The sequence below is a fragment of the Robertmurraya sp. genome, from assembly GCF_036676585.1.
Lineage (GTDB): Bacteria > Bacillota > Bacilli > Bacillales > Cytobacillaceae > Robertmurraya_A.
Map to the genome: position 1 here is coordinate 1 of NZ_JAKFCQ010000096.1, position 55,229 is coordinate 55,229.

Below are 55,229 nucleotides of genomic sequence, written 5' to 3' on the forward strand. Positions count from 1 at the left end.
AAGTATTGTTTCAACGGTGATGCAAACATCACTTTTTATAAAAATGGAGCAGTCAATGGATTAAGGAGGAGTACATATGTCTGAAGAAATGAATCAAGTGGAAGTTATGGATTTTCAAGTGGGTGACAAAGTAAGCGGACAAGTAACAAAGGTGGAGGAAAAACAGGTTATTATCTCAATCCCAAACAGCAAGCTTGATGGAATTATTCCAATTAGTGAGTTATCAAGTCTGCACATTGAAAAAGCAAGCGATGCGGTTAATGAAGGTGACCAGCTTGAATTAGAAGTCCTAAAGGTAGAAGAAGATGCCTTGATTCTTTCAAAGCGTAAAGTAGATGCTGAAAATGCATGGCAAGAGCTTGAGCAAAAGTTTGAATCTGGTGAAGTATTTGATGCTGAAATTAAAGATGTTGTAAAAGGCGGACTTGTAGTCGATCTTGGAGTAAGAGGTTTTGTTCCTGCTTCTTTAGTGGAAGCACACTTTGTTGAAGATTTCTCTGATTATAAGGGTAAAACATTGGCATTTAAAATAGTAGAACTAGACAAGGAGAAGAATCGTCTAATCCTTTCTCATCGTGCCGTAATTGAGCTTGAAAAAGGAAAACAAAAGAAAAATATTTTAGATTCATTAGCTCCTGGTCAGGTTCTTTCAGGTACCGTACAAAGAATTACTGATTTTGGTGCATTTGTAGATATTGGTGGAATTGATGGATTGGTTCACATTTCTCAGCTGTCTCATGAGCATGTTGTTAAGCCGACTGATGTTGTTCAAGAGGGACAGCAAGTTCAAGTAAAAGTGCTTAGTGTTGACCGTGATAATGAGCGGATTTCTTTATCGATAAAAGAAACATTACCTGGACCATGGGCTAATATTTCTGAAAAAGCAGCAAAAGGAACCACTTTAGAAGGGGTTGTAAAACGCCTTGTTTCTTATGGAGCTTTTGTTGAAGTGTTCCCAGGAGTAGAAGGGTTAGTTCATATTTCACAAATTTCCCATAAGCATATTGCCACTCCACATGAAGTATTAAAGGAAAATGAATCAGTGAAAGTGAAGGTTCTTGATGTAAATGAGCAAGAACAAAGACTTTCTCTAAGCATGAAAGAACTAGCTGAAAAGGAAGAAGAAGTAAAGGATTATGAACTTCCTGAAGAATCAAAAGGCTTTCAGTTAGGTGAAATGATTGGAGATCAACTGAAGAATTTAAAGAGATAATGGTGATAATCATTGACTAGATCGAAACGAAAATGGGATCATATACAATTTGCTCTTTCCACAGGGCAAACTAGAGATACTGGTTTTGATGATATTACGTTTATTCACCAAAGCTTGCCAGACTCTTCGACTGAGCAAGTGAGTCTTGATACTATGATTGGCGAACTTTCTTTGAGTTCGCCTCTTTTTATCAATGCCATGACTGGCGGTGGTGGAATACGAACAGAAGAAATAAATGGACAGCTAGCCCTTGTCGCAAAGGAAACAAAAGTTGCAATGGCAGTTGGCTCACAGATGTCATCAATAAAGAACCCCAGTGAGATAGACACTTATAAAATTGTTAGAAAAGAAAATCCGAATGGATTGATATTCGCAAATTTAGGTAGTGAAGCATCAGTGGATCAAGCGCTCCAAGCGGTTGATATGCTAGAAGCAAATGCGCTCCAAATCCACGTAAACACGATTCAAGAACTAACTATGCCAGAGGGAGATCGTGATTTTACTGGTGCACTATGGCGCATTGAAGATATAGTAAAAAAATTACCTGTACCTGTCATTGTCAAAGAGGTTGGTTTTGGCATGAGTCGTGAAACAGCAAGGAAACTCACTCAAGTGGGGGTTTCTATTGTCGATGTCGGTGGTTTTGGCGGGACAAACTTTGCCAAAATCGAAAATGAAAGACGAAATCGAATGCTGTCGTTTTTTAACTCATGGGGAATTCCTACAGTTGCTTCCATTACAGAGGTAAAATCCAGTTTCCCCGACTTAACTGTATTAGGTTCAGGTGGCATACAGTCTAGCTTAGACGTAGTTAAGGCATTGTCTTTAGGAGCATCCGCAACAGGGTTAGCGGGGTATTTGCTCCAAATCCTTTTAGATGAAGGAGTAGAGGCAAGTATTACAGAAATTGAAGAAATCAAGATGGAAATTGGGTTTATGCTGACCGCTCTTGGCGCAAGAACTATTAAGGATCTTCAGAAGGCCCCTTTGGTAATCGAGGGAAAAACTCATCATTGGCTTAATGAACGAGGAATAAACACAAAAATCTATAGTAATCGATAAAGCTCCCGGATAAGGGAGCTTTTTTCATTAATATCTTTTATTATTATTTAGCTCTCTAGCCTCTTCTGGGCTGGAGAGTTTGGTTGCCCCTTTTTTCTCCAACTCTTGATCTCGATCGGACTCAACACGACCACTTGCTTTTAATTTGCTTTGTTGACGATCTTTACCCATGATCCCACCTCCTCCTAATTAACATGAATCATTTTTGAAAGTTTATACATCTTACGGTTAAAGTACATACTGAAAAGCCATAATGGAGATGATAGGAGGGGTGACATGGAAGGAATATTCTTTTATTGGACATTTTGGGCTCTTTGGATTTGTACGACCTTTTTTATGAGTAAAACGAATCCGAAACGAGTGAAGTACACAGTCATCATATTATTTTCAATTATTTTGTCTTCTCAATCCATACACTTGTTTGGGCTAGAAGTGTCTGTTGTTTCAATTTTCTTTTTAATCCTAACCTATTATGAGATTGGGAAAATGAAAGGAAAATCAATGGTTTACTTTTTGATCACGTCATTTATTCTTATGCTTGCCTATGGCAGTTTTCAATTATTTGAGCTTTTTGATCCTGTTTGGTTAATCCTTGATAGAAATTGGATGTTTGCCGTCGTATTAACGTATATGACCATTATGATGCATAATGAGGTTTTTAAACGAGTGATTGCGCTTATTTTTGGGAGTATCCATGGAGAATTAGTGTATTCTCTAGTGTTGAATGTTTATTCAATGGAAATTCCAATCGGGTCACTTCAGTTTTTAGATGTTATTTCCATATCCGTTTGTCTCATTTTGGCATGGAGCGGTTTTGAAAAGCTAACTAGCCTGTTTGAAGGACATGTTTATCAACTAGAAAAGGGGAGAGGAAGACAATCGTGAGTGAGTACACTTATCCTATTTTATTTGGAGTGGTTGTTGGAACAGCAACAAGAATTTATATGCTACGTACGGATTATCGACAGTATCCCACTTACCTTCACGGGAAAATCATTCACGTGGCTTTAGGGTTTATCGCTGCAGGACTTGGAACTGTTGCCATACCATCTATACTTGAGGAAGAGTTTACTGCCATCACCTTTTTAACTTTGGCTGCCTCACAATTTAGAGATGTGAGAAATATGGAAAGAAATACATTAAATGAATTGGATAACTATGAATTAGTACCACGAGGAAAAACGTATATTGAAGGCATTGCCATAGCTTTTGAAAGTAGGAATTATTTGGTGATTTTTACTTCCTTTCTATGTACGCTTGGATTTCTCCTATTTAATATTTGGGGTGGGATCGTTGCAGCAGTCATTGCCATTTTCATTTCTACCAAACTAATGTCTGGAGGCAGGCTTGGGGATATTGTTGAAGTAGAGTACTTTGAACCTCGTTTTGATGGTCCAGGCTTGTATGTGGACAATATTTATATTATGAACATTGGTCTACCGGAAAGACAAAAGGAAGTACTAAGCTATGGGATGGGGTTTATCCTTAAACCGAAAAATTTTAACGCAAGAGCGACAATTGCGAATCTTGGGCAGCGTCAGGCTATTCTGCATGATGTATCCAATGCATTAGGAGTGTATCGAGATTCTGGTACACCAGCTCTCGTTCCCTTGGCAAAAAGAGACCTAGATGATGGGAGAGTGGGGGTATTTATTCTTCCGCAAGAAAATGATATTGAGAAGGCGAAGAAAATAATTGAAAAGGTTCCAACTTTAGAAAATGCAATCCGAATGCCTAAAGAGAGAGAGAGAAAAAACTAGAGGAGAGATAAAATGGATATTGAAAAATTTATCCTTGCTGCAATTACGACGAATCCTAAAAAAGTCCCATGTGGGGTAGCGGTTTTTCATTGTGATGATAAAGAGGAGATGGAAAAAATCACGACGAATCTAGAAGCAATTTTGGATGGAATTGCACATTCTCTTACTGATGAAGTGTACATCATTGTAAAACATTAAAGTGGTTTCTTCTGATTTTGTTTGCTAGTACATGACCACTTTGATAATATAATAAAGTTAGACCCTTCTGTTTGTAGAAGGGTTTCTTTACTAAATGCTGATTTACACCATAATTAAATGAGATGTTTGTAATTTCAACGGTTCTTGCACGGATACATAACTTTGCTTATACATTGTTTGAATAATTGTTGATATCTCTTTTATTATTTTAGAAAGGATGAAAAAAATGGTAAAACCTGTAATAGCGATTGTAGGTCGTCCTAACGTTGGGAAGTCTACAATCTTTAATAGAATAGTTGGTGAGCGGATCTCGATTGTTGAAGATATACCTGGCGTTACTCGAGATCGAATTTATAGTTCTGCTGAGTGGCTTAGTCATGATTTCAACATTATCGATACCGGTGGAATTGATATCGGAGACGAACCATTTTTAGAACAGATTCGTCAACAAGCAGAAATTGCGATCAGGGAAGCAGACGTAATTATTTTCTTAACAAACGGCAGAGAGGGAGTTACCTCTGCAGACGAAGAAGTAGCAAAAATTCTTTATCGTGCGAAAAAACCAGTGGTCCTTGCAGTAAATAAAATTGATAACCCAGAAATGAGAGATCTAATTTACGATTTTTATGCCTTAGGGTTTGGAGAGCCATACCCCATCTCAGGTTCACATGGACTAGGTCTTGGCGATCTTTTAGACGCAGCAGCTAAGCATTTTCCAAGCAAGGACGAGAATGACTATGATGACGACGTGATTAAGTTTTCACTAATAGGTCGACCAAATGTAGGGAAATCATCACTTGTCAATGCGATGCTTGGAGAAGAGCGAGTAATCGTAAGTGATATCGCTGGTACAACAAGAGATGCGATAGACTCAATGGTAACCGTAAATGGAGAACGCTACGTCATTATCGATACGGCAGGTATGAGAAAAAGAGGAAAAGTGTATGAAACAACAGAAAAGTATAGTGTGCTTCGTGCGCTACGTGCTATAGAACGTTCCGACGTCGTTTTAGTTGTTATTAACGCAGAAGAGGGAATCATAGAACAGGATAAAAAGATAGCTGGGTATGCCCATGAAGCAGGACGAGCTATTGTGATTGTCGTGAATAAATGGGATGCAGTGGAAAAAGATGAAAAGACGATGAAGGAATTCGAGGAAAAAATACGTGCACATTTCTTATTCCTAGACTATGCTCCAATTGTGTTCCTATCTGCTAAAACAAAAAAGAGAATTCATACATTGATTCCAATGATAAACAAGGCGAGTGAAAACCATTCGATGCGTGTGGACACAAGTGTGTTAAATGATATTATTATGGACGCTGTAGCAATGAACCCTACACCAACAGACAATGGAAAGCGTCTGAAAATTTATTATACGACTCAAGTTTCAGTCAAGCCGCCTACTTTTGTTGTCTTTGTCAATGATCCAGAGCTTATGCATTTCTCATATCAGCGATTTATAGAAAATCGTATAAGAGAAGCTTTCGGGTTTGAAGGAACTCCTATCAAAATCTTTGCTAGAGAAAGAAAATAAGTAAAAGGTTGTGATGCTATGCAAATCCAAAAAGAAAAAATTGCTGTAATTGGAGCGGGAAGCTGGGGAACCGCTCTATCGCTAGTGTTAGCTGACAACGATCATGAGGTAAGATTATGGGGACATAATCGTGATCAAATTAATGAGATAAATACGACTCACACAAATAAGAAGTATTTACCTGAGATTATACTTCCGGAAACAATTGTTGGTTACGACTCTCTTGAAGAGGTTTTAAAAGAAGTAAAGACCATCATTTTAGCTGTACCAACTAAGGCCATTCGTGAAGTGATAAAAAAGATGGTACCATTCGTTGAAAATCCGCTAACCATTGTCCATGTTAGTAAAGGGATTGAACCAGATACACTTATGCGCATCTCAGAGATGATTGAAGACGAAATGCCAGAGCATCTTTTACAGGATGTGGTTGTATTATCTGGACCGAGCCACGCCGAAGAGGTGAGTCTTCGTCAACCAACAACAGTGACTGTCTCATCCAAGAGCATGGAAGCGGCTGAACGTGTGCAGGATTTATTTATTAACCAACATTTCCGTGTATACACAAATCCTGATATTATCGGAGTAGAAGTGGGTGGCGCATTAAAGAATATTATTGCGTTAGCTGCCGGTATCACCGACGGGTTAGGATATGGGGATAATGCAAAGGCAGCCTTAATAACTAGGGGGCTTGCGGAAATTGCTCGTTTAGGTACAAAAATGGGTGCAAGTCCGCTAACATTTTCTGGCTTAACAGGGATTGGTGATTTAATCGTTACTTCTACAAGTGTTCACTCAAGAAACTGGAGAGCTGGAAATTTGCTCGGCAAAGGCCAAAATTTAGATGAAGTGCTGGAAAACATGGGAATGGTAGTAGAGGGTGTTCGAACCACCAAAGCCGCTTATCAATTAGCGGAAAAGTACGGTGTGAAGATGCCGATTACAACGGCGTTATACAATGTTCTATTTAACCATGCAAAACCCAAGGATGAAGTTGATTTGCTCATGACACGTGTAAAAACTCATGAGATGGAAGATCTTGCAAATGTACTTGTTGAAAAGGGATTGGAATAAATATTTTCAAAAATGGGCCTTTCAATGATGCGTTTACATAGAGAATTGCATACAATGCAACGAAGCAAACCTGGTAAAATGAACAGGGAGTATGTATATTTAGTCTTACGAGCTAAAGTAAAGTGACGCCCCTCCTTTGCTTTAGCTTTTTTTCGATCTAAAAAACGAATAAGGCAAGCATTGGGACAATTATGATATAATATTTTAGGCAAAGGGAGGGAGTTACAAATGTCACCGTCACTAATGAAAATGTGGATCTCCTTGGCGGGGATGGGCTTTATGTTTATTTCCATTATTTTAATTTATTTAAGCAGATTTAAGTTATCTAACAAAATTTTAAAAGCAATAACAGCTATTGTTGCCTATTTTTTAATGATTCTTTCCGGATTAATCATTTTTTTTGTCGTACTATCGGGACCAACAAGTTAAGTGAAATGGAAAATACATAGGTTAAAAGGGTTGAGTGTATGAAAGGCCAAGTATTATTGTTATTGTCCATCGTTATAATGGTGTTGACGGGCTGCATGTATCCGCAGGAAGAGTTAGCTCAAAACCAAATACCGTACGAAGATCAAGTTCAAGCGGTTCAATCTGCGGTTAAGCAATTTCAAGAGGACAATGGTGGTATATTACCTATAAAGACAAAGGAAATGGACACTCCTATTTATGAAAAGTATCCGATTGATTTTAACAGAATCAGTCCGAAGTATTTAGCAGAACCACCTGGAAATGCTTATGAATCCGGAGGTGTATTTCAATACGTACTAGTTGACGTTGAGGAAAATCCAACGGTAAAGATTTTTGATTTACGAATGGCGGAAAAAATTAAAGATATTAATCTTTTAATTAGTTTGCAAAAATACCCTCCATACAAAGAAGAAATAACAAAAGGGGTATACACAATGGATTTCGAGAAAATAGGTTATGAGGAAGAACCATTTGTTGTTAGCCCATATACGAGTCAAAATCTTTCTTTTGTTATAACTGGAAGTGGAGAAGTATTTGTAGATTACAGAAGTGACCTATATCAAGCAATGCAAAGTGGAAGTTGTAGGAAGGCAGCAGGAGAGGATATTCGCGACTGTTTATTGCAGAATTCATTGTTTGTGCCTGCCTTTTCACTGCCGTATACAATGGATGAAGAAACAAAAGAACCTATCTTTTTAGTGGATTAGTCATAACCTCTTTCTTACAGAAATACAATGTAGGAGAGAGGTTTTTTTATATTTGTATGGACTATAACAGTTAGGCAAAAAAAATTATAAAAACTGTCATAACGTTGTAGGACAACGTCATACACATATATTGTCTATACATTAGGGTTATTTTATCCCACTATCTCATTGATTTCAGGAGGGGATCACTTGGAAAAGGTAGATATTTTTAAAGATATTGCCGAAAGAACGGGCGGCGATATATATTTAGGAGTCGTAGGAGCAGTAAGAACAGGAAAATCAACCTTTATTAAGAAGTTTATGGAGCTAGTTGTCATTCCAAACATGGCAAATGAATCAGATCGAGCTCGCACCCAAGATGAATTGCCTCAAAGTGCTGCCGGGAAAACGATTATGACAACTGAACCAAAATTTGTACCAAATCAGGCTGCAAGCATACATGTTGACGACGGGTTGGATGTGAATATCCGCTTAGTTGACTGTGTTGGTTATACGGTTCCAGGTGCGAAGGGTTATGAAGACGAAAATGGACCAAGAATGATTAATACGCCTTGGTATGAGGAACCTATTCCGTTCCATGAAGCAGCTGAAATTGGAACAAGGAAGGTTATTCAAGAGCACTCAACAATTGGTGTGGTTATTACTACAGATGGTACCATTGGAGAAATTCCGCGCTCTGCATACTTAGAAGCTGAGGAAAGAGTAATCAATGAATTAAAAGAGGTTGGCAAACCGTTCATTATGGTTATTAACAGCGTACAACCTTATCATCCTAATACGGAAAAATTACGTACAGAGCTTTCTGAGAAATACGATATTCCTGTATTGGCAATGAGTGTGGAAGGAATGCGCGAAGGTGACGTCATGAACGTAATGCGTGAAGCACTTTATGAATTCCCTGTGCTAGAAGTAAACGTGAATCTTCCAAGCTGGGTCATGGTACTTAGAGAGGATCACTGGTTAAGAGAAAGCTATCAGGAAGCTGTGAAAGACACAGTTAAAGATATTAAGAGATTAAGAGATGTTGACAGAGTCGTTAGTCAATTTAGTGATTATGAATTTATTGATCGTGCAGGGCTTGCTGGAATTGAGATGGGTCAAGGAATTGCTGAGATCGACCTTTATGCGCCAGACGATTTATACGATGACATTTTAAAAGAAATTGTCGGAGTAGAAATAAGAGGAAAAGATCATTTGTTAGAGCTAATGCAAGACTTTGCTCATGCGAAGCAAGAATATGATCAAATCTCTGATGCACTTAAGATGGTAAAGCAAACAGGTTATGGAATTGCCGCGCCGTCACTTGCTGATATGAGCTTGGATGAGCCTGAAATTATCCGCCAAGGACCACGCTTTGGTGTACGCTTAAAAGCGGTAGCGCCATCCATTCATATGATTAAAGTGGATGTAGAGTCCGAATTTGCTCCGATTATCGGTACAGAGAAGCAAAGTGAAGAATTGGTTCGATACTTAATGCAGGATTTTGAGGACGATCCACTGTCTATCTGGAACTCTGATATTTTCGGAAGAAGCCTAAGCTCAATCGTTCGTGAAGGAATTCAAGCTAAATTATCACTAATGCCTGAAAACGCAAGATATAAACTTAAAGAAACACTAGAAAGAATCATCAACGAAGGTTCTGGTGGATTAATTGCTATAATCTTATAATGCATGGACTCCTATATGGGAGTCTTTTTTTGTTTGATTTTATTAAATTCACGACAAAATTCATCAAAAACCCCGAAAATACTACCATAAATTAGCGAAAATTCTTGATAACCCCAATTTATTATGATAATCTTTTAACAGAATTAGTACGATATGCCGTCAAAGCCTTATAAATAAAGGTTTTTCTTAAAAAAAACGTTGAAAAATTAGTTTTCATCATTTAATATAAGGCATGTCAGAGAAAACAGCTTCAATTACGTATAGAATTCAACTAAATTGTTTACTAATGAAGATAAGAACGTTTTCACTAACTGAATATACCATTTTGGGAGGAGGTGAAAGGCATGAACAAGACAGAACTAATCAACGCAGTTGCTGAAGCGAGTGAACTTTCTAAAAAGGACGCTACTAAGGCAGTTGACGCAGTTTTCGATTCAATTCTTGAAGCACTTAAAAACGGTGATAAAGTTCAATTAATCGGATTTGGGAACTTCGAAGTTCGTGAGCGTGCAGCTCGTAAAGGACGTAACCCACAAACTGGTGAAGAGATCGAAATCTCTGCTAGCAAGGTTCCTGCTTTCAAACCAGGAAAAGCACTTAAAGATGCTGTAAAATAATTACATAAATCGATATATGTTTATGTTATAGAAAAGGATCTCGTTTATACGTGATCCTTTTTCTATTTTTTCAGCTCTTTTGTGGCACATTAAAAGAACCTTCTACTTTGCTAGAAAGAAATTGATTGTGCTAATATGTATAAGTATAGTTGGCATGATATGAAAAAACAGAGGGAACTCATTGCAGTAGGAGGAATTTAGTATGTCAGAAGTTAATCGTACCCAAATAGAGGAAGCGGTGCGTCTTATATTAGAAGCCGTAGGTGAAGATCCAAATCGTGAGGGTGTGTTGGATACGCCTAAACGAGTAGCGAAAATGTACGAGGAAGTATTCTCAGGATTGAATCAAGATCCAAAAGAATATTTCGAAACAGTATTTAGTGAGGACCATGAAGAGATTGTCCTTGTGAAGGATATTCCATTTTACTCCATGTGTGAACATCATCTTGTTCCTTTTTATGGTGTTGCTCATGTAGCTTATATACCAAGAAATGGTCGTGTGACAGGTTTAAGTAAGCTAGCTCGTGCTGTTGAAGCAGTAGCTAAACGTCCTCAGTTGCAAGAAAGAATTACTTCCACAGTTGTTGACGCGATTATGGAGAAGCTGGAGCCACATGGTGCCATGGTCGTTGTTGAAGCAGAGCATATGTGTATGACGATGCGTGGAGTGAAAAAGCCTGGTGCAAAAACCGTAACCCAAGCAGTCCGAGGAACGCTTGCGGAGGACGCAACCGCAAGAGCTGAGGTACTTTCCCTAATTAAATACTAAAACATTATAGAAGGGGCTACATAACGGTTAGCCCTTTCATACAAAATGAAGGGAGCGAGAAATAATGGACCAAAAAAATTCGTTAACAAGTGATTATATCGTTATAAAAGCAATAGAAGATGGTGTTAATGTAATCGGTTTAACAAGAGGCACTGATACAAAATTTCATCACTCAGAGAAACTGGATAAAGGCGAAGTGATGATTGCTCAGTTTACTGAACACACATCAGCTATAAAAATTCGCGGAAATGCTAAAATTATTACCTCTTATGGAGAGGTTGAGAGCGAAACAAAAGGGAAATAAATGCGATTCATGTCCATTTGGTAGGCATTTGTGTTATAATTGTCTCTGCCTTTAATGAGTTGTAAATCGTACATATGCAGTAATGCTCATACGAAATAATGAGGCTAATCACAATACATATACAGAATTTGGGGATACAAGGGTGATAATTGTGGGAGACTTTCAAAGAAAAATAGCCGATGTGAAGGAAAAAGTAGAGGAAAGGCTCCTTCACCCCTATATGTTCCAATATATAAATACACCAGTGTTAGACGAAGATAAGCTTTTGTTGCTTATTTCGATTTTGGATCAATGTAAGTTATCTAATAAAGAGTTGGAGAATTATTCTATAACGACCATGTTGCTTCAAGTAGCCCTTGATACTCATGAACAAGTAACCAACACTCGTGCGAATAATGAGGTATTAAAGCAGCGGCAATTAACGGTATTAGCTGGTGTTTATTATAGTGGATTATATTATAAACTGCTCGCAGATTGTAATGATGTGCATGCCATTCGAATGCTAGCTCAAGGAATAAAAACAATCAATGATAAAAAAATAATTGTATATCAAAAAGACTTTTCAGAAATTGATACATTGATGAATAATGTGAAGTTGATTGAATCATCTCTCATTGATCAATTTACCGAGTATTTTCGTTTAGATGGATGGAATGACATTGTTGAAAATTTATTATTTATAAAGCGCCTTAGTAAGGAAAAGGAAGACTTTGTACAAAAGAAATCTTCGATTGTATTTGACGCTCTTCATACTCTTATTTTTCCAAAACATAACGGTTCACTTAAAGACCTGTCTTTTGAGCAACAAAACTATTTAATATTAATTTGTGACCGATATATAGAGTTTTCTAAGCAATTATTAGAAAAGGCTAAAAAAGGGCTTCCTCGAATAAATGAGCTGTTAGATTCTCGAATCATATCCATTATCAACCAAAAAACGATGGCAAAAACATTTGTGGAAGAAGGGTAACAAGCATGCATCAGTCGAAAGAAGAACGAGTTCATAACGTTTTTGAAAAGATCTCTGATAACTACGATAAAATGAATTCTGTTATTAGTTTTAAACTCCATACTAAATGGAGAGAAGATACGATGAAAAGGATGAATGTACAAAAAGGAAAAAAGGCACTAGATGTTTGTTGTGGAACGGCCGATTGGACCATCGCTCTTGCAGAGGCTGTAGGACCTACTGGAGAAGTGGTAGGACTAGACTTTAGTCAAAATATGCTTAATGTGGGAAAACAAAAAGTTACTGAGGCCAATCTCAACCAAGTAACGCTTATCCATGGTAATGCCATGGAGCTTCCGTTTCCTGACCATTCATTTGATTATGTTACCATTGGATTTGGGTTAAGAAATGTACCAGACTATCTTCAAGTACTAAAAGAAATGAATCGAATTTTAAAGCCGGGCGGAATTGCAGTATGTCTTGAAACATCACAACCAACATTGATAGGCTATCGACAGTTATACTATTTTTATTTTCGATTTATTATGCCATTGTTTGGTAGGGTGTTTGCAAAAAGCTATAGAGAATATTCCTGGTTACAAGAATCAGCTAGAGATTTTCCAGGCGTAAAAGAACTCGCTGGTTTATTCAAACAAGCTGGTTTTAAGGACGTCACATATAAGCCATACAGTGGCGGGGCAGCTGCTGTTCATTTTGGTCATAAATAAAATAATCTTCATGTACAGGTTAGGCTAGGTGATTCGCGAATGAAGCTGAAAATGATGTATTCATTTTTAAACTCAGATATTAATATAATTGAGAAAACACTAGAGGATACGGTGGAGGCTGAGTCACCTCTTCTTCGTCAAGCATCTCTACACTTGTTGCAGGCAGGGGGGAAGAGAATTCGCCCTGTTTTTGTTTTGCTTTCAGGAAAGTTTGGAGACTATGATATACATGAGATGAAGAACGTGGCAGTAGCGCTTGAACTTATCCATATGGCTTCACTTGTTCATGATGATGTCATTGACGATGCAGAACTTAGACGTGGCCAGCCAACGATTAAAGCGAAATGGGATAACCGGATTGCGATGTATACAGGCGACTATATTTTTGCCAGATCGCTAGAATTAATGACAAATATTAAAAACCCAATAGCACATCAAATTCTCTCTGAAACAATTGTTGAGCTATGTGTTGGGGAAATTGAGCAAATTAAATTTAAATATGACTATAATCAAACGCTTCGTGACTATCTGCTTCGAATTAAGCGGAAAACAGCTTTATTGATTGCAGCCAGCTGCCAATTAGGGGCGGTGGCAGCAAACGTGGATGAGGAGATTCACAAGAAGCTATATCAGTTTGGATATTATGTAGGCATGTCCTTTCAAATCACAGATGACGTGCTAGATTTTACGGGTACGGAAGAGCAATTAGGTAAACCAGCTGGTGGTGACTTATTGCAAGGAAATATCACACTACCTGTATTGTTTGCGATGGAGGATGAATCTTTACGTAAAAAAATTACCGCTGTTCATGAACATACTTCATTAGCGGAAATTGATGAGATTATCACTGCAATAAAGAATTCTGGTGCCATTGAGCGTTCGCTTTCTATTAGTGATCGGTACCTACACAAGGCAATTGATGTATTAAATCAATTACCGAATAACCGCGCTAAAAAGACGCTTAGAGATATAGCAGTGTACATAGGAAAACGAAAATTTTAAATGTTGCGAAATCAGTTATAACTATGTTACGATTTTCGTGGATTGTCTATTGGCTATTCATTACATATACGAATCAAAGAGGAGTGTAACTGATGGAGAAAACATTTTTAATGGTTAAACCAGATGGGGTCCAACGTAATTTGATTGGTGAAATAGTTGGACGTTTTGAGAGGAAGGGCTTTCAATTAGTTGGTGCAAAGTTAATGCTTATTTCTAATGAGTTGGCTGAACAGCATTACGGTGAACATAAGGAACGCCCTTTCTTCGGTGAGTTGGTAGATTTTATCACTTCAGGTCCTGTTTTCGCAATGGTTTGGGAAGGGGAAAATGTAATTGCTACCGCACGCCAAATGATGGGAGCAACAAATCCAAAGGATTCTCAACCAGGAACGATCCGTGGGGACTTTGCCGTGATTGTTGGAAAAAATATTATACATGGATCAGATTCTGCTGCAAGCGCTGAAAGAGAAATCGCTTTATTCTTTAAAGAAGAGGAACTTCTTTCATATAGCAAGCTTTTAAACAATTGGGCTTATTAATACCAAAAGAGACTTGTTTTTTACAAGTCTCTTTTTTGTAACCGCATTCAAACGATGGGAGTAAAAAATACCCAAGTCTTTTTTCATATAAATCTTCTCCTTTTTTATTGAATTTCGCTATAATAAAAACATACAGATAGAAAAGTTCAAGTTCAGGGGAGAAAAAGTATGCTGGGAAATGATTATGAACAATTTATTATAAACATTAAGAAAAAGACCGGGATTGATTTGTCGTTATATAAAGAAGCACAAATGAAAAGACGCTTAATTTCTCTTTATGAAAAAAAGGGGTTTCGCTCATTTCAGGACTTTTACACAGCAATAAGTCAGGATAAGCTATTATTAAATGAGTTTCTTGATCGTATGACGATCAATGTGTCGGAATTTTATCGAAATGGGAAACGATGGGAAGTATTAGAAACAAAAATTCTTCCTAAACTATTAGAGAAGAATAAGCGTCTGAAGGTGTGGAGCGCTGCTTGTTCAACAGGTGAGGAACCATATACAATTGCAATGATCCTTTCAAACTTTATGCCACTTTCGCAGATTCAAGTTTTAGCTACTGATATTGATGATAATGTAATAGATAGAGCAAAGATTGGCATGTATCCGGAACGTTCTTTGAATGAAGTGCCTTCCGAAATGAAAAAGAAATTTTTCACAAAGGATGGAAGCTTCTTTAAGATTTCTGACGATATCAAAAAGACGGTAACATTTAAAAAGCAGAATTTACTCGCTGATCCATTTGGTGGGCCTTTTGACTTGATTGTGTGTAGAAACGTTTTGATTTATTTTACTGAAGAAGCTAAAGATGTATTATACTATAAGTTCAGTGAGGCATTGAGACAGGAAGGAATTTTCTTTGTTGGCAGTACCGAGCAAATCTTTAATCCATCTTTATATGGACTGGAAACGGAAGACACTTTTTTTTATCGTAAAAGATAGGAGCCATGAATTTGGCTTCTTTTTTTGTAAATTCACAAATTTCTGCTATGTTTATTGAAGGACATATGTTATATTGAGAAATAATCCTTTAATGAGTTGAAGGGGGAAAGAGAAATGAGATATTTAACAGCAGGAGAGTCACACGGTCCACAATTAACAACAATTATTGAAGGTTTACCAGCAGGAATGCCGCTTCTTGCAGAGGACATTGACAAAGAATTAGCAAGAAGACAAAAAGGGCATGGCCGCGGTAGAAGAATGCAAATTGAAAAGGATACTGTACATATTACAAGCGGTGTCAGACATGGATTAACACTTGCATCACCTGTAGCACTCGTTGTACAAAACGACGACTGGAAGCATTGGACAAAGATTATGGGTGCAGAACCTACAGATGATGAAGAAGTTAAGCGTGTTATAACTCGTCCACGTCCAGGACATGCCGATTTAAACGGCGCACTTAAATATGGACATAGAGATATGCGTAACGTTCTTGAAAGATCCTCTGCTCGAGAAACAACGGTAAGAGTGGCAGCTGGAGCAGTTGCAAAAAAACTTTTATCTTTACTAGGAATTAAGGTTGCTTCTCATGTGGTTGAGATTGGTGGGATCAAATCAGAGGTAAATGCATATGACTCCATTGAGAGTTTGGCGGAGATTACCGAGAATTCCCCAGTAAGATGTCTAGATCCTGTGGCTGAAAAGCAAATGATGCAGGCAATCGATGATGCAAAAGCGAACGGTGATTCTATTGGAGGAATCGTCGAAGTTGTTGTTGAGGGAATGCCTCCTGGTGTAGGGAGCTATGTTCACTATGACAGAAAGCTCGATTCTAAGCTAGCCGCTGCTATCGTGAGTATTAACGCCTTTAAGGGTGTTGAGTTTGGGATTGGATTTGAAGCAGCTAGGAAGCCTGGTAGCGAAGTTCATGATGAGATTGAGTGGAGTGAAGGAGAAGGTTTCCATCGCAGTACAAATCGTCTTGGTGGCCTTGAAGGTGGAATGTCGACGGGAATGCCAATCGTTATTCGTGGAGTAATGAAGCCTATTCCAACACTTTACAAGCCATTACAAAGTGTTGATATTGATTCTAAAGAATCTTTTACTGCAAGTATTGAGAGATCAGATAGCTGTGCAGTACCTGCTGCCGCAGTCGTTGCTGAAAATGTAATTGCTTGGGAGCTTGCTACAGCAATAACTAATCAATTCTACGCAGATCGCCTAGATACATTAATTAAATCTATTGAAGATCAAAGAGCATATGCGAGGGAGTTTTAATGGAGACGATTCAAATCCATACCACTTCTAAGGAGTATCCTGTAATTTTAGGGGCTGAGGCAGTAACAGCCATAGCCCCTTTTTTAAAGGAACATCTATCAAATGTTACCAAAATCATGATTATAACGGACAGTAATGTTGGTGATCGGTATTTAAATCAAGTAAAACAGCAATTAGGTGAATACGAGGTGGTCACGCATCTTGTTCCTAATGGAGAAAAAGCAAAGACTTTTGACGTTTTTTATGATTGTTTAACGGCTGCATTACAGGAGAAACTCGACCGTAAATCATTGTTTATCGCGCTTGGTGGAGGGGCGATTGGTGATTTATGTGGGTTTGTTGCTGCTTCTTTTATGAGAGGTGTCCCTTTTATTCAGCTACCTACTACCATTCTGGCACACGATAGTGCAGTTGGCGGAAAGGTTGCAATCAATCATCCCCTCGGTAAAAACATGATAGGTGCATTCTATCAACCTGAAGCTGTTATATACGATATTGATTTTCTACAAAGTCTTCCAGCGATGGAACGTCGTTCAGGCTTTGCAGAAGTAATGAAACATGCTCTAATTGATGATCTTCATTTTTATCAATGGCTGTTAACAGATGTAGAAAATCTTCAAACGATAACTACTGAGCAATTACAAGAGTGTTTATCAAAGGGAATAAAGGTAAAAGAATCTGTTGTTTCAAAAGATGAAAAAGAGCTTGGTATACGAGCATTTCTGAATTTTGGGCATACACTTGGTCATGCTATTGAAGCGGAAGCAGGGTACGGCTCCATATCACATGGAGAAGCAGTTGTAATCGGGATGGTATTCGCATTACGGTTAAGTAAAAAACTTTTACATTTACAGTTTGATCTCCAAGAGTTTGTCAATTGGCTACATAAACTTGGTTATTCAACAAAAGTTCCCTCTGGTCTATATGAAGAAAAGTTAATCGATCGAATGAAGCAGGATAAGAAGACCATTGGACAAGTGATACAATTTGTATTATTAGAGGAAGTTGGGAAACCAGCCCTTTATAAAATCGACGAAATTGTCCTTTTTGAAGAACTAAAACAATTTATGAAGGAGGAGAGCCGATGATTAGAGGAGTTAGAGGTGCTATTACGGTACAAGAAAATAAAGAAGAAGAAATTATAGCATCCACCAAAAGACTGCTCGAAGAAATGATTCAAGCTAATCGAATCTCTCCAGAGTCAGTCGCATCCGTATTTATTTCTGTAACTGATGATGTTACTGCTACATTTCCAGCTAAAGCTATGCGTCAATTAGAGGGTTGGACATATGTTCCTGTTATGTGTATGAAGGAAATCTCTGTTCCGACTGGAATTAAATTATGTATTAGGGTCATGATGCACGTAAATACTGAAGTAGCACAAACGGATATTGAACATGTTTATTTGGAGGAAGCAGTTCTTTTACGACCGGATTTAAAGAAATAGGAATATTTATACGTAAGAGGTGATGGATGATGAGATGGAAGGATCAAATAAAGTCGTTAGCCCCTTATCAACCGGGGAAATCAAAGGATGAAGTAAAAAGGCAGTATGGGTTGGAAGAAATCATTAAATTAGCATCCAATGAAAACCCTTTTGGTTGTTCAAAAAAAGTGAGTGAAGTAATGTCTAAAGAGACAGGCTATTTCGCTCTTTATCCGGATGGCTATGCCACTAACTTACGCGATGTGTTAGCAGAGCATGTGGGAGTGACAAAAGATCAATTAATCTTTGGAAACGGTTCAGATGAATTGATTCTAATTATTGCCCGTGCCCTTCTACGACCAGGCTATAATACTGTAATGGCTACGCCAACCTTCCCGCAGTATAAGCACAATGCCATTATTGAAGGTGCAGAAACTCGCGAGATTCCTTTGGTAGATGGTCACCATGATTTAGATCAAATGCTTGCAGCGATTGATGAGAAAACAAATGTTGTTTGGGTGTGTAGTCCGAATAATCCAACAGGTACATATATTCCAAAAGAAAAGTTGGAAAGTTTTCTTGCTAGAGTTCCAAAAGAAACACTTGTTGTATTAGACGAAGCCTACTACGAGTATGTGGTAGCGGATGATTACTATAATTCTGTGGAACTGGTAGAGCAGTATTCAAACTTGATTGTTCTTAGAACCTTCTCAAAAATATATGGGTTAGCCAGCTTGCGCGTGGGATATGGATTTGCCTCCAAAGAAATAATTCGTGCGCTGGAGCCGGTGAGAGAGCCATTTAACGTGAATAGCTTCGCACAATTAGCGGCTATTGAAGCTTTAGGTGATCAAGAGTATGTGGAAAACTGTCGTACCTTAAACCATCAAGGATTAGAACAGTTTTACAAGTTCTGTGAGCAGCATAATCTTTCTTATATGCCTTCCCAAGGGAATTTTATCTTAATAGATTTTAAGACTGATGGCAATGAAGTATTCCAGTTCTTATTAGAGAGAGGGTATATCGTTCGGTCAGGAAATGCGCTTGGTTTTCCGACATCGGTCCGAGTTACGGTTGGCTCGAAGGAACAAAATGCTGGCATTATTGAAAAAATGTCACAATACGTGAAAGTAAAAGCACATTAAGTAACTTTAGGCGGTGATTTCTTGAAAGGGCGTGTGCTAGTCATTGGACTAGGGCTAATTGGGGGGTCATTAGCTCTTTGCATAAAGAAAAGACACCCAGAGGCAACACTAATAGGTTTCGACATTAATTTAGAACAATGCCGTCTTGGTAAGATGCTTGGCGTAATAGATGAGATTTGTGTCAATCTAGAAGAAGAAGCAGTGAACGCAGATCTAATTCTTATTTCAACACCTGTTATAGAAACAGAAAAAATGATCGAGAAGCTTTGTGAACTTCCGCTAAAACAAGATGTCATCATTAGTGATGCTGGAAGTACAAAAGAAGCAATTGTTTTAAAAGCTCGGTGTTTAAAGGAGAAAAACATTACGTTTATTGGTGGGCACCCGATGGCCGGCTCACACAAAAGTGGGGTTGCTGCAGCCAAGGAAATCCTATTTGAAAATGCTTTTTACTTATTTACACCGGAGCCACATATCTCACATGATAAGGTGGATTTATTAAAGAGTTGGCTTGAAGGAACTAGAGCGAAATTTATTACTATATCACCTGAAGAACATGATTACTTAACGGGTGTTATTAGTCATTTTCCACATGTGATTGCGGCTTCTCTCGTACATCAAGCTGAGCAAACAAGTAGAGACCATCAGCTTATTACAAGGTTGGCTGCGGGTGGTTTTAGAGATATTACTAGAATTGCCTCAAGCAGCCCAGCGATGTGGAAGGATATTTCCCTTCATAACAAGAAGGTACTTCTATCTTTGTTAGATCGTTGGAAAGATGAAATGGATAAATTCTCAAAAATATTATCGGATAATAATGAGGAACAGCTGTTTGATTATTTTGCCGAAGCCAAAAATTTTCGGGATGATCTTCCTAGTAAGGAAAAGGGTGCTATTCCTGCATTTTACGATCTATTTGTTGATGTTCCGGATTACCCAGGTGTTATCTCGGAAATTACAGGTTATTTAGCAAAAGAGCGCATTTCCATTACCAATATCCGTATTTTAGAAACTAGAGAAGATATAAACGGTGTACTTGTTATTAGTTTTCAAACAGAGGCCGATATGGCGAAAGCCGAGGAATGCATACAGCGTTATACCAATTATGGTACCTCAACCGGCCTATAGGTTTGGTTAAAAGATAGGAAGTATTACTAAATGAACTTTGAACAGTGTCTAGCTGCAGCGCCTAGCTCCTCGGGTCATAAGCCAAAGCCCTACAGAGGTCAGGACCTCTTTCGGTCTCCGTCTTATGCCTGTCGGAGCTTACCAAGGCGCTTCCGCTTTTCTATTCGAAAGGAAGGATACAATCAATGACAACGGTGTTAACGTCACAAGTAAAGAGACTGGTAGGCGAACTCTCTATCCCAGGAGATAAGTCTATTTCTCATCGTTCTGTTATGTTTGGAGCGATTGCTCATGGTACGACAACAGTATCTAATTTTCTAACAGGTGAAGACTGTCTTAGTACGATTGCTTGTTTCCGAAAATTAGGGGTATCGATTCACCAGCATGAAGACACGGTTGAAATCGTTGGGAAGGGCTTTGAAGGCCTAGTAGAACCTAATGAACGACTAGATGTGGGAAACTCGGGAACAACGATTCGATTGATGCTTGGTATTTTATCAGGCAGACCTTTTTATACCGCATTGGAAGGTGATTCTTCAATCGCCAAACGTCCTATGACACGGGTTACCAATCCGCTGAGTCAAATGGGGGCAATTATTGACGGCAGAGAAAATGGGAAGTTCACTCCTATTTCTATTAGAGGTGGAAACTTAGAAGGTTTTACGTACGAGCTTCCAATGGCAAGTGCGCAAGTAAAATCAGCAATTATACTAGCAGGCTTACAAGCAAATGGAACGACAACGGTCATAGAGCCATCGAAAACAAGAGATCACACGGAAAGAATGATTCGCCAATTTGGTGGGGAAGTGTCTGTTGATGGTTTAAAGGTCTCTGTAACTGGTGGACAAACACTCCAGGCAACTCATGTTCATGTTCCTGGTGATATCTCTTCTGCTGCCTTCTTTTTAGTAGCAGGTGCGATTGTACCTAATAGTGAAGTGACATTGCGCAATGTTGGTATTAACCCTTCTCGGACTGGGATTATTGACGTGATGCTTCAAATGGGGGCCTCTCTTCATGTTTCTGATGAAGGTAAGGATGCGGCGGAGCCTGTAGCAGACTTAACTATTACAACCTCAGGTCTAAAGGGAATAACGATTGAAGGGGATATGATTCCTCGCTTAATCGATGAAATTCCTATCATTGCCTTATTAGCTACACAGGCTAACGGAACAACGGTTATTAAGGACGCTGAGGAATTAAAGGTAAAAGAAACAAACCGAATTGACACAGTTGTAAATGAGTTGAAGAAATTAGGAGCATCGATTGAAGCAACGGACGATGGTATGATTATTCACGGTGGAAGCAAACTTCATGGAGGTCAAGTAAATAGCCATGGAGACCATCGAATCGGAATGATGCTTGCCATTGCAAGCTTAATCAGCAATGGGGAAGTAACCTTAGAAAATGAAGAAGCAATTTCTGTTTCTTATCCAATGTTCTTCTCTCACTTAAATAAATTAATAAAGGAATAAAAGACACTGGCGCGATTTGTTATTCGTGTTAGTCAAAGTGTTGACAAAAGGTATCGAGATCAAGTTTTCTCGATACCTTTTTTATGATGATAAAAAAAGTAGAGTTGATTTCCGTTCCAGTCGCTTGCTTTCCGGGGGCGTTCGTCGAGCCTCCTCATCGCTTCGCTCTTGTGGGGTCTCGACTGTAACGCTAATCCCCCAGGAGTCAAGCGCCTTCCACTCCAATCAACTAGTTCTCTGAAGAAAGTAGGACGTAAATGTTCTGTCTACAAATAAGGCTTCTCCCAAAAAACTAATGAGTTTCTGGTAATTTTTAACTTTATTTTATATTTTCTATAAATATGTATGAATGTCCATTTTGTCTCATAGTTTGTCATAAGATCCTAAAAAGAGGTGGTTTTATGGCGTATATTATAGAGAATATTAACCTTTTAAAGAAGGACAAGCTGGAGAAAATTTCTATTCTTGTGAAAAATGAGCGTATTTCCTCGATTACTAGTGAAATGAAAAACTATTCTTATGTAAAAATGAATGCCAGCGGCTATATTACGACAAATCCCCATATCATCTTTGATCCGAAAGTACCAGCCCTCACAACCTTTTCAGAAATGAAGACATATATGACGGAAAGATTTCTTAAAAAGGGCTGTACCACATTTTTAACTAATGTGTCGGTATCTCAAGAAAAGAATTTAAAAACAAGCTTGAAACAGGTGAAGATGGGGTTATTAAGCAGTCCAATTGACTATGTTATTGGAGTAAAGATTCCTATATCTGCATTGACTCCATCCTTTATTCGAACGGCCAAACGAGAAAAGGTACCTGCTGTTTTTATTGAGTTTTCTTCAGTAGATGAATTGAAAGAGAAGCCTTGGGGATGGATTAGGGAAGCCATGTTTCCATATAATAGTCCTTTAATTCCATGCTTTCTTATGGACGGAGAACGCGAGAAGAAGCGTGCCAGACAAGTATGGAATGAAATCATGGGTAAACATAACATCCCTAGTATAAGAGAAGAGTTGATGGAAGGGGAACCTATTACACAGGAAGCCCTACATAAGATGGGAATCTTACCTGTTAAATCTCATTTACATCCAGGAAGTGAAGTGAGTTATAATTTCTATTTGAAATCATCTGAAATCATAAATATTGATGAAAAGAGCCTATTTTTATATCATAGTGATAGACTACTAGTAACCGTTCATAAAGGCGAAGTGATTCGTGCAGGTGATAAGGTATGGTTTCGGTCCGGATATGGAGAACATGTCATAATAAAGACTCCTAGTTTTTTTGCAGGGGAATAGATTAAAGTAAGAAGGGATACAAGATGGATAAAGTAGAAAAGATCCTTTCTCTATTAGAAAGTGGTCAACATGAGGAAGCAATAAAAAGTTATAAAGATATTTTATTAAATGGATCAAATGAAGAAAGATTTGTTCTTGGTGAGGAACTTCTTCAGATAGGTTTTCTTGAGGAAGCAAAAGAACTTTTTGAAACGCTATTAATTGCGTACCCGGAAGAAGGGGAATTGCTTGTGTTATTAGCAGAGGCTTGTATCGAGCTTGGGAATGAGGAGGAAGCAATGCTAGCTCTAGAGAAAATTCACTCTTCTGACCAGAGCTATCCTCAGGCTTTGCTTCTTGCCGCTGATTTATACCAAATGCAGGGCTTATTTGAAGTAAGTGAACAGAAGCTTTTAACAGCTAAAAAAGTTCTCCCTGATGAAGTATTGATAGATTTTGCTTTGGCTGAGCTTTATATGGAACAAGGAAGATTTACAAACGCGATTCAATTGTACGAGGGTGTGCTTAAAAAGGAAAAAGAACTTGCTGGGACAAGTATTCATCAACGTTTAGCAGAGGCGTACAGTGCAGGTGGTGCGTTTGAAGAGGCATTACCTCATTATGAACAAGCACTAGAGGACAGATTTGAAGTGAATACATTGTTTGGGTATGGTTTTACAGCCCTTCATGCGGGTTACTACCAAACGGCGATCGAGAAACTTACAGAATTGAAGAATATTGACTGTGAGTACAACTCTCTTTACTTATATCTAGCTAAGGCGTATGAGCATGAAGAAGAGCTCTCGAAAAGTCTCGAGGTTGTTAAAGAAGGCATTCAATATGACGAGTTTAATAAAGACCTCTTCTTCTACGGTGGGAAAATTGCATTAAAATTAAATCTTGAGGATGAAGCAGAGAGGCTGATCAGGGAAGCGTTAGCACTTGATCCGGAGTTCGTTGAAGCTGCACTTACCTTAAATAAGCTGTTTTTTCACCAAGAAAAATATGATGATGTATTAGAAATTATTGATATTATGAATGAGCATGGAGTAGAAGAACCGCAGTTATTGTGGGATGAAGCGAATGCTTTGGCGAATGTTGAAAGATATTCAGAGGCATTAAACAAATATCAACTTGCATATAATTTCTTTAAGAATCAACAAGAATTTTTAACAGACTACGGTTATTTTTTAATTGAAGAAGGAAAAACGCATGACGCTGCAGAAATTTTTAGTATACTTCTTCAAATGGATCCAAGTAATGAAGAGTTTGCAGAATTGGTGCAAAGATTTTCTGAAGACGTGTAAGTGAAAAAAACAGGTGTTTAATCGAAATTAGTTGTATGCAGAGGAGGGAAGCAACGATGACGACCCCTGTATCTGTCAACGAGAAAAAAGATTTTATTCGCTGGTTTTTAAATCATTATCAACTAAAAAGACGAGAATGTGTATGGATTTTAAATTACTTAATGAGCCATGATCAATTAATGGAAAAAGTGCACTTTGTTGATCAAGCGCAATATTGCCCACGTGGTCTCGTTATGTCTACACATTGCGTTGATGAAGTACCATTTCGTTTTTATAAGGAAAATGTGATGACAACGGATGCTGAAAAATCATTCCATGACATTCGCCTTAACCGAGATGAAGAGATTTATATTCAGTTGAATTTTCACGCATCAAATCAAGCGCATCAATATGTGATTGTGCTCGAGGATAATCCATTTATGCCAAACAGTCTGCAAATTAATGAAAAGGATCGTATCCTTGCTGAAAGATTTTTAACAACTAGTTTATCAAAATTCCAGCGTGATAAGCTTCTTACGTTGATTGATGATGCACTTGACAGACAGGATCAAGAAGCCTTTCAGGAACTAACAAGACAGCTAAAACTGCTCGGAAACAGTGAATAAAGAAGAAGCCTGCTAGTACATAGCAGGTTTTTTTTGTTTCTAAAAAATGGTATGATAGGAATGATTTAATAGATAATTGGAGTGGTTCTTGTGAAATGGGTTTCTCAGGATATGGACATGTTTTTAGGAGCAAGAGAGTATGTAGACACAGCTGTGTTGCCTTTGTTTCCAGTGTCATTTGGAAATGATATTAAGCAGTCGGTTGCGATGACGGAATTTATCCAGCTGCTTACAATCCCTCTAGAAAGGCAGTTTAAGGGAAGAATGATTATGCTTCCAGGGCATAGTTATCTAAAAAATAAGAGCAAAGAGACGCTTTTAGAAGAAGTCATTGTTTGGGAGAAAGAGCTTTTTGATAACGGATTTAAACATGTTTTCTTTGTCACATCAGATAGTATTTGGAAATCCCTAGAAGGGGAACTAGAGGGAGGCCTAATTTGGCTACCGTCCATCCCGTTAGCAGCTATGGATGAGGGTGCTAGAAACAATATTTTAGAGGACCAAGTAAAACAGCTTTTACAATTGTTCATGCAAAAATGGCAAGAAGATGTATAAAAAGAGATAATAGTCACACAGTTGACATCGTTTGGTCAAAGTATTATATTGACCTCGCTTACATCTTGATATATCATGGTTATGTCCTAGTTTTATAATGTGTTGAATTATGTCCGTTGGACTCAACTTCATAATAGAGGGGGGAAAAGTATGAGCAAACATCGTGTTTCTAGACGTCAATTCTTAAACTACACTCTCACTGGTGTAGGCGGTTTCATGGCTGCTGGAATGCTTATGCCAATGGTTCGCTTTGCTGTAGATCCAGTATTGAAAGCGAGTGCAAGTGGGGATTTTATTCCTACTCCGCAAAAAATCAGTGAAATTACTGAAGAACCAACTCGAGTTGACTTTTCATTTGAACAACAAGATGCTTGGTACACTTCAGAAGTAACAAATACGGCATGGGTATACAAGGATGAAAATGGGGAGATCGTCGCTTTATCACCTGTGTGTAAGCATTTAGGCTGTGTGGTTGACTGGAACACTGACAAAGCAAATCAAAATCGTTTTTATTGCCCTTGTCATGGTGGATTGTATGAAAAGGACGGGACGAACGTACCTGGTACACCACCGATTGCAAAACTTGATGTATATCCAACACAAGAAAAAGATGGCTTCCTACTTTTAGGAAAAGCCAAGCCAAGAGAGGAGGCGTAATAGATGTTAAACAAAATTTATGATTGGGTAGATGAACGTTTAGATATTACGCCTTTGTGGCGCGACATTGCTGACCATGAAGTACCCGAGCACGTAAACCCTGCTCATCACTTTTCAGCGTTCGTGTACTGTTTTGGTGGATTAACGTTCTTTGTTACTGTAATTCAGATTTTATCTGGTATGTTTCTAACGATGTATTATGTGCCAGATATTAAAAATGCTTGGGAATCTGTTTATTACCTTCAAAATGAAGTTGCATTTGGACAAATTGTTCGTGGCATGCATCACTGGGGTGCTAGTCTTGTTATCGTTATGATGTTCTTACATACATTGCGAGTGTTTTTCCAAGGTGCGTATAAAAAGCCTCGTGAATTGAACTGGATTGTCGGAGTATTAATTTTCTTCGTTATGCTTGGTTTAGGATTCACTGGATATTTATTACCATGGGATATGAAAGCTCTATTTGCAACTCAGGTAGGGATAAAAATTGCTGAGTCTACACCACTTATCGGGGAACAAGTGAAGATCTTACTTGCTGGACACTCTGACATCGTTGGTGCTCAAACATTAACTCGTTTCTTTGCAATTCATGTATTCTTCTTACCTGGTGCTCTATTAGGATTAATGGGAGCTCACTTCTTAATGATTCGTAAGCAAGGTATCTCTGGTCCATTGTAAAATGTAATCTATTGAATGAGATTGATAAAAAAGGAGGGGGATTGTTGTATGCATCGTGGAAAAGGTATGAAGTTCGTAGGTGATTCTCGTGTACCTGCAGAACGCAAACCGAATATTCCGAAAGACTACTCGGAATTTCCTGGCAAAACGGAAGCATTCTGGCCTAACTTCCTTCTCAAAGAATGGATGGTAGGGGCAGTTTTCCTTATTGGATATTTATGTTTGACTATTGCTCATCCATCTCCTCTAGAGAAAATGGCTGATCCAACAGATACGGCATATATTCCACTGCCAGACTGGTATTTCTTATTCTTATACCAATTGTTAAAGTATAGCTATGCTTCTGGACCATACAATGCTATTGGGGCATTTATTATTCCTGGTCTAGCTTTTGGTGGTTTATTATTAGCACCTTTTATTGACCGAGGACCTGAACGTCGTCCTTCTAAGCGCCCATTAGCAACTGGCTTCATGTTATTAGCTCTTGCAGCTATTACATTCTTAACTTGGGAATCTGTTGCAACTCATGACTGGGAGGCTGCAAAAGCTCAAGGTCAAATTGTTGCTGAGGTCGAGTTTGATCAAGAGTCTGACGGTTATAAGCTTCTTGATCAAAATGGCTGCTTAGCATGTCATGGTGGCGATCTCCAAGGGGGAGGGCCAAATCCAGCTTTAGTTGGTAATGAATTAACTGCTGATGAAGTTAAGGATATTGCTAAAAATGGAAGAGGATCCATGCCTGCTGGAATGTTTAAAGGAACTGATGAAGAGTTAGAAGTTCTTGCAGAGTTCGTCTCTTCTCTTAAAAGTGAATAATAAGTGAGAGCTGGCATAGTAGTATATGCCAGCTTTTTTCAAATGATAGCGAGGTGTGAAAGATGAAGTGGATATACTTTTTTTTAACCAATCGAATGATTCTTTGGCTCTTACTCGTGATTAATGTTCTTGGGACAATCTATGCTTACTATTGGTACAGATATCAACTAGCAGAAACACCACCGATTTTCTTATTATTTGTTCCAGACAGCCCAACAGCGTGTTTATTCTTTGTGTTTGTTTTAGTTGCCTTTATACTAGGGAGAAATTGGCCATTATTTGAGGCGTTAGCTATGGTGACCTTGTTTAAGTATGGAATATGGGCAGTCGTAATGAACTATCTTGTTTTAGTTGTTTCTGGAGAGTTAGATATGATTGGTTATATGCTCATGCTATCGCATGGTGCAATGGCCTTACAGGGATTATTATATGCGCCATTTTACCGATTTAAGGCGTGGCATTTAGTTGTAACTGGTATTTGGACACTACATAATGATGTGATAGATTATGTGTTTAAAATGCTTCCTAGATATCATATGCTTGACGATTATATTCCTCAAATAGGTTATTTTACCTTTTGGTTAAGTATTGTATCATTAACGCTTGCTTATTGGTTTGTAGTAAGAGCAAAAAGCAAGAAAATGGAACTTACATTTTGATTCTACCTATTGGATAATTTCTGGTCTAACCTTGTCCTCCCATACATAACATTTAATAGTATAAAGAGGGGGGACAAGTATGAAAGCAAGAGTTGTTATATTTATATGTATTTTGATTCTACTATTTCCTATAACGATACATGCAGATGAAACGTCGCCTATCGATAAGCTAAACTCAATCTCAGATGAGGCCTTACAAATGGTGAGATCATCTCGATACGATGATGCACATAAGCTTCTCTTGTATTTCTCAGAAGAATTCATTAGCATGGATCAAAGACCGTTTTCTATGGATGAATTACGTATTGTTACGGTCGCACATAATGAGGCGTTAGAGGCAACAGCTAATGATTCAATGGAACATTCGGAGATCGTAAATAAAGTAACAAAGTTCCGCCTAGTTATGGACGCCATTAATACAGGTCGGCAGCCTCTTTGGACTGAGATGGAAGGACAAGTGCTCATGGTATTTGGCGGTGTTAAAGAAGCGGTCAAAAGTGGGCATACGGAGAGGTTTCATGAGCAATTAAACTCTTTCCTGTCTTTATATCAAATGATTTACCCAAGTTTAAAACTTGATATTAGATCCGAGAAAGTCCAAAGACTTGATACAAAGATCAATTATATTGATCATTATCGACCAAAAATACTTTCCGAGGAAAGTAGCATGAAGGATTTAGATTCGATAGAAAGTGATTTAAAGAGTATTTTTGAAGGAATGACTGAAGATGAAGCGGATCCTTCCCTTTGGTGGGTTATTTTTACAACAGGCAGTATCATTGTCGCAACTTTATCCTATGTAGGGTTTAGAAAGTATGCTGGTGAAAAAAATCAAAGGCGGGAGCAAAACCGCTCAAGAGAGCTAAAAGATTGACATCAATTGTTGTCAATTATAAAATTGGGGTAACAACTTGTTTTGAATTGGAGGAACATAATGACAACCCTTATTTACTTTGCTTTAATTATTTTGGTTCCACTTTGGGCTCAATTTAAAGTGAAGAGTGCTTACGCAAAATACTCTAAAGTAGCTTCTTCCTCCCATATTCGTGGAGCAGAGGTAGCTCGTAAAATTTTAGATGCCAACGGTTTATACCATGTCGGTGTAGAGGAAACTCGAGGACATTTAACGGATCATTATGATCCAAGAGTAAAAACAGTAAGACTTTCTTCTGAGAATTATCACGGTCACTCTGTTGCAGCTGCTGCGATCGCTGCACACGAGGTTGGACACGCGATTCAAGACGATCAGAATTATGCGTTCTTACGCTTTAGACATGCATTAGTTCCTGTTGCGAATTTAGGTTCAAACCTATCTTGGATTTTGATTATGGTGGGTATTTTTGCTCAAATTAGTGGATTACTTTTACTGGGGATCGTCTTCATGGCAGCAGCTGTTGTTTTTCAGGTTGTTACTCTGCCAGTAGAATTTAATGCATCCAATCGTGCAATGGACCAAGTGGTTTCAATGGGGATCATTCGTAACGATGAGGAAAGAGAGACAAAACGCGTGCTAGATGCAGCGGCATTAACATATGTTGCAGCAGCAGCAGTTGCTGTTCTTGAGTTAGTTCGTTTAGTCTTAATATATACGGGTATGGCAAGAAGTGAAGATTAAACAAAAAAAACAGCCTTTGGGCTGTTTTTTTAATGCTCAATGGGGCGTTTATTTTCATCTAAAGTAAATCCCTCTCCCAATACATCATGGACCATTGTAACAGAAACAAATGCGTGGGGGTCCACTGAAGTAATGACCCGCTTTAAAAGAACGATCTCGTTTCGACCTACAACGCAATAAAGAACTTCCTTTTCTTGCTTAGAATAAGAACCATGGCCTTTAAGAACGGTAACACCTCGTTCCATTTCGGTCATTATTTTGTCTGCAATTTCTTGGTTTTTCTCAGAAATAATGATGGCCCCTCTTGCAGAATAAGCCCCTTCTTGCATGAAATCAATGACTCTAGCACCAACAAATACGGCAACAAGGGTATACATCGCTTCTTGGTAGGTTAAGTAGAAAATTAGGGATAGGGTAATAACAACTACATCAAATAAAAACATCGTCTTCCCCATGCTCCAGCCTATGTATTTATGGACAAGACGTGCAATAATATCCACGCCACCAGTCGTTCCACCGAAGCGAAAGATAATTCCTAGACCAACACCGATGAACACACCAGCAAACAGTGCAGCAAGAGTTAAGTCGTCTTTCAGTGGCATATTGATTTGGTAGCGTTGAAAAATCCATAAAAACACCGAGACTGCAAGTGTACCAATAAGTGTATAATAAAAGACATTTCTTCCTAATAATCGCCAGCCAATAATAAATAAAGGAATGTTTAAGAGGAGATTTGTGTAGGAAGGATCTAAATTAAATAAAAAATATAGTAATAAGGTTATACCTGTAAAACCACCTTCAGCTAGATTGTTTTGCATATTAAAATGAACAATACCAAAGGAAAAGATAGCGGAACCGAGTAGAATAAAGAAGATATTCTTTAGTTTAAGCGTAAAAAGCATGCTGTTGACCTCACTTTATAAACGGAAATTTTTAGCTATTTCTATTAGTGCGTTTCTAATTATAAGGGAAATCAAAGTTTAAACGCAATATCATAGCTGTTCTTCATTAGAATCTGATGGAGTGTTCATTATCAAAATATTTGTAAATAGTGGTCCTTTTAGCTAACATTGTAATAATAGGTGTAGAGAAAAATGGCTGCACACGATATGATATGAGGTGAATACCTTTGGAAAACAGTAATAAGACAATGAAGCAATTGCAAGAAGAGGTAAATACATACATTAGCCAGTTTAAAGAAGGTTATTTTAGTCCACTTGCTATGCTTGCAAGAATGACAGAAGAGCTTGGTGAACTAGCTCGAGAAGTAAATCATTATTACGGTGAGAAACCAAAAAAGGCATCTGAGAAGGAAAATACCATTGAAGAAGAACTTGGAGATATGTTATTTGTTCTCATTTGCTTTGCAAATTCACTCAATATTGATTTAGAAGAAGCCCATAACCGTGTAATGGAGAAGTTTAATACACGAGATAAAAATCGATGGACAAGAATTGAAACGGAAGGGGAATAATTGTGGAAAAGATTAAAGTAGTAGTTGCAGGACCTCGTGGAAGAATGGGTTCTGAGGCAGTAAAGCTTGTTATGAATACTGAGGAATATGAGCTTGTTGGAGCACTCGACTATAAGAATAATGGGGGGAAGCTTAGTGATATTGGGTTTCCCTCTGCAGATGCACCTATATTTACGGAAATCGAAGAATGTTTTAATACAGTAAAACCTGATGTATTAATTGATTTAACAACACCTGAATTTGGAATGTACCATGCAAAAACCGCTCTTCTACATGGTGTTAGACCGGTTGTTGGTACGACCGGTTTTTCTGATGATAACTTAAAAGAGCTAGAACGTCTTTGTGATGACCAAAAAAGAGGCTGCATTATTGCCCCAAACTTTGCTCTAGGGGCTGTATTAATGATGAAATTTGCACGTCTAGCAGGTAGATACTTTCAAGATGTTGAGATTATCGAGTTACATCATGATCAGAAACTAGATGCGCCATCGGGAACTGCTTTGAAAACTGCCCAGATGATTGCAGAAGTAAGGGATCATAAAGAGCAAGGGCATGCAAACGAAAAAGAAACGTTGTCTGGTGCTAGAGGAGCAAATTTTGAAGGGATGCATATTCATTCTGTACGTTTACCGGGGTTAATTGCCCATCAACAGGTCATGTTTGGTTCATCAGGTCAAACCCTTTCTATTCGCCATGACTCATATAATCGTGAGTCGTTTATGTCAGGTGTAAAGCTGGCAGTTGACTCAGTGATGAAGCTTAATGTGTTTGTTTATGGTTTAGAAAATATAATCGAATAACTAGGAGGGGAATTATCTTGAACATTGCCTTAATTGCTCATGATAATAAAAAGGATGAGTTAGTACGTTTTGCAATCGCCTATAAGGAGATTTTTGAAGAGCATACCTTGTTTGCCACAGGAACGACTGGCCTAAGAATTATGGAAGCAACGGGATTGTCGATACAGCGATTCCAGTCAGGACCACTTGGTGGGGACCAAGAGATCGGGGCAATGATCGCTAAAAATTCAATGGATATGGTGTTTTTCTTTAGAGATCCTCTTACGGCGCAACCGCATGAACCGGACGTGACTGCGTTAGTACGCCTCTGTGATGTGTACGCCATTCCGTTAGCAACTAATATTGGGACGGCGGAAGTACTAATAAAAGGGCTCGAGCGTGGTGATCTTGCCTGGAGAGACATCATCCATCAAGAACAAGGTGAGGGCAATGGCAAATAATATACATATCCTATCCTTTGGAGCACATGCAGATGATGTTGAAATTGGCATGGGTGGAACTATTGCGAAATACACATCTGAAGGGAAAACAGTGGTAATATGTGATTTAACAAAAGCTGAGCTTTCAAGTAACGGAACAGTAGAACTTCGCCAAGAAGAAGCGATGAAAGCGGCTGACATTCTCGGTGTAAAAGAACGAATTACATTAAATCTTCCTGATCGAGGTTTATTATTAACAGAGGAAGCGATTCGTCAAGTCGCTCATATCATTCGGAAAAATCGACCGGAGATTGTTTTTGTTCCTTATGAAAAAGATCGTCACCCTGATCATGGAAACTGCGCCAGAATTGTGGAAGAAGCTTTTTTTTCTGCCGGTATTCAAAAGTTTCAGACAGGATTTGATGATATGGCCTACCGCCCTAAGCAGCTTTACTACTATATGATTAACGGATTTTCTACTCCTGATTTCGTAATCGATGTGTCGAATATGTATGAAAGGAAAAAAGAAAGTCTAGAGGCATATAAAAGTCAGTTTACAAAGCAAGCGGACAGTGTAGACACACCGCTCACGAATAATTATATTCCAGCTTTGGAGGCAAGGGAGCGTTTATTTGGTAAAGAAGTTGGAACTCTTTACGCAGAAGGTTTTAAAGTAAGAGCTCCGATTTTACTCAATCGTGATTTACTAGGAGAATAACAATGAATAAAAAAATGAAAATAGGTATTACCTGTTATCCAACAGTAGGGGGTTCGGGAGTCATTGCTACCGAGCTTGGGAAAATGTTGGCAGAAAATGGGCACGAGATTCATTTCATTTCTTCGAGCCTCCCATTTCGGTTAAATAGGATGTACCATAATGTGTATTACCATCAAGTAGAGGTAAATCAATACTCGGTCTTTCAATATCCGCCCTATGATATTGCTCTAGCTAGTAAGATGGCGGAGGTTATTAACCGTGAAGAGTTGGATCTTCTTCATGTCCATTATGCGATTCCGCACGCTGTTTGTGCCATTTTAGCAAAGCAAATGAGTGGAAGAGATGTAAAGATTGTAACCACACTACACGGTACCGATATTACTGTTTTGGGGTATGATCCTTCATTAACGGATGCCATTCGATTTGGAATTGAAAAATCAGATATTGTTACAGCTGTGTCTAAATCCTTAATTAGTCAGACGTACGACCTGATAAATCCTGATAAAACAATCGAAACGGTTTATAACTTTATTGATGAACGAGTCTATAAAAGATCAAACTCATCTCATTTAAAAGACGAGTATGGAATTCTTCCTGAAGAAAAGGTAGTCATTCATGTATCTAATTTTAGACCAGTGAAAAGGGTCCAGGATGTTGTTCGTACATTTGAGAAGATTACAAAAGGAATTCCAGCTAAGCTATTGCTTGTAGGCGATGGACCAGAAATGACAGTGGTTTGTAAACTAGTTAAAAAGCTAAATATTGAAGATAAAGTGTTGTTTCTTGGCAAACAAGATAGTGTAGAGGAGCTATATTCAATTAGTGACCTCATGCTTTTATTATCTGAAAAAGAAAGCTTTGGATTAGTTGCATTAGAAGCGATGGCTTGCGGCGTCCCATGTATCGGAACTAATGTAGGGGGCATCCCTGAAGTTATTGACCATGGTCTAAGTGGGTATATTTGTGAACTTGGAGACATTGAGGATATGTCTGAAAAAGCAATAGATCTTTTACAAAATTCGATGAAGCATCAGCAATTCAGTGAAGCCTCTGTTTCGCTTGTAAGAGAGAAATTCCAAGCGACAACAATCGTTAAGCAATACGAAGACTTATATAAAAGTTTATTGCAAAGCGGTGAACAACCATATGAAAGAACCATTTAAGTCAGCGATTCCAGTCCTTGAGTTAATTGAAAAAGCTGGGTTTAAAGCCTACTTTGTGGGAGGCTCTGTTCGTGATTATTTACTTGGACTTCCTATCAATGATATTGATATTGCATCATCTGCGACACCAAGAGAAATTAAAGAGATATTTCCAAAAACAATTGACCTTGGGATTGAACATGGAACGGTCATGGTTCTATACGATAACCATTCGTATGAAATTACGACCTTTCGCTCTGAGGCAGATTATGTAGATTATCGGAGACCTACTTCCGTAACATTTATTCGATCCATTGAAGAAGACCTTGCAAGGCGTGACTTTACGATGAATGCCGTGGCAATGAATCGATTTGGGGAGATACTTGATCCTTTTGAAGGAAAAATAGATATCGAAGCTAAAACAATTCGTACCGTAGGGATGGCTAGTGAGCGCTTTTCGGAGGATGCGCTTCGCATGCTAAGAGGAATCAGGTTTGTTAGCAAGCTTGCTTTTGTATTAGATCCAGATACATACGAAGGAATAAAGGATAATAAACACTTACTTTCACATATTGCGGTTGAAAGGATTGCAGCCGAATTAGATAAACTGCTTAGTGGAGCTCATACGTCTCAAGGAATTCAATTGTTAATAATAACAGAAATACATAAATACATACCGGGTTTTCTCGATAAAAAAGCAGCATTGTTGGAGTTATCCCAACTGCCGATTCAATCATTATTCATTGATGAAAAATGGGCTTTATTTTCAAATCTTTTACAAAAAGGCGAAAAAGAAATTAAACAATTCTTTATCGGATTAAGATTCTCAAATAAAAGGGTTCAACAGATTGCTAATTTGTCAAAATGGTTAAGTGAACGCTCAAGAAATAGCTGGTCAATCGAGTCCGTATATGCTTCTGGAAAAGAGACGGCGCTTCAAGTGGAGAAGATTTACCAAGCTTACCAAAGGAATGTTGATCCCCTTGCATTTGCCAACCTTCAGACAATCATTGAAGCTCTTCCTATTCATTCTTTAGCGGATGTAAAAGTTTCAGGATCAGACCTAATTGAATGGAAACAGAAAAATGCAGGGCCATGGGTGAAGGATGTACTTAAGGAGATTGAAACAGAAATTCTCCATGGAAGACTTGAGAATAAAAATGAGGTTATAAAAGAGTGGGTGACAAAATGCAGTCTGAATTAAGAAAAAAGCTTCTTGAGGCATTTACGAACTCCGAGCAAGAGTATGTTTCTGGACAGTACTTAGCAGATGTAATGGGTTGTTCAAGAACAGCTGTATGGAAGCATATTGAGGATTTAAGAAAAGAAGGCTTTGAATTAGAGGCGGTTAGGAAAAAGGGATATAAAATCTTAAACTTGCCAAAGAGTATTTCAGCTGATCGCGTACAATTGGGGTTAAAAACAGAGTTTATCGGTAAAGTCATTCATTATGAAGAAACGGTTGATTCTACTCAAAAGATTGCTCATTTGTTATCGCATGAAGGGGCGGTAGAAGGGACCGTTGTGATTGCTGAGGAACAAAAAGGCGGAAGAGGAAGAATGGATCGTGTGTGGCATTCACCAAAATCTACGGGGATTTGGATGAGCCTTATTTTAAGACCGAAAATACCCATTCAAAGAGCACCGCAGCTTACTTTACTTACTGCAGTAGCAATTGTACAAGCAATTGAAGAAACAACTAGTTTAACACCGCAAATTAAATGGCCGAATGATATATTAATTGAGCAACAAAAAGTGACTGGGATTTTGACTGAGCTTCAGGCAGATGCGGACCGAATTATTTCGGTTATTATCGGAATGGGTTTGAACATTAATCAAACAGAAGATGATTTTCCACCTGAACTTCGTGAAATTGCTACTTCCTTACGTATAAAGGAAGGGAAGGAACTGGACAGAGCTGAATTAATAAAAGTTATTTTCCAAAAGTTTGAAACGCTATACAAGATTTTTTTAGATAAAGGTTTTTATCCTATTAAGTTATTATGGGAAAGCTATGCAATAAGCATCGGAAAAGAAATCACAGCAAGAACCTTGAATGGTTCAATTAGTGGAAAAGCACTTGGAATTACCGATGAGGGTGTGCTGAAGGTAGAAGATGATTTAGGTGAAATACATCATATTTATTCCGCAGACATAGAACTTCACTAATTTGTAAATAGATAATTTAAGAAGATTTTGCTATAATTTGAAGCGTCGGGCAGTATCCACGGTGAACTGCACCATTTGGTATATACAAAATTTTATAAGTAGTCTGCCTAGATCCAAATATGGACCGGGACAGAGGGATAAACAAAACATCAAATTTTCAGGGATCCTTCTGTGTATTTTTAGGATTCCTTTTTATATTGTAATCAAATGTTTTGTTCCTCTCCGGGAAAGGAGAATGTATATGAAACAGTTGAATGATTTTAGAAGTATGAAAAAAAATGGTGAGAAAATCGTTATGTTAACCGCGTATGATTATCCTTCAGCCAAGCAAGCAGAAGGTTGCGAAGTAGACATGATCCTTGTGGGTGATTCATTAGGGATGGTTGTGTTAGGGTATGATTCAACGATTCCAGTGACAACAGCTGATATGATTCACCACAGTAAAGCGGTAAGACGCGGAGCTTCCAATACTTTTACAGTTGTCGATATGCCTTTTATGAGCTATCATTTATCCGTCCGGGATACTTTAATAACTGGTGCAAAAATGATTCAAGAAACCGGAGCACAGGCTCTAAAGCTTGAAGGTGCAGATGGGGTACTAGAACATATTCAAGCCTTAACTAATGCAGGGATTCCTGTTTGTGCACATTTAGGTCTAACACCTCAGTCAGTAGCTGTGTTAGGTGGTTACAAGGTTCAAGGGAAGGACGCTCAAGCGGCACAAAAATTAGTTCAAGACGCGAAGCTTTGTGAAGAAGCAGGCGCATTCATGCTTGTTTTAGAGTGTGTACCAAAACAACTGGCACGGGAAATCACGAAGCAATTATCTATACCGGTTATTGGAATTGGTGCAGGTGTGGACGTAGATGGCCAAGTTCTTGTCTATCATGATGTAGTCACTTACGGTGTGAATAGAGTTCCAAAATTTGTGAAGACATATGGTAATGTAGATGAGGTAGCTACTAAAGGAATTTCAGCTTATGTATCTGAGGTGAAGAGCAGTCAATTCCCTTCAGATGATCAAAGCTTTTCGATGAAAGAAGAAGAGTTAAAGGGTCTGTATGGAGGAGAAAGATGAAAGTAATCACTTCAATTTCACAAATGCAAAAAGAAGTTCAATCGCTAAAAAATGACAAGCTTTCAATCGGTTATGTCCCAACCATGGGTTACCTTCACGAGGGTCATGTCCGTTTAGTAAAAAAAGCAAGAGAAGAAAATGATATTGTAATTATGAGTATATTTGTCAATCCATTACAGTTTGGACCGAATGAGGACCTTGATGCTTATCCGCGGGATTTTGAGCGTGATAGTGAAATAGCTAAAAATGAAAAGGTAGATTATATTTTTTATCCATCTGTTGAAGAAATGTATCCATCGAAGCCTTCTGTTACACTTGTTATTCAAAAGAGGGTTGATGTACTTTGTGGAAGCTCAAGACCTGGGCATTTTGATGGAGTTGCGACCGTATTAGCGAAGCTATTTCATATTATACAGCCAACTCGTGCGTATTTTGGTATGAAGGATGCACAGCAGGTAGCGGTTGTTGATGGGTTAATTACTGATTTGCATTTCCCAATTGAATTAATTCCTGTAGAAACTGTAAGGGAAGAGGACGGTTTAGCAAAGAGCTCCCGCAATGTAAGATTAACGTCTAAAGAGCGAGAGGAAGCATCTGTCCTGTATAAAAGCTTAAAAGAAGCGGAAAAACAAATCCGTGCAGGGGAAAGAGATATAGATGTAATCATTTCAAATATGAAAAATACGATTAGTAATAATTCATCAGGAGCGGTTGATTATATAGAAATCTACTCTTATCCAGAACTGGAAAACCTAGAGGTTCTAGAAGGGAAAATCATCATCGCTATAGCAGTGAAGTTTACGAATGCTCGCTTAATAGATAATCTTGTGTTCACTATATAGATAACGAGAAGAAGGAGAGGAGAAATGACTATGTTTCGTACGATGATGAACGGAAAAATCCATCGCGCAAGAGTTACGGAAGCGAATTTAAATTATGTAGGAAGCATTACCATTGATACAGATATTTTAGATGCTGTAGGTATGGTTGCTAATGAAAAAGTACAAATTGTGAATAATAATAATGGAGCTAGATTTGAAACATATATTATTCCTGGGACAAGAGGTAGCGGTGTTGTTTGCTTAAATGGAGCAGCAGCACGATTAGTCCAAGAAGGAGACGTAGTCATCATTATCTCATACGCATTAGTTGCAGAAGATAAGGTTGCCTCCCACGAACCGAAAGTAGCCATTATGAATGAGCAAAATCAAATTGTAGAATTACTTCATGCGGAACCAGAAAGAACGATACGATAATTCCCCCTTCCAAAGGGGGTTTTTTCATAGCCATATTCCATTCAATCAATGGCTTCTACTTTTTCTTTTGGCTAATTTGTGTTACCGTTTGATTGAATGAATGTTCGAGGTGTGACGAATGACAAATCGTTTTGTAGTAGTAGATTTAGAAACCACAGGAAATTCACCGAAAAAAGGGGATAAAATTATTCAATTTGCCGCTGTAGTGGTGGAAAACGGCGAAATTAAAGAAACGTTTTCTTCTTTGGTAAGTTCAGATAAACCCATCCCTCTTTTTATCGAGGAGTTGACTGGTCTTAATAATGACATGTTAAAGGACGCGCCAACCTTCTCTGAGATAGCACCGAAAATTTTACAATTATTAGATGGTGCTTTTTTTGTCGCTCATAATGTTTTATTTGACCTTTCTTTTCTTCAGGAAGAGTTAATTCAATCAGGGTATGAAGGATTTTTTGGACCAGTTATTGATACAGTTGAGCTTTCGAGGGTTGTCTTTCCTACTGCTGATAGCTTTAAATTAACCGACCTTTCGATTCAAGAGGGACTAGCACATGATCGCCCACATCAGGCAGATAGTGATGCATATGTAACAGCTGAGCTTTTCCTCATTTTAATTAAATTGTTAAAGGATCTTCCGGAACTCACTTTAAGACAACTCTTAAAACTCGCTGGGGGCTTAAAAAGTGACATCTCCTTGTTGCTAGATGAGTATGTACTAGGAAAGTCTTGCACAAGAGACATGATGCCTGAAGGACTGGAAATATTTCAAGGTCTTGTTTTGAGGAAGAAGGAAGAGTTAGAAGAGATACAACATCTTGCAGATGGAATCTATCCGAGCACGACCGAAGAAAAAGAAGCAATGTTTCAAAAGGCATTTAAGGATTATGAGAAGCGAGATGGACAGGTTCAAATGCTCGACCATGTGTATTCAGCATTTAAAGAGGAGCGTCATGCTCTGATCGAAGCTGGAACAGGGGTCGGAAAATCATTGGCTTATTTGTTACCAGCAGCGATATTTGCTAACAACACAAATCATAAAATCGTGGTAAGTACGTACACGACACAACTTCAAGAACAATTGCTAACAAAAGATATTCCATTGCTAAAAAAAATGGTAGACTTCCCTCTAGAAGTAGTACTCTTAAAGGGGAGACACCATTATATAAGCCTAGAAAAGTTTCACCAATCCTTATACGAAGAGGAAGATAATTACGACACAAGCTTAACAAAGATGCAAATCTTAGTATGGCTCACACAAACAATAACAGGTGATTACGAGGAACTGAACTTATCAAGTGGAGGTCTTCTTTACTGGAATCGTATAAAAAATGATAGTTCGTCCTTCGTGAAGGATCGTTCATGGCTATCTCACGATTTCTATTTTCTCACTAGACAACGGGTAAATGATGCAAAAATTATTATTACAAATCACTCATTGTTAATGGCTGACTTGAATGCAGAAAATAGTATCCTTCCTCCTTTTGAATTTGTCATTATCGATGAAGCTCATCATTTCGAAAAAGCAGTTGGTAAGAGTTTTAATCAGTCCATTGATTATTTATCAATAAGAATGCTTATAAGTCAGTTTGGTAGTACCGATCAGAGACAAACCTTCTATGAATTAGAGCAAATCTTTAAGAAATTGCCTATTGAAGACGACGATCAACTCTTACACTCTTTTCAAATAAATGAAATGATCGTTGAACTTCAGTTTGAATTAGACGACTTATTTAGAGCAATTGCGTTATTTGTAAAAAAGAACGCAAAAAAAGGAAACCAAAGATTGATTAAAAGAGTGACCCATGATGAATCGGCTAAAGAATGGCACTCGGCGGTTGCTTCTGCGGAGCGATGTCAGTTTTTATTGAAGGATTTACATGAGACCGTATGTAAATGGGTGGAGCTCGTAAAAAGCCAACAACTTACGCTTGATTATCATCAAAAAATTACTATGAATGAAGTAATATCGTTCTTAGAGGAGATTGAACAGATTCGAAACCAAATGAAGAATCTCATTATTCATCCTCTACCTTCACATGTTACCTGGATTGAAATGGATGGAAGAGCAACGCAAAATTTAACGTCTATCTATTCTCAACCTGTAATTATTTCTGAATTTTTAAAGGAACATTTTTTTGATAAGAAAAAAAGTGCGGTACTTACATCTGCTACTATGACAGTAAACCAATCATTTGATTATGTTTTAGATTCACTAGGGATAGGGAAAGAGAATTGTAGTACCCTTCAAATTCCTTCTCCTTTTGCCTATAAGGAACAGGTCCAAGTATTAATACCGGAAGATTTACCGGAAATAAATAAGGTACCTTTATCAGATTATGTGGCAGCAATTACTGAACACATTATCTCTATTGCAGAAGCAACAAAGGGAAGAATGCTGATACTCTTTACTTCGTATGATATGTTAAAGAAGACATATGATCTAATCAAAGAAAGTGGTCTATTAGATGACTATGTTCTATTTGCTCAAGGAATTACAAGCGGAAGTAGATCGAGACTGACGAGAAATTTTCAACGGTTTGAAAAATCAATCTTATTAGGAACAAGCAGTTTCTGGGAAGGGATTGATATACCAGGGGAAGCTCTAAGTTGCCTGATTATCGTTCGATTGCCTTTCACACCTCCAGACGACCCGATTGCGGAAGCAAAAGGAGAATTAATACAAGCGAAAGGTCAAAATCCTTTTTCAAAGCATTCATTACCTGAAGCAGTATTACGATTTAAACAAGGTTTTGGAAGGTTAATTAGGAAGAAGACGGACAGAGGGTTTGTTATTATTTTTGATCGAAGAATTGTGACAACCACATATGGGAAAGCCTTTTTAAAATCGATTCCTACTGTTCCAGTAAAAACATTAGACATTAATGAAATGTTAACCGTAATAGAAGAATGGCTTTAAATAACAGGTCCCCTCTAAATGGATAAATTTTCTTAAACATCACAAACTAAAATTTAGAGTATTAGGGGGGACGAATATGAGTATTATTTTTACGATCTGCATGATTTTAGCGAATTGGTATTACATACCTGCGGATTCTCCGTTTGTACCTGCTGAAGTAGAAAGCATTGACTTGAACTTAAAAGAAGATGAATTAGCCGTTACATTTTTGCCTTTAACAAATGGGGAAGCAACACTAATCCAAAATGGGCAAGGAGAACATATCTTAATTAATACAGGTCATCAAGATACAGAGGAAGAATTAAAGCGCGTATTGAAGCTATATAAGGTCAGTCATATTTCAACCATCTTCTTGACAAGCCCGGAAGAAGGGTATGTTGGTAATTTGAATATGCTTACTGAATTTTATGATGTAAAGCAGGTCATCACAAGCAAGTCTATAGCAGAAAAAATAGAAACGATAAAAACGGGAAGTAACGAGATTCAGGATATTGGAATACATCTTTGGACTCAGGGTACAAAGCAAATGCTTGTCCAAAATCTTGAAGCAGAAGTTTTATACAATGGTGCTTCTAAAGAAGAAGGCTTGGACCTTTCTTTTACATATAAGAGTAGCCGATTTCTCATTCTTACATCAATGACCGAGGAATCAAATCGTACGTTGTTAAAGTATGATCTTTCAAATGTAAATATCGTCAAAATCCCACAATTTGCAATGGAGAATTCCATAAATGAAAAATTATTAAGACATATGGATCCACAATTGGCTGTTATATTTCAATCTAAGCATATAGCTCCCCATCAGGATATATTAAAGCTACTTCAAGATATATGGCTTGATGTTCATTACACAAAAATGCATGGAATTTTAACAATTAAATTCACTCCTACGAACTATGAAATCATATCTATTTCAAAGTCAGAGGAATAAAAAAGTCCGCGCTCATACAGCGCGGGAAAATTGTGTGTGAACTAGAAAAAAATTTAATATCAATCGCTCAAAAGCTGTTATAATGTTTGATAAGAAATAAGCAGTTGCTTAAATATATTGTAACCTTTTCTGAAAAAGCTATTGCTAACAAATATTAGAGAATGGAGTGAAAGATGTAGTGGAAAGTAAAATAGAGGTATTGTCAACTGTAAAGGTTGAGTATACATCAGACCTTTATAAGGTGGTCGATGCCTTAAATCGGACGTTAAAAAGAGAGAATTTAATGTTCGGTCTAGCTCTAGATCAACAAGATAACTCAAAAGCAGTATTTACTATTTATCGTACATAAAGTGGTGCTAAATTCATGAAGAAGTGGTTTTGGATTGCAATAATTGGAGTAATTATCCTCATCGGAATTACGATTAAAATATATTTAAACGCAACTGAGCCAATTGCTGACGCGGAAAGTCGTGCTACAGCAATCGCTAAGGAAGAAACGGAAATAACTGATATTACGGAATTTTCGCTATACCATGGATCGAATGCGTATTATGTTGTTCAAGGTAGCAACAAAGAAGGGGAAAAGCTGATTGCTTGGATTCCTGAAAAAGGTGGAAAAATTGTGGTTTTACCCGCAGAAGATGGAATCACAAAGTCTGAAGCTATTAATACTTTATCTAATGAAGTATCTCCCAACCAAATTATAGATGTTCGTTTAGGGATGGAAAAGAACAACCCACTATGGGAAATTTACTATCGCTCAAACAACGATAAGATTAACTACTTCTACATTGATTTTGAAACAGGGGAAGAAGTTAGAGAAATAAAGAACTTATAAATTTTGGAGGCAAAGAAAATGGGATTTGCATTAGCGAAAAGAGTAAAGGCATTAACACCATCGACAACTTTAGCAATTACTGCAAAGGCAAAAGCATTAAAGGAAGAAGGCCATGATGTGATTGGATTAGGTGCTGGGGAGCCAGATTTTAATACGCCACAGCATATCATTGATGCAGCTGTTGCATCAATGAATGAGGGTCACACAAAGTATACACCTTCTGCAGGATTGCCAAAGCTTTTAGCCGCGATTGCGACAAAGTTTAAAGAAGATCAAGGCATTGACTATACAGCAAAAGAAATCATTGTTACAAATGGAGCCAAACACGCTCTTTATACACTTTTTCAAGTAATCTTAGATGAGGGGGATGAAGTCATCATCCCAACTCCTTATTGGGTAAGTTACCCTGAACAAGTAAAGTTAGCTGGAGGACAACCAGTTTATATCGATGGACTAGAAGAAAATGAGTTTAAAATTACACCTGCTCAATTGTCTGACGCCATTACAGAAAAGACAAAGGCGGTAATTATCAATTCTCCAAGTAATCCAACGGGAATGTTGTATACAGAGAAGGAACTATTCGAGCTAGGTCAAATTTGTTTGCAAAAAAATGTATTAATCGTTTCTGACGAGATTTATGAAAAGCTTGTTTATGGAGAAAGTAAACATGTTTCTATTGCTCAATTATCTCCTGAATTAAAAGAACAAACGATCATCATTAATGGAGTGTCAAAGTCACATTCCATGACAGGATGGAGAATTGGATACGCAGCAGGAAATCGTGAAATTATTGCTGCTATGACCAATCTTGCTAGTCATAGTACTTCAAACCCTACGACAACTGCTCAATTTGGGGCAATTGCGGCATATAACGGTTCACAGGAACCTGTTGCTGAAATGAAAAAGGCTTTTGAAGAGCGCTTAAACATTATTTTTGAACAGCTATTACAAATCCCAGGCTTTACATGTGTGAAGCCGCAAGGTGCATTTTATCTATACCCAAATGCAAGCAAAGCGGCTCAAGCCTGTGGGTATGATTCAGTAGATGGATTTGTGGAAGGCTTACTTGAGGAGGCAAAGGTTGCCGTTGTTCCTGGTTCTGGCTTCGGAACACCTGATAATATTCGCCTATCTTATGCGACGTCATTAAACCAGTTAGAAGAAGCTATTAAACGTATGAAAACCTTCGTAGAAAGTAAAATGGCCTAATATAGTGAAAACAGAGTGCCTAGGCATTCTGTTTTTTCTTTGATATAAACTTGATAGTCTATATTTCGAATTGTATAATGAGATGGGACTTTACGCATTCAAAGGAAGTTTAAACTGTTAAAGAGAAGTTGATACTTACTTATAGGTGTTATAAACAAATATTTTATACATACTTTTAGCTTCTTTTTAGATTTTTTGGAGGGAATTGTCGTGAATAAAACAACTATTTCACAAGTTCACAAATATGTTGGAGAAGATGTTAAAATAGGCGCTTGGATTGCTAATAAGCGTTCTAGTGGAAAAATAGCTTTCCTTCAGCTTCGCGATGGGACAGGCTTTATTCAGGGTGTTGTTGTAAAAGCAGAAGTAGCTGAAGAAGTATTTCAGCAAGCAAAAGGAATCACGCAAGAATCTTCTGTATATGTGATAGGAACGGTACAAAAAGATGAGCGTTCTCCATTCGGGTTCGAGCTGCAAGTAAAAGGAATTGATGTGATTCATCAATCGGTTGATTATCCAATTACACCAAAGGAACATGGAACAGAATTCTTAATGGATAATAGACATCTTTGGTTACGTTCTAAGCGTCAGCATGCGGTGATGAAGATCCGTAATGAAATTATTCGAGCTACGTATGAGTTTTTTAATGAGCAAGGATTTGCAAAGGTTGATCCTCCGATTCTAACAGGTAGTGCGCCTGAGGGAACAACGGAATTATTTGCAACAAAGTACTTTGACGAGGATGCATATCTTTCACAAAGTGGACAGTTATATATGGAAGCAGCAGCTATGGCGTTAGGAAAGGTATTTTCATTTGGACCTACTTTCCGAGCAGAAAAATCAAAGACTCGCCGACATTTAATTGAGTTTTGGATGATAGAACCTGAAATGGCATTTGTGGAGTTTGAAGAAAACTTAGAGGTTCAAGAGCAGTATGTGTCACATATTGTTCAATCTGTTTTGAAGAACTGCCAATTAGAATTAAAGACATTAGGTAGAGATACGGAGAAGCTTGAGAAAATTCAAGCACCTTTCCCTAGAATCAGTTATGATGATGCCATTAAATTCTTACACGAGAAGGGCTTCACAGATATTTCTTGGGGTGATGATTTTGGTGCACCACATGAAACGGCGATTGCAGAGAGCTATGATAAGCCTGTGTTTATTACCCATTACCCTACAACTTTAAAGCCATTTTATATGCAGCCGCATCCAAACCGTGATGATGTTGTTTTATGTGCAGATTTAATTGCTCCAGAAGGATATGGAGAAATTATCGGCGGGTCAGAGCGTATTCATGATTATGAGCTTTTAAAGCAACGCTTAACGGATCATGGACTAGCTTTAGAAGCTTATGAATGGTATTTACAATTAAGAGAATTTGGTTCTGTTCCGCATTCAGGATTCGGTCTTGGTTTAGAAAGAACAGTAGCGTGGATAAGTGGCGTCGAGCATGTTAGAGAAACGATTCCGTTCCCACGTTTATTAAACCGCTTATATCCTTAATCAAAGAAGAAGCTCGCTTATGCGAGCTTTCAGATTGTCAACAAAAGGCAGTGAGAAACTCTTTCTCGCTGTCTTTTGTCATTTTTTTTGAAAGGGGATGGTGGAAAAATGGCTAATTTCCGCTCCGGGCGCTTGCTTTCCGGGGGGCGGGCGGTGAGCCTCCTCGTAGCGAGGGAAGCGGCTCGGCCCCGCCCGCGGAAAGCGTCCAGCCGCAGCGGAAATCACACCTTACTAGTACCTACTTTTATTTTGGTCTAGTATATATTTGGCAATCACTGAAAGTTCCTTACTGATCATCATACTTCATGTTATACTAAAGGGGAGGTGTCTTGAATGAAAGAAAATATGCTTGATTGGATGAAACTAGGGAATACTACGATCCCTAATGCATTATTAACTTCTTATAAACTTCTTAATATTGATGAACTTGAATTATTATTATTAATTCACGTATATAGTTTTACCGAGAGAGGCAATAGTTTTCCAACCCCAAATGAGATATCTTCTCTAATGACAATTACAAGTACTCAGTGCTCTGATATGCTTCGCCGACTTATCCAAAAGGGACTAATTGAGATTCAAGATGGGCATTCAAGCGATGGAATTCGATTTGAGAAATACTCACTGGATCCGCTTTGGGATAAGCTTTTGGATGTTTTTTTACAACAGAAAAAAGCCAAAGTTGTTATGGAGCAACAAACAGTTGAAACGGATGTGTACACTTGCTTTGAACAGGAATTTGGTAGACCATTATCGCCATTTGAGTGCGAGACCCTTGCTCTCTGGATGGATGATGATCGGCATGACCCTGTGATTATCAAGGCAGCATTAAAGGAAGCCGTTATTTCAGGTAAGTTGAATTTCAGATATATTGATCGCATTCTTTTTGAGTGGAAAAAGAACGGAATCAAAACGGTTGAGCAGGCAAAAAATTATGGAAAAAGATTTAGGCCGCATCAACAACAAGCGAAAAATAAACAAATTGAGCGACCAGAAAATAAAACCGAGCCTATTCCATTCTATAATTGGCTCGAACAATAAATCTTGCAAGAGAGCATAGTCTCTCATTTTTTTTACATTTTTTTGAAAGTTGAGTGAATGAAATGCTGAATAAAGAGCAAATAAGATTTTGTTTGGATAGTATGGGAGAAATGTTTCCTGAAGCGCATTGTGAATTAAATCATTCAAATCCTTTTGAACTCGTGGTAGCAGTGGCATTATCTGCCCAATGTACCGACGTACTTGTAAACAAGGTAACAAAAACATTGTTTGAAAAATATAAAACTCCAGAAGATTATTTGAAAGTTTCACTTGAAGAGCTGCAAAACGACATCAGGTCAATTGGTCTCTTTCGAAATAAAGCAAAAAATATTCAAAAGCTCTCTCAGCTTCTACTAGATGAGTACAATGGGGAAGTACCTATGGATCGCGATGAGCTAACTAAGCTTCCTGGTGTTGGTAGAAAAACAGCTAACGTAGTCGTGTCAGTTGCTTTTGGTATACCAGCCATTGCGGTAGATACTCATGTTGAAAGAGTGAGTAAAAGACTGGCAATATGTCGTTGGAAGGACTCCGTATTAGAAGTTGAGAAAACACTAATGAAAAAGGTACCGAGGGATGAGTGGTCAGTAACCCACCACCGCATGATTTTCTTTGGCCGATATCATTGCAAAGCACAAAATCCTCAGTGTCTAAGCTGTCCTTTATTAGACTTATGCCGAGAAGGAAAAAAGAGAATGAAAGGTCAACTGGTTGTTCATGAGCAAAAATGATATTCAAAATGGATTTCTAGAGTGGAAAAACATGGAGAGACAGATTGAGGAGCTTATTAAAATTAGAGAAAAACAAGACACCGCTATGCTAATGGATAAAGGCTTATCTTTATTTCATAAAGTGTTATGGTTAGTAAATAACATGGAACACATACCTGAAAATGTTTCCTTTAAAGAATTAAAAATGAAGCCCATTAATGTTGAGGAAAGATTGAGTTTTATCCAGGGAAGACAGGGCTCTTTCCACTCTTTTAAGCAATTAGTAGAGCTCTTTAAAGAATTGGAAAAGCAATACGCAAAAAAGGCATCTTTAGAAAAATTCTAAAGATGCCTTTTTATTAATTATTACCTGTTTCTTGATTGCCGGTATTTCCAGTACCAGTATTTCCATTTCCAGTTGTGGAACCAGTGTTCCCAGTTCCGGCGCCTGTATTTCCAGTATTTGTATCAGTGTCTGTTTCTCCCGTTTCGGTGGTTCCCTCGTCGGTACCATCCTCATTTTCGGTTTCGTCCTCTTCCACTTCTTGTTCTTCTTCTTGTGGAATCATTACTTCTATTGTTGTAGTTGCTGCTTCACTTAGCTGAGTATCACGAACGGCAATTACCTTAAAGGTATAATAGCCTGGTGTTTCTGCTTTTAAGCGAACTTGCTTCTCTGCAGTGGTGTTTAGAAGTTGTTCTCCACCATCATTTAAGGATCCATATAACTGGAATTGAACGCCTTCCGCATTTTCACCGTTGTATTCCCAAGTAACAAGTAGTTCCTTCGTCGCTTCATCAAGAGTAACTTTTAAATTACTAGGTGCTGCAGGCTTATCGTATTTGTTAGATACTTGTTTTGGTGCACTCCCTTTAACTGCATACTCAATGATTACTTGATCATTAGGAGTGTATTCGCTTGCTAGCTTTGCAGGGAACGTACCTTTTTCGATTCGTACTTTTTCTACACTGTTAGGTACTGCAAAGTCAGCAGTTTCTTTCCCTTGAGATACATGGGTCATAAGGTTTTTAAAAATATATTGTGAGATTTTTTGTTCATCACTTGTTAGCCAATTTTGCGTACGATCATCATATCCTGTCCAGACCGCTGCTGTGTAGTTGGTTGTGTAACCAACAAACCAAGAATCAGGAACGGCACTATTAGGGATACCATATTTTTCTCGTTCAGCAGTAGGGTAGTTCGTCGTTCCCGTTTTACCAGCGACTGCAAGGCCGTCTACTCTTGCACGAGAACCCGTACCGTATGTTAAAACATCCTTTAACATATCAGTGATCATGAAGGCAGTATAATCTTTCATAACCACTTCAGTTTCAGGTTTTAAATCAAGCTTTGTTCCATCACGAAGTTCAATCGTAACGACGGAATATGGTTCTGTGTAAAAGCCGTTATTTCCGAATGCGCTATATGCGCCTGCCATTTGAAGGGAGGAAACGCCTTTATCGGCTCCACCTAATCCACCAATGGAATATGATTCCGTTAACTCACTAACAGGTATTCCAAGTTTCGCACCGAATTCTTTTGATTTATCAAGTCCAACTTCTTGCATTGCTTTTAAGGCAGGTATGTTACGAGAAAGAGCAAGAGCTGTTCTCATCGTCATCGAGCCCATATGCTTGTTATCCCAGTTATTAATTTCTTGCCCACTAGAATACGTGTATGGTTCATCCACTAAGGTCTGATAGGTTCCCCAATTCAAGTATTCAATGGCAGGACCGTAGTCTAAAACCGGTTTAATAGTCGATCCAGGCTGACGTCTAGGGTCAGTCGCGTAGTTAAATCCGAATGTTTGTGTTTGGTTTCTTCCACCACCGAGTGCACGAATGGCTCCCGTTTTTGTATCTAATAAGGTAATCCCTGCTTGAAATTTTTCATCAGGGAATTCAACAATTTCATTGCCATCTAGAATTTGTTCTACATAGTGTTGAGCAGTTGTATCTAATGTTGTGTAAATTTTTAATCCTTCAGAAAAAGGATCAAGATCAGGATACTTTTCTTCAATTTCTTTAATAACCTGTCCGACAAAGGAGTCATAGGCAATTTCCCCATTGGTCTCACGTTTGTCTTCTGGTACAAGTGCAGCAGAGACATCAACCGATTGTGCAGCTACCATTTCTTCCTCTGTAATATAGCCGTGTTGATTCATTAATGAGAGAACAATATCCCTGCGTTTTTTTGCATTTTCAGGATATTTAAAAGGGTCATAATTTGCTGGACTCTGTGGCAAACCAGCTAATAATGCTGCTTCATCTAATGTAAGCTCATCCAAGCTTTTATCGTAATAAGTTCTTGCAGCTGTAGCAACACCGTGTCCACCACTGCCCATCCAGTTTTTATTTACGTAAATTTCAAAAATTTCTTCCTTCGTATACTTTTGTTCTAGCTGGAAAGAGAGCCATGCTTCTTGTGCTTTACGTGAAAGAGTTTTTTCATGAGTTAAGAATGAATTTTTTACAACCTGCTGTGTAATCGTACTAGCTCCTTCAGAGCCGAAGCCGTCGGTAACGTTCGCGATAACCGCGCCACCTAAACGAATCAAGTCAATTCCATTATGTTCAAAAAAGCGAGAGTCCTCCGTTGCAATAAAGGCGTCTCTGACTGTTTCCGGAATATCTTCATAATTTACATAGTCCCTTTTTACAGACCCTATTTCCGTGAAAGGCTCCCCGTTCATATCAAAGACTTGGGAGGAAATGGGATCCTTTAAAAGCGTTTCATCAAGCTCTGGAGTGTCTTTAATCATATATGCAAATGTAGCAGCACCGACAACAATCCCTGTAATTCCAAGTGCGACAAGGATAAGAAAAATCTTCATGAACAATCCTTTCGCAGGCTTTTTGCCTTTTTTCTTATTAGATTGTTTCTGTTTTTCTAACTGTTTGCGGCGCTCCTCTCTAGATTGATATTGCTCTGCCATATTGATTCCTTCCTTTCTTACTAAAAAGCTTACTTCCCCTTAAGAAAAAGATAAAAATTAGAGATTATATAGATAATCTATTTTCTTAATATAGTCAATTCTAGGGCGAAAGCCAAGTGAAATAAGATGTGCAGTCGAAAGTAACTCTTCTTTTGTAATAGACTTTCGACCTCCTTCTTTCATCCGCTCCCAATACGATAACAATTGCTTTGCTTCTAACAGAAATACTTCTTCTGTACTCGAAAAACGAAGAATAACAAAGCAAATTCCATCTTGTTGAATGACTTTTTCCATGTGCTGAATTTGGTGCTCATGAAAATTTTGTAAGGGGAATGAAGTTGAATTTTTTGTTTCCTTTGCTTCAAAATCAATGTATTTTCCCTTATATACGCCGTTATAATCAGTTGTAGAGGCTTGCTTGAAGTAGGCTTCTTTTATTACAGCAGCACTTCTTTTTGGATAATTTACTTCTACAATTTGAACCGGTGTCGGTTTTTTGTGAATAACGGCAATATTATTTAATAAGTAAAATTCATTTGTTTCGTTTAAATCCTCCTCTAACGTCATTCCTCGGTTGCTATAGGTTGGGTCCTTTCGTGCCTTCACTGTTTGACCGGTGCTTAACTGATTCATAAACTTTCTTCCATTAGGATAATGAATATTCATTTTCTAACACCTCTTTAACTACACTATCATACCAAAATTGGCCCCAGATAGGGTGAATAAAAACTACCGATTAACGAATTATAACGTAAGATAGCATTGGAAGGGAGTAAAAAGAAATCAAAAATACCTTTAATCATTTAGATGAGCAGCAAATGGTTACAGAAATTATGCAAAAAGTTGAGTCGAGTAATATAGACAATATTTCAAGAACAGATGCGTATTTTACGTATTTTTTAAATCATTCGGATATTCTTTGGTCCTTTTTGGCAAGTATGGTGTCAAGAAATGCTGGCTGGAACATGTGTGACTTAGAAGGAAAGTGGTTTCCTCAGGTTTTAGAAGCAGAAACAAGAAAACAATTGTATTTAACCTATGAGCGAGCGAACTGGTTAATTTTTCAGGATGCCTACCCCCAATTGTTGCTGTATGAATATTCGACGAAACTAAATACTCCGTTGTTTCACTTATTACGATATTTTCATGTTTCGTCTTTTATGAGTAATGAATGGGCGTATTATTGGAGGGAGAAAGATAAAAGAAGACTGATGACGGCACTCATCATCAATGAGCAAAATATCATTCAAAAACCAGTGATTGAGCATCCAATCTATTATAAAAAAGTGTTTCACTCACTTCTCTTTGCTTTTCAGGATTATCTTCATTTTAGTGCTGTTTTATTTCCTACTCATCATGGAGAGCTTTATGGAGCAAGTGTATATGGTTTTCAAGAGGTGGATAACCGAATTGATTTAGGGAAAAGATTAGCTGATATTCTGTTTGATCCCGAAATATTCACGAAGGTCTTTCATTTTGCGAAAACAACGGCACACACTGGGTCGAGGCATGATTACGAACAATTTATGAAAAACAAGGAAGAAACTACCCCCGTTTTAAGAGAAACCTACCCGGTTATTAAACACCATATCCATCTTCCGAATGAGTGGACAAATCACCCTCGAGTGAAAAATAAATGGTTCAATACGGCGATTACTCACAGACACCCATGGGAAATGACTCATTGGTACTTGAATAAACAGAAACATCTTCGTTTTTGTATTATGTGTTATAAGTTACTTCAAATGAAGAAACGTATATAAAAAGCAAGAATCTTCATAGATTCTTGCTTTTTATATATTCACGTTGAAGGACGGTCGATACCTTCAAGCTTTTTATCTCCATACCCAGGTTTTGTTTCTTCCAGCTTTTTTGGTTGAGTATTTTCTTTTTCATTGTTTTGATTTCTCTTTTTCATTCTTTACCACCTCCGAGATTAGTTTGTTTCATCCTTCATTTTTTCATTCATGTCGAAACCTAGTTGGGAGAACAAAAATTTTACACTTCTTTTGGCGAATTGCTTCTAGTTTTGTCATAAGGGAAGGAGGTTAGAAGAAGACAAAGAATAAGTACAAAAGAGATTTACTTAGAGCTGAAAAATATTCTTGGAGGGATGTTCGATGATTCTAAAATCAGATATTTTACAAATGCTTTCTGAAATACACAACGATCTTGAGGAACTAGAAAAATCTATTGATTTTAAACTGGATGATATTGAAGCAGATATGTTAAAGCAACAACAAAAAAGCTTATGGAAAACGGAAAACCGCTATTATATACTAGAGGGAAAGTTCAACTTAGCCCAAAATGAGTCTACAAATGATAGACAACATAAGAGAACGACTGCTTAAACTTTTCAATTTTCTCGTTTATCCTTTATAGTAGGGGTATATGTGATAAAGGAGCATTGCAACTTGGATAATCATTCAATGTTAGGACATTTAAATGAACGTTTGTACGAATATACAAAGGAAATAGAAGATACATTTCTTTCCGTGAAGATGTCAGGTGAGAAGGGTGACTTTTTTACGAAAGTTAAACCATTTGCTGACGAAGTAAAAGAGGTGGTAGATCGCTGGAAAATGGAATCGGCGTCTTGGATTGAGGAAAATCGACCGAAAAATCTTCATGCTACTCAAATTGAATCAGCAGCCGAACAAATGGAAATGATTTCTGTACAAGCTTTTTTTCCTGAAACAAGTCGAACAAGATTCATAAACTACCTTCAGTCTGTAAGATATGTTTTAACCATTTTACGAGCAAATATAAATAAATATGAAACATAAAAAGTAGCACACTCGCCATTTAGGAGAGGTGCTACTTTTTTAACATTTATACGAATGTATTTTACATAGATGATTCAAGTTCAGGGGTTTTTGCACCTAGTGTTTCAAGTTCATAAACAAGATTACGGTATTCACAAGTAGTTATTTCATTGAAAATATAACATTTCTTAACAAAGTCTAATAACTCGTTTGCATCTTGTGCTTCGTATTTTTTAATTAATTGGAAATGATTTTTTAATTCTTGAATATTCACCTAAATTCCCCCTTTATATAGGTTGTTTCTTCTCTATTATCGTATCATGTGGAGGCACAAACTGATGTTTTTTTAAATATTGAGACTTCCGACACCGTTAGACAAAAATGGTGATATATAACAGATAATTTATTCTTTATTCACCATATAGGCGGATGAAACATAAATTATAGCAGTGAATATAAGAAAGGAGGTTGTGTGCCCTTGTTTGGTCAAAGATATAAACGATCAAGATATAATCGTCCACAACTACAACCGATGATGAATGAAGCCTATCCATATAATTGGGGAAATGAAGCAGTCCATACTCGGCCAGAGGCATACGCCAACTACTTTGAACAACCTATGAATGTTCCTATGTACAATATGAACTACGCAGGACCGGTACAAAACGGTTATAACTATTTTCCTAATGAATCCTTTTATGGCCCAGCATATCCATACGGTGGGGGAGGATTTCAGGGACAGGGTTTTGATTATCCATATCAGGGAAATCAGCCATACCAACAAGAAAAGAAGCATAAGCTTTCGGAAGCCGTTCTTCATAATCCTCTTCAACAACCTGAAATATCGTATCACAATCAATTTGCATATGGTCAATATAACCAACCATTTTCGCACCCTTATCCTAAACAATCTGCTATACCACGGCCGCCAACTGGTGTGAAATCAATAATGAACTCTTTTAAAACACAGGATGGAACATTTGACGTTAACAAAATGGTTGATACAGCTGGACAGATGATGAATGCAGTCACCCAAGTCTCTTCGATGGTAAAGGGTCTTGGTGGAATGTTTAAGGTATAGGGCAGCCCTATACCTTTTTACACGGAAAAAAATAAGCAGAAAAAAGTCTGCTTAATCATTAATAATATGAATTTT

Annotated in this window: 62 protein-coding genes; 57 read left to right on the forward strand and 5 right to left on the reverse strand. The window is 37.9% G+C overall.

Translation table 11 applies throughout. From position 1 onward, the window contains the following. Positions 1-76: 76 nt before the first annotated feature. Together rpsA and fni are read left to right on the forward strand one after the other, a co-directional pair. A complete protein-coding gene (gene rpsA / locus ACGLXV_RS13185; RefSeq protein ID WP_119708961.1) occupies positions 77-1,213 on the forward strand; it encodes a 30S ribosomal protein S1 in 1,137 nt (378 codons plus the stop codon). A gap of 12 nt (positions 1,214-1,225) precedes the next feature. Further along, a complete protein-coding gene (gene fni / locus ACGLXV_RS13190) occupies positions 1,226-2,275 on the forward strand; it encodes a type 2 isopentenyl-diphosphate Delta-isomerase (protein WP_391558995.1) in 1,050 nt (349 codons plus the stop codon). Positions 2,276-2,302: 27 nt separating this feature from the next. Here the strand turns inward: fni and ACGLXV_RS13195 are convergent, their stop codons facing one another. Then, positions 2,303-2,446 carry a YpzI family protein gene (locus tag ACGLXV_RS13195; protein WP_119708959.1) on the reverse strand — a complete coding sequence of 48 codons (144 nt, stop codon included), beginning with the start codon at positions 2,444-2,446 and terminating at the stop codon, positions 2,303-2,305. 105 nt (positions 2,447-2,551) lie between these two features. Between ACGLXV_RS13195 and ACGLXV_RS13200 the strand changes: the two genes are divergently transcribed. The 32 genes from ACGLXV_RS13200 to ACGLXV_RS13355 all read left to right on the forward strand — a co-directional run bounded on the left by ACGLXV_RS13200 (position 2,552) and on the right by ACGLXV_RS13355 (position 30,164). Beyond that, positions 2,552-3,160 (forward strand): YphA family membrane protein, encoded by a 609-nt coding sequence (locus ACGLXV_RS13200; RefSeq protein ID WP_391558996.1) that lies wholly within the window; start codon positions 2,552-2,554, stop codon positions 3,158-3,160. Then, positions 3,157-4,035 carry a YIEGIA family protein gene (locus ACGLXV_RS13205; RefSeq protein ID WP_391558997.1) on the forward strand — a complete coding sequence of 293 codons (879 nt, stop codon included), beginning with the start codon at positions 3,157-3,159 and terminating at the stop codon, positions 4,033-4,035. Before ACGLXV_RS13200 ends, ACGLXV_RS13205 begins: the two co-directional genes overlap by 4 nt. Positions 4,036-4,047: 12 nt before the next feature. After that, positions 4,048-4,233: a capping complex subunit for YIEGIA gene (locus ACGLXV_RS13210; protein WP_391558998.1), complete on the forward strand. Its 186-nt coding sequence runs from the start codon at positions 4,048-4,050 to the stop codon at positions 4,231-4,233. A 226-nt stretch (positions 4,234-4,459) separates the two neighbouring features. Further along, a complete protein-coding gene (gene der / locus ACGLXV_RS13215; RefSeq protein WP_119708955.1) occupies positions 4,460-5,770 on the forward strand; it encodes a ribosome biogenesis GTPase Der in 1,311 nt (436 codons plus the stop codon). A gap of 18 nt (positions 5,771-5,788) precedes the next feature. Then, complete coding sequence (locus ACGLXV_RS13220; RefSeq protein ID WP_391558999.1) at positions 5,789-6,841, forward strand: NAD(P)H-dependent glycerol-3-phosphate dehydrogenase; 1,053 nt, start codon at positions 5,789-5,791, stop codon at positions 6,839-6,841. A 228-nt stretch (positions 6,842-7,069) separates the two neighbouring features. Continuing rightward, on the forward strand, positions 7,070-7,270 hold the full coding sequence (locus ACGLXV_RS13225; protein WP_391559000.1) for a DUF2768 domain-containing protein: 201 nt from the start codon (positions 7,070-7,072) through the stop codon (positions 7,268-7,270). Between the two features lie 38 nt (positions 7,271-7,308). Then, positions 7,309-8,016: a hypothetical protein gene (locus tag ACGLXV_RS13230; RefSeq protein ID WP_391559001.1), complete on the forward strand. Its 708-nt coding sequence runs from the start codon at positions 7,309-7,311 to the stop codon at positions 8,014-8,016. A gap of 189 nt (positions 8,017-8,205) precedes the next feature. Further along, on the forward strand, positions 8,206-9,684 hold the full coding sequence (gene spoIVA, locus ACGLXV_RS13235) for a stage IV sporulation protein A (protein ID WP_119708952.1): 1,479 nt from the start codon (positions 8,206-8,208) through the stop codon (positions 9,682-9,684). A gap of 344 nt (positions 9,685-10,028) precedes the next feature. After that, entirely contained in the window at positions 10,029-10,301 is a 273-nt protein-coding gene (locus ACGLXV_RS13240) for an HU family DNA-binding protein (protein WP_066047575.1), read from the forward strand. 202 nt (positions 10,302-10,503) lie between these two features. Next, positions 10,504-11,070 carry a GTP cyclohydrolase I FolE gene (gene folE / locus ACGLXV_RS13245; RefSeq protein WP_119708951.1) on the forward strand — a complete coding sequence of 189 codons (567 nt, stop codon included), beginning with the start codon at positions 10,504-10,506 and terminating at the stop codon, positions 11,068-11,070. A gap of 64 nt (positions 11,071-11,134) precedes the next feature. Next, positions 11,135-11,374 (forward strand): trp RNA-binding attenuation protein MtrB, encoded by a 240-nt coding sequence (gene mtrB, locus ACGLXV_RS13250; protein ID WP_066047579.1) that lies wholly within the window; start codon positions 11,135-11,137, stop codon positions 11,372-11,374. Positions 11,375-11,525: 151 nt separating this feature from the next. Further along, positions 11,526-12,344, forward strand: coding sequence for a heptaprenyl diphosphate synthase component 1 (locus ACGLXV_RS13255; protein ID WP_119710645.1), 819 nt, complete (start codon positions 11,526-11,528; stop codon positions 12,342-12,344). 5 nt (positions 12,345-12,349) lie between these two features. Continuing rightward, on the forward strand, positions 12,350-13,051 hold the full coding sequence (gene menG, locus ACGLXV_RS13260; protein ID WP_119708949.1) for a demethylmenaquinone methyltransferase: 702 nt from the start codon (positions 12,350-12,352) through the stop codon (positions 13,049-13,051). 39 nt (positions 13,052-13,090) lie between these two features. Continuing rightward, on the forward strand, positions 13,091-14,053 hold the full coding sequence (gene hepT / locus ACGLXV_RS13265; RefSeq protein WP_391559002.1) for a heptaprenyl diphosphate synthase component II: 963 nt from the start codon (positions 13,091-13,093) through the stop codon (positions 14,051-14,053). A 92-nt stretch (positions 14,054-14,145) separates the two neighbouring features. Further along, the gene (ndk, locus tag ACGLXV_RS13270) at positions 14,146-14,592 is read left to right on the forward strand and encodes a nucleoside-diphosphate kinase (protein WP_119708947.1); all 447 of its coding nucleotides are present in this window, start codon (positions 14,146-14,148) and stop codon (positions 14,590-14,592) included. 168 nt (positions 14,593-14,760) lie between these two features. Continuing rightward, positions 14,761-15,537 (forward strand): CheR family methyltransferase, encoded by a 777-nt coding sequence (locus ACGLXV_RS13275; protein WP_391559003.1) that lies wholly within the window; start codon positions 14,761-14,763, stop codon positions 15,535-15,537. A gap of 114 nt (positions 15,538-15,651) precedes the next feature. Beyond that, entirely contained in the window at positions 15,652-16,815 is a 1,164-nt protein-coding gene (aroC, locus tag ACGLXV_RS13280) for a chorismate synthase (RefSeq protein WP_391559004.1), read from the forward strand. Further along, positions 16,815-17,903: a 3-dehydroquinate synthase gene (aroB, locus tag ACGLXV_RS13285; protein WP_391559005.1), complete on the forward strand. Its 1,089-nt coding sequence runs from the start codon at positions 16,815-16,817 to the stop codon at positions 17,901-17,903. Before aroC ends, aroB begins: the two co-directional genes overlap by 1 nt. Then, positions 17,900-18,262 carry a chorismate mutase gene (gene aroH, locus ACGLXV_RS13290; protein WP_391559006.1) on the forward strand — a complete coding sequence of 121 codons (363 nt, stop codon included), beginning with the start codon at positions 17,900-17,902 and terminating at the stop codon, positions 18,260-18,262. Before aroB ends, aroH begins: the two co-directional genes overlap by 4 nt. Positions 18,263-18,291: 29 nt before the next feature. Continuing rightward, positions 18,292-19,386 carry a histidinol-phosphate transaminase gene (gene hisC, locus ACGLXV_RS13295; protein WP_391559031.1) on the forward strand — a complete coding sequence of 365 codons (1,095 nt, stop codon included), beginning with the start codon at positions 18,292-18,294 and terminating at the stop codon, positions 19,384-19,386. 21 nt (positions 19,387-19,407) lie between these two features. After that, positions 19,408-20,514, forward strand: coding sequence for a prephenate dehydrogenase (locus tag ACGLXV_RS13300; protein ID WP_391559007.1), 1,107 nt, complete (start codon positions 19,408-19,410; stop codon positions 20,512-20,514). 185 nt (positions 20,515-20,699) lie between these two features. After that, entirely contained in the window at positions 20,700-21,989 is a 1,290-nt protein-coding gene (gene aroA / locus ACGLXV_RS13305; protein ID WP_391559008.1) for a 3-phosphoshikimate 1-carboxyvinyltransferase, read from the forward strand. A gap of 401 nt (positions 21,990-22,390) precedes the next feature. Continuing rightward, a complete protein-coding gene (locus tag ACGLXV_RS13310; RefSeq protein WP_391559009.1) occupies positions 22,391-23,293 on the forward strand; it encodes a hypothetical protein in 903 nt (300 codons plus the stop codon). A gap of 23 nt (positions 23,294-23,316) precedes the next feature. Next, positions 23,317-24,579, forward strand: coding sequence for a tetratricopeptide repeat protein (locus ACGLXV_RS13315; RefSeq protein WP_119708940.1), 1,263 nt, complete (start codon positions 23,317-23,319; stop codon positions 24,577-24,579). 56 nt (positions 24,580-24,635) lie between these two features. Then, positions 24,636-25,184: a ReoY family proteolytic degradation factor gene (locus ACGLXV_RS13320; protein ID WP_119708939.1), complete on the forward strand. Its 549-nt coding sequence runs from the start codon at positions 24,636-24,638 to the stop codon at positions 25,182-25,184. Between the two features lie 90 nt (positions 25,185-25,274). Beyond that, entirely contained in the window at positions 25,275-25,739 is a 465-nt protein-coding gene (locus ACGLXV_RS13325; RefSeq protein ID WP_391559010.1) for a YpiF family protein, read from the forward strand. Between the two features lie 150 nt (positions 25,740-25,889). After that, positions 25,890-26,396: a QcrA and Rieske domain-containing protein gene (locus tag ACGLXV_RS13330; protein ID WP_119708937.1), complete on the forward strand. Its 507-nt coding sequence runs from the start codon at positions 25,890-25,892 to the stop codon at positions 26,394-26,396. 3 nt (positions 26,397-26,399) lie between these two features. Then, the gene (gene qcrB / locus ACGLXV_RS13335; RefSeq protein ID WP_119708936.1) at positions 26,400-27,074 is read left to right on the forward strand and encodes a menaquinol-cytochrome c reductase cytochrome b subunit; all 675 of its coding nucleotides are present in this window, start codon (positions 26,400-26,402) and stop codon (positions 27,072-27,074) included. Positions 27,075-27,122: 48 nt separating this feature from the next. Continuing rightward, the gene (locus ACGLXV_RS13340; protein ID WP_119708935.1) at positions 27,123-27,890 is read left to right on the forward strand and encodes a menaquinol-cytochrome c reductase cytochrome b/c subunit; all 768 of its coding nucleotides are present in this window, start codon (positions 27,123-27,125) and stop codon (positions 27,888-27,890) included. A gap of 62 nt (positions 27,891-27,952) precedes the next feature. Further along, on the forward strand, positions 27,953-28,549 hold the full coding sequence (gene lhaT / locus ACGLXV_RS13345) for a lipoprotein heptaprenylglyceryl N-acetyltransferase LhaT (protein ID WP_391559011.1): 597 nt from the start codon (positions 27,953-27,955) through the stop codon (positions 28,547-28,549). Between the two features lie 79 nt (positions 28,550-28,628). Continuing rightward, positions 28,629-29,423: a sporulation protein YpjB gene (ypjB, locus tag ACGLXV_RS13350; RefSeq protein ID WP_391559012.1), complete on the forward strand. Its 795-nt coding sequence runs from the start codon at positions 28,629-28,631 to the stop codon at positions 29,421-29,423. Between the two features lie 60 nt (positions 29,424-29,483). Beyond that, a complete protein-coding gene (locus tag ACGLXV_RS13355; protein ID WP_205536640.1) occupies positions 29,484-30,164 on the forward strand; it encodes a zinc metallopeptidase in 681 nt (226 codons plus the stop codon). Positions 30,165-30,193: 29 nt separating this feature from the next. Here the strand turns inward: ACGLXV_RS13355 and ACGLXV_RS13360 are convergent, their stop codons facing one another. Then, positions 30,194-31,066 (reverse strand): YitT family protein, encoded by an 873-nt coding sequence (locus ACGLXV_RS13360; RefSeq protein ID WP_066047614.1) that lies wholly within the window; start codon positions 31,064-31,066, stop codon positions 30,194-30,196. 248 nt (positions 31,067-31,314) lie between these two features. Here ACGLXV_RS13360 and ACGLXV_RS13365 point away from each other — a divergent pair, with 248 nt between their 5' ends. From ACGLXV_RS13365 to ACGLXV_RS13455, 19 genes are all read left to right on the forward strand, one after another. Further along, entirely contained in the window at positions 31,315-31,638 is a 324-nt protein-coding gene (locus ACGLXV_RS13365) for a nucleotide pyrophosphohydrolase (protein WP_119710641.1), read from the forward strand. A gap of 2 nt (positions 31,639-31,640) precedes the next feature. Beyond that, on the forward strand, positions 31,641-32,438 hold the full coding sequence (gene dapB, locus ACGLXV_RS13370; protein ID WP_119708932.1) for a 4-hydroxy-tetrahydrodipicolinate reductase: 798 nt from the start codon (positions 31,641-31,643) through the stop codon (positions 32,436-32,438). A 17-nt stretch (positions 32,439-32,455) separates the two neighbouring features. Further along, positions 32,456-32,878 (forward strand): methylglyoxal synthase, encoded by a 423-nt coding sequence (mgsA, locus tag ACGLXV_RS13375; protein ID WP_391559013.1) that lies wholly within the window; start codon positions 32,456-32,458, stop codon positions 32,876-32,878. Continuing rightward, a complete protein-coding gene (gene bshB1, locus ACGLXV_RS13380) occupies positions 32,868-33,575 on the forward strand; it encodes a bacillithiol biosynthesis deacetylase BshB1 (RefSeq protein ID WP_391559014.1) in 708 nt (235 codons plus the stop codon). The genes mgsA and bshB1 overlap by 11 nt, the downstream gene beginning before the upstream one ends. A gap of 2 nt (positions 33,576-33,577) precedes the next feature. Next, positions 33,578-34,738 carry an N-acetyl-alpha-D-glucosaminyl L-malate synthase BshA gene (gene bshA, locus ACGLXV_RS13385; RefSeq protein ID WP_391559015.1) on the forward strand — a complete coding sequence of 387 codons (1,161 nt, stop codon included), beginning with the start codon at positions 33,578-33,580 and terminating at the stop codon, positions 34,736-34,738. Then, the gene (locus ACGLXV_RS13390) at positions 34,722-35,921 is read left to right on the forward strand and encodes a CCA tRNA nucleotidyltransferase (protein WP_391559016.1); all 1,200 of its coding nucleotides are present in this window, start codon (positions 34,722-34,724) and stop codon (positions 35,919-35,921) included. The genes bshA and ACGLXV_RS13390 overlap by 17 nt, the downstream gene beginning before the upstream one ends. Next, the gene (locus ACGLXV_RS13395) at positions 35,906-36,886 is read left to right on the forward strand and encodes a biotin--[acetyl-CoA-carboxylase] ligase (protein WP_391559032.1); all 981 of its coding nucleotides are present in this window, start codon (positions 35,906-35,908) and stop codon (positions 36,884-36,886) included. Before ACGLXV_RS13390 ends, ACGLXV_RS13395 begins: the two co-directional genes overlap by 16 nt. Positions 36,887-37,127: 241 nt before the next feature. Then, the gene (panB, locus tag ACGLXV_RS13400; RefSeq protein WP_391559017.1) at positions 37,128-37,964 is read left to right on the forward strand and encodes a 3-methyl-2-oxobutanoate hydroxymethyltransferase; all 837 of its coding nucleotides are present in this window, start codon (positions 37,128-37,130) and stop codon (positions 37,962-37,964) included. Next, a complete protein-coding gene (gene panC, locus ACGLXV_RS13405) occupies positions 37,961-38,806 on the forward strand; it encodes a pantoate--beta-alanine ligase (protein ID WP_391559018.1) in 846 nt (281 codons plus the stop codon). Before panB ends, panC begins: the two co-directional genes overlap by 4 nt. Before the next feature lie 30 nt (positions 38,807-38,836). Then, the gene (gene panD / locus ACGLXV_RS13410; RefSeq protein ID WP_119708924.1) at positions 38,837-39,220 is read left to right on the forward strand and encodes an aspartate 1-decarboxylase; all 384 of its coding nucleotides are present in this window, start codon (positions 38,837-38,839) and stop codon (positions 39,218-39,220) included. Positions 39,221-39,338: 118 nt separating this feature from the next. Then, positions 39,339-42,137, forward strand: a complete 2,799-nt coding sequence (gene dinG, locus ACGLXV_RS13415; protein ID WP_391559019.1) for an ATP-dependent DNA helicase DinG — start codon at positions 39,339-39,341, stop codon at positions 42,135-42,137. A 76-nt stretch (positions 42,138-42,213) separates the two neighbouring features. Continuing rightward, the gene (locus ACGLXV_RS13420; RefSeq protein WP_391559020.1) at positions 42,214-43,068 is read left to right on the forward strand and encodes a ComEC/Rec2 family competence protein; all 855 of its coding nucleotides are present in this window, start codon (positions 42,214-42,216) and stop codon (positions 43,066-43,068) included. Positions 43,069-43,246: 178 nt separating this feature from the next. Then, entirely contained in the window at positions 43,247-43,417 is a 171-nt protein-coding gene (locus ACGLXV_RS13425; protein WP_119708921.1) for a YpmA family protein, read from the forward strand. A 15-nt stretch (positions 43,418-43,432) separates the two neighbouring features. Next, positions 43,433-43,906: a cell wall elongation regulator TseB-like domain-containing protein gene (locus tag ACGLXV_RS13430; protein ID WP_391559021.1), complete on the forward strand. Its 474-nt coding sequence runs from the start codon at positions 43,433-43,435 to the stop codon at positions 43,904-43,906. An 18-nt stretch (positions 43,907-43,924) separates the two neighbouring features. Next, positions 43,925-45,115, forward strand: coding sequence for a pyridoxal phosphate-dependent aminotransferase (locus ACGLXV_RS13435; protein WP_391559022.1), 1,191 nt, complete (start codon positions 43,925-43,927; stop codon positions 45,113-45,115). Between the two features lie 210 nt (positions 45,116-45,325). Beyond that, complete coding sequence (gene asnS, locus ACGLXV_RS13440; RefSeq protein ID WP_391559023.1) at positions 45,326-46,621, forward strand: asparagine--tRNA ligase; 1,296 nt, start codon at positions 45,326-45,328, stop codon at positions 46,619-46,621. Positions 46,622-46,954: 333 nt separating this feature from the next. Then, on the forward strand, positions 46,955-47,662 hold the full coding sequence (locus ACGLXV_RS13445; protein WP_391559024.1) for a DnaD domain-containing protein: 708 nt from the start codon (positions 46,955-46,957) through the stop codon (positions 47,660-47,662). A gap of 62 nt (positions 47,663-47,724) precedes the next feature. Then, positions 47,725-48,393 carry an endonuclease III gene (nth, locus tag ACGLXV_RS13450; RefSeq protein WP_119708916.1) on the forward strand — a complete coding sequence of 223 codons (669 nt, stop codon included), beginning with the start codon at positions 47,725-47,727 and terminating at the stop codon, positions 48,391-48,393. Then, positions 48,380-48,718, forward strand: coding sequence for a YpoC family protein (locus ACGLXV_RS13455; RefSeq protein ID WP_483880582.1), 339 nt, complete (start codon positions 48,380-48,382; stop codon positions 48,716-48,718). Before nth ends, ACGLXV_RS13455 begins: the two co-directional genes overlap by 14 nt. Positions 48,719-48,731: 13 nt before the next feature. On the opposite strand, the gene ACGLXV_RS13460 is transcribed toward ACGLXV_RS13455, so the two are convergent. Both ACGLXV_RS13460 and recU read right to left on the reverse strand, forming a co-directional pair. Beyond that, complete coding sequence (locus ACGLXV_RS13460) at positions 48,732-51,308, reverse strand: PBP1A family penicillin-binding protein (protein ID WP_391559026.1); 2,577 nt, start codon at positions 51,306-51,308, stop codon at positions 48,732-48,734. Between the two features lie 57 nt (positions 51,309-51,365). After that, positions 51,366-51,974 carry a Holliday junction resolvase RecU gene (gene recU, locus ACGLXV_RS13465; protein ID WP_119708913.1) on the reverse strand — a complete coding sequence of 203 codons (609 nt, stop codon included), beginning with the start codon at positions 51,972-51,974 and terminating at the stop codon, positions 51,366-51,368. Positions 51,975-52,126: 152 nt separating this feature from the next. Between recU and ACGLXV_RS13470 the strand changes: the two genes are divergently transcribed. From ACGLXV_RS13470 to ACGLXV_RS13480, 3 genes are all read left to right on the forward strand, one after another. Further along, positions 52,127-53,071, forward strand: a complete 945-nt coding sequence (locus ACGLXV_RS13470; RefSeq protein ID WP_391559027.1) for a DUF2515 domain-containing protein — start codon at positions 52,127-52,129, stop codon at positions 53,069-53,071. Positions 53,072-53,428: 357 nt separating this feature from the next. After that, positions 53,429-53,659, forward strand: coding sequence for a hypothetical protein (locus ACGLXV_RS13475; protein ID WP_391559028.1), 231 nt, complete (start codon positions 53,429-53,431; stop codon positions 53,657-53,659). A 63-nt stretch (positions 53,660-53,722) separates the two neighbouring features. Further along, complete coding sequence (locus ACGLXV_RS13480; protein WP_391559029.1) at positions 53,723-54,094, forward strand: YppE family protein; 372 nt, start codon at positions 53,723-53,725, stop codon at positions 54,092-54,094. 61 nt (positions 54,095-54,155) lie between these two features. On the opposite strand, the gene yppF is transcribed toward ACGLXV_RS13480, so the two are convergent. After that, positions 54,156-54,347: a YppF family protein gene (gene yppF, locus ACGLXV_RS13485; RefSeq protein WP_119708910.1), complete on the reverse strand. Its 192-nt coding sequence runs from the start codon at positions 54,345-54,347 to the stop codon at positions 54,156-54,158. Between the two features lie 204 nt (positions 54,348-54,551). Here yppF and ACGLXV_RS13490 point away from each other — a divergent pair, with 204 nt between their 5' ends. Beyond that, positions 54,552-55,154: a YppG family protein gene (locus ACGLXV_RS13490; RefSeq protein WP_391559030.1), complete on the forward strand. Its 603-nt coding sequence runs from the start codon at positions 54,552-54,554 to the stop codon at positions 55,152-55,154. Positions 55,155-55,229: the final 75 nt, after the last annotated feature.

Bases quoted from the DNA above. Each gene is read 5' to 3' on its own strand.
- aroB (WP_391559005.1), top strand. From the start codon at position 16,815: ATGGAGACGATTCAAATCCATACCACTTCTAAGGAGTATCCTGTAATT.
- bshA (WP_391559015.1), top strand. From the start codon at position 33,578: ATGAATAAAAAAATGAAAATAGGTATTACCTGTTATCCAACAGTAGGG.
- aroC (WP_391559004.1), top strand. From the start codon at position 15,652: ATGAGATATTTAACAGCAGGAGAGTCACACGGTCCACAATTAACAACA.
- aroH (WP_391559006.1), top strand. From the start codon at position 17,900: ATGATTAGAGGAGTTAGAGGTGCTATTACGGTACAAGAAAATAAAGAA.
- panB (WP_391559017.1), top strand. From the start codon at position 37,128: ATGAAACAGTTGAATGATTTTAGAAGTATGAAAAAAAATGGTGAGAAA.
- ACGLXV_RS13315 (WP_119708940.1), top strand. From the start codon at position 23,317: ATGGATAAAGTAGAAAAGATCCTTTCTCTATTAGAAAGTGGTCAACAT.
- ACGLXV_RS13390 (WP_391559016.1), top strand. From the start codon at position 34,722: ATGAAAGAACCATTTAAGTCAGCGATTCCAGTCCTTGAGTTAATTGAA.
- ACGLXV_RS13230 (WP_391559001.1), top strand. From the start codon at position 7,309: ATGAAAGGCCAAGTATTATTGTTATTGTCCATCGTTATAATGGTGTTG.
- ACGLXV_RS13460 (WP_391559026.1), bottom strand. From the start codon at position 51,308: ATGGCAGAGCAATATCAATCTAGAGAGGAGCGCCGCAAACAGTTAGAA.
- qcrB (WP_119708936.1), top strand. From the start codon at position 26,400: ATGTTAAACAAAATTTATGATTGGGTAGATGAACGTTTAGATATTACG.
- bshB1 (WP_391559014.1), top strand. From the start codon at position 32,868: ATGGCAAATAATATACATATCCTATCCTTTGGAGCACATGCAGATGAT.
- ACGLXV_RS13240 (WP_066047575.1), top strand. From the start codon at position 10,029: ATGAACAAGACAGAACTAATCAACGCAGTTGCTGAAGCGAGTGAACTT.
- ACGLXV_RS13455 (WP_483880582.1), top strand. From the start codon at position 48,380: ATGAGCAAAAATGATATTCAAAATGGATTTCTAGAGTGGAAAAACATG.
- ACGLXV_RS13360 (WP_066047614.1), bottom strand. From the start codon at position 31,066: ATGCTTTTTACGCTTAAACTAAAGAATATCTTCTTTATTCTACTCGGT.
- ndk (WP_119708947.1), top strand. From the start codon at position 14,146: ATGGAGAAAACATTTTTAATGGTTAAACCAGATGGGGTCCAACGTAAT.
- ACGLXV_RS13330 (WP_119708937.1), top strand. From the start codon at position 25,890: ATGAGCAAACATCGTGTTTCTAGACGTCAATTCTTAAACTACACTCTC.
- ACGLXV_RS13195 (WP_119708959.1), bottom strand. From the start codon at position 2,446: ATGGGTAAAGATCGTCAACAAAGCAAATTAAAAGCAAGTGGTCGTGTT.
- panC (WP_391559018.1), top strand. From the start codon at position 37,961: ATGAAAGTAATCACTTCAATTTCACAAATGCAAAAAGAAGTTCAATCG.
- ACGLXV_RS13420 (WP_391559020.1), top strand. From the start codon at position 42,214: ATGAGTATTATTTTTACGATCTGCATGATTTTAGCGAATTGGTATTAC.
- mtrB (WP_066047579.1), top strand. From the start codon at position 11,135: ATGGACCAAAAAAATTCGTTAACAAGTGATTATATCGTTATAAAAGCA.
- ACGLXV_RS13225 (WP_391559000.1), top strand. From the start codon at position 7,070: ATGTCACCGTCACTAATGAAAATGTGGATCTCCTTGGCGGGGATGGGC.
- menG (WP_119708949.1), top strand. From the start codon at position 12,350: ATGCATCAGTCGAAAGAAGAACGAGTTCATAACGTTTTTGAAAAGATC.
- folE (WP_119708951.1), top strand. From the start codon at position 10,504: ATGTCAGAAGTTAATCGTACCCAAATAGAGGAAGCGGTGCGTCTTATA.
- aroA (WP_391559008.1), top strand. From the start codon at position 20,700: ATGACAACGGTGTTAACGTCACAAGTAAAGAGACTGGTAGGCGAACTC.
- ACGLXV_RS13320 (WP_119708939.1), top strand. From the start codon at position 24,636: ATGACGACCCCTGTATCTGTCAACGAGAAAAAAGATTTTATTCGCTGG.
- ACGLXV_RS13435 (WP_391559022.1), top strand. From the start codon at position 43,925: ATGGGATTTGCATTAGCGAAAAGAGTAAAGGCATTAACACCATCGACA.
- ypjB (WP_391559012.1), top strand. From the start codon at position 28,629: ATGAAAGCAAGAGTTGTTATATTTATATGTATTTTGATTCTACTATTT.
- ACGLXV_RS13470 (WP_391559027.1), top strand. From the start codon at position 52,127: ATGGTTACAGAAATTATGCAAAAAGTTGAGTCGAGTAATATAGACAAT.
- ACGLXV_RS13220 (WP_391558999.1), top strand. From the start codon at position 5,789: ATGCAAATCCAAAAAGAAAAAATTGCTGTAATTGGAGCGGGAAGCTGG.
- hepT (WP_391559002.1), top strand. From the start codon at position 13,091: ATGAAGCTGAAAATGATGTATTCATTTTTAAACTCAGATATTAATATA.
- lhaT (WP_391559011.1), top strand. From the start codon at position 27,953: ATGAAGTGGATATACTTTTTTTTAACCAATCGAATGATTCTTTGGCTC.
- ACGLXV_RS13395 (WP_391559032.1), top strand. From the start codon at position 35,906: ATGCAGTCTGAATTAAGAAAAAAGCTTCTTGAGGCATTTACGAACTCC.
- ACGLXV_RS13365 (WP_119710641.1), top strand. From the start codon at position 31,315: ATGAAGCAATTGCAAGAAGAGGTAAATACATACATTAGCCAGTTTAAA.
- ACGLXV_RS13210 (WP_391558998.1), top strand. From the start codon at position 4,048: ATGGATATTGAAAAATTTATCCTTGCTGCAATTACGACGAATCCTAAA.
- der (WP_119708955.1), top strand. From the start codon at position 4,460: ATGGTAAAACCTGTAATAGCGATTGTAGGTCGTCCTAACGTTGGGAAG.
- ACGLXV_RS13310 (WP_391559009.1), top strand. From the start codon at position 22,391: ATGGCGTATATTATAGAGAATATTAACCTTTTAAAGAAGGACAAGCTG.
- panD (WP_119708924.1), top strand. From the start codon at position 38,837: ATGTTTCGTACGATGATGAACGGAAAAATCCATCGCGCAAGAGTTACG.
- dinG (WP_391559019.1), top strand. From the start codon at position 39,339: ATGACAAATCGTTTTGTAGTAGTAGATTTAGAAACCACAGGAAATTCA.
- nth (WP_119708916.1), top strand. From the start codon at position 47,725: ATGCTGAATAAAGAGCAAATAAGATTTTGTTTGGATAGTATGGGAGAA.
- ACGLXV_RS13275 (WP_391559003.1), top strand. From the start codon at position 14,761: ATGCTGGGAAATGATTATGAACAATTTATTATAAACATTAAGAAAAAG.
- hisC (WP_391559031.1), top strand. From the start codon at position 18,292: ATGAGATGGAAGGATCAAATAAAGTCGTTAGCCCCTTATCAACCGGGG.
- ACGLXV_RS13475 (WP_391559028.1), top strand. From the start codon at position 53,429: ATGATTCTAAAATCAGATATTTTACAAATGCTTTCTGAAATACACAAC.
- ACGLXV_RS13200 (WP_391558996.1), top strand. From the start codon at position 2,552: ATGGAAGGAATATTCTTTTATTGGACATTTTGGGCTCTTTGGATTTGT.
- rpsA (WP_119708961.1), top strand. From the start codon at position 77: ATGTCTGAAGAAATGAATCAAGTGGAAGTTATGGATTTTCAAGTGGGT.
- ACGLXV_RS13430 (WP_391559021.1), top strand. From the start codon at position 43,433: ATGAAGAAGTGGTTTTGGATTGCAATAATTGGAGTAATTATCCTCATC.
- ACGLXV_RS13340 (WP_119708935.1), top strand. From the start codon at position 27,123: ATGCATCGTGGAAAAGGTATGAAGTTCGTAGGTGATTCTCGTGTACCT.
- recU (WP_119708913.1), bottom strand. From the start codon at position 51,974: ATGAATATTCATTATCCTAATGGAAGAAAGTTTATGAATCAGTTAAGC.
- ACGLXV_RS13445 (WP_391559024.1), top strand. From the start codon at position 46,955: ATGAAAGAAAATATGCTTGATTGGATGAAACTAGGGAATACTACGATC.
- ACGLXV_RS13355 (WP_205536640.1), top strand. From the start codon at position 29,484: ATGACAACCCTTATTTACTTTGCTTTAATTATTTTGGTTCCACTTTGG.